This is a genomic window from Lentzea sp. NPDC003310 (assembly GCF_040610935.1).
GTDB lineage: Bacteria > Actinomycetota > Actinomycetes > Mycobacteriales > Pseudonocardiaceae > Lentzea.
The window spans coordinates 1-55,297 of record NZ_JBEXNC010000033.1 but is presented as its reverse complement, the minus strand read 5'-3'; the positions used below and the strand labels follow the sequence as shown (position 1 = coordinate 55,297).

Annotated in this window: 60 protein-coding genes (1 of these 60 cut by a window edge); 32 read left to right on the top strand and 28 right to left on the bottom strand. The window is 69.5% G+C overall.

Translation table 11 applies throughout. The annotated features are described in order from the left end of the window. The 4 genes in view from ABZX02_RS42340 to ABZX02_RS42325 are tightly spaced (at most 15 nt apart) and all read right to left on the bottom strand, a layout consistent with a single transcriptional unit that may run on beyond the window. A protein-coding gene (locus tag ABZX02_RS42340) for a DUF1003 domain-containing protein (RefSeq protein WP_355307498.1) crosses the window boundary here: on the bottom strand, positions 1–330 show its 5' portion. It extends 156 nt beyond the left edge of the window; the window shows 330 of its 486 coding nt (coding positions 1–330); it begins with the start codon at positions 328–330; its stop codon lies off the left edge, out of view. Beyond that, positions 323–1,576: a CBS domain-containing protein gene (locus ABZX02_RS42335; protein ID WP_355307496.1), complete on the bottom strand. Its 1,254-nt coding sequence runs from the start codon at positions 1,574–1,576 to the stop codon at positions 323–325. Before ABZX02_RS42335 ends, ABZX02_RS42340 begins: the two co-directional genes overlap by 8 nt. A 15-nt stretch (positions 1,577–1,591) precedes the next feature. After that, entirely contained in the window at positions 1,592–2,428 is an 837-nt protein-coding gene (locus tag ABZX02_RS42330; protein ID WP_355307494.1) for an aminoglycoside phosphotransferase family protein, read from the bottom strand. Further along, positions 2,425–2,760 (bottom strand): hypothetical protein, encoded by a 336-nt coding sequence (locus ABZX02_RS42325; RefSeq protein ID WP_355307493.1) that lies wholly within the window; start codon positions 2,758–2,760, stop codon positions 2,425–2,427. The genes ABZX02_RS42330 and ABZX02_RS42325 overlap by 4 nt, the downstream gene beginning before the upstream one ends. Before the next feature lie 110 nt (positions 2,761–2,870). Here ABZX02_RS42325 and ABZX02_RS42320 point away from each other — a divergent pair, with 110 nt between their 5' ends. Further along, entirely contained in the window at positions 2,871–3,830 is a 960-nt protein-coding gene (locus tag ABZX02_RS42320) for a CoA ester lyase (RefSeq protein ID WP_355307491.1), read from the top strand. A gap of 147 nt (positions 3,831–3,977) precedes the next feature. Then, complete coding sequence (locus ABZX02_RS42315) at positions 3,978–4,154, top strand: hypothetical protein (protein ID WP_355307489.1); 177 nt, start codon at positions 3,978–3,980, stop codon at positions 4,152–4,154. A 13-nt stretch (positions 4,155–4,167) separates the two neighbouring features. Here ABZX02_RS42315 and ABZX02_RS42310 read toward each other — a convergent pair whose 3' ends face one another. Beyond that, entirely contained in the window at positions 4,168–4,530 is a 363-nt protein-coding gene (locus ABZX02_RS42310; protein ID WP_355307487.1) for a DUF4190 domain-containing protein, read from the bottom strand. Between the two features lie 202 nt (positions 4,531–4,732). Between ABZX02_RS42310 and ABZX02_RS42305 the strand changes: the two genes are divergently transcribed. The 11 genes from ABZX02_RS42305 to ABZX02_RS42255 all read left to right on the top strand — a co-directional run bounded on the left by ABZX02_RS42305 (position 4,733) and on the right by ABZX02_RS42255 (position 15,396). Then, on the top strand, positions 4,733–5,929 hold the full coding sequence (locus ABZX02_RS42305; RefSeq protein WP_355307486.1) for an acyl-CoA dehydrogenase family protein: 1,197 nt from the start codon (positions 4,733–4,735) through the stop codon (positions 5,927–5,929). A gap of 90 nt (positions 5,930–6,019) precedes the next feature. Then, positions 6,020–6,841, top strand: coding sequence for a hypothetical protein (locus tag ABZX02_RS42300; RefSeq protein WP_355307484.1), 822 nt, complete (start codon positions 6,020–6,022; stop codon positions 6,839–6,841). A 9-nt stretch (positions 6,842–6,850) separates the two neighbouring features. Beyond that, on the top strand, positions 6,851–7,489 hold the full coding sequence (locus ABZX02_RS42295; RefSeq protein ID WP_355307482.1) for a hypothetical protein: 639 nt from the start codon (positions 6,851–6,853) through the stop codon (positions 7,487–7,489). A gap of 37 nt (positions 7,490–7,526) precedes the next feature. Then, positions 7,527–8,126, top strand: coding sequence for a hypothetical protein (locus ABZX02_RS42290; protein WP_355307480.1), 600 nt, complete (start codon positions 7,527–7,529; stop codon positions 8,124–8,126). Between the two features lie 80 nt (positions 8,127–8,206). Then, positions 8,207–8,767 (top strand): general stress protein, encoded by a 561-nt coding sequence (locus ABZX02_RS42285; protein WP_355307478.1) that lies wholly within the window; start codon positions 8,207–8,209, stop codon positions 8,765–8,767. 166 nt (positions 8,768–8,933) lie between these two features. After that, on the top strand, positions 8,934–10,187 hold the full coding sequence (locus ABZX02_RS42280; RefSeq protein ID WP_355307476.1) for an ABC transporter substrate-binding protein: 1,254 nt from the start codon (positions 8,934–8,936) through the stop codon (positions 10,185–10,187). Positions 10,188–10,237: 50 nt separating this feature from the next. After that, positions 10,238–11,143: a sugar ABC transporter permease gene (locus ABZX02_RS42275; RefSeq protein ID WP_355307516.1), complete on the top strand. Its 906-nt coding sequence runs from the start codon at positions 10,238–10,240 to the stop codon at positions 11,141–11,143. Continuing rightward, positions 11,143–11,988, top strand: a complete 846-nt coding sequence (locus ABZX02_RS42270) for a carbohydrate ABC transporter permease (protein ID WP_355307474.1) — start codon at positions 11,143–11,145, stop codon at positions 11,986–11,988. Before ABZX02_RS42275 ends, ABZX02_RS42270 begins: the two co-directional genes overlap by 1 nt. An 8-nt stretch (positions 11,989–11,996) precedes the next feature. Then, positions 11,997–13,181 (top strand): sn-glycerol-3-phosphate ABC transporter ATP-binding protein UgpC, encoded by a 1,185-nt coding sequence (ugpC, locus tag ABZX02_RS42265; protein WP_355307472.1) that lies wholly within the window; start codon positions 11,997–11,999, stop codon positions 13,179–13,181. Positions 13,182–13,454: 273 nt separating this feature from the next. After that, complete coding sequence (locus tag ABZX02_RS42260; RefSeq protein WP_355307470.1) at positions 13,455–14,342, top strand: SDR family oxidoreductase; 888 nt, start codon at positions 13,455–13,457, stop codon at positions 14,340–14,342. Between the two features lie 511 nt (positions 14,343–14,853). Next, positions 14,854–15,396, top strand: a complete 543-nt coding sequence (locus ABZX02_RS42255; RefSeq protein WP_355307468.1) for a hypothetical protein — start codon at positions 14,854–14,856, stop codon at positions 15,394–15,396. Here the strand turns inward: ABZX02_RS42255 and ABZX02_RS42250 are convergent. Continuing rightward, a complete protein-coding gene (locus ABZX02_RS42250; protein WP_355307466.1) occupies positions 15,393–15,899 on the bottom strand; it encodes an SRPBCC family protein in 507 nt (168 codons plus the stop codon). The genes ABZX02_RS42255 and ABZX02_RS42250 overlap by 4 nt on opposite strands. Further along, complete coding sequence (locus ABZX02_RS42245) at positions 15,896–16,198, bottom strand: metalloregulator ArsR/SmtB family transcription factor (RefSeq protein ID WP_355307464.1); 303 nt, start codon at positions 16,196–16,198, stop codon at positions 15,896–15,898. Before ABZX02_RS42245 ends, ABZX02_RS42250 begins: the two co-directional genes overlap by 4 nt. A gap of 52 nt (positions 16,199–16,250) precedes the next feature. On the opposite strand from ABZX02_RS42245, the gene ABZX02_RS42240 reads away from it, so the two are divergent. Beyond that, a complete protein-coding gene (locus ABZX02_RS42240) occupies positions 16,251–16,733 on the top strand; it encodes an SMI1/KNR4 family protein (protein WP_355307462.1) in 483 nt (160 codons plus the stop codon). 150 nt (positions 16,734–16,883) lie between these two features. Then, positions 16,884–17,876, top strand: a complete 993-nt coding sequence (locus tag ABZX02_RS42235) for a hypothetical protein (RefSeq protein WP_355307460.1) — start codon at positions 16,884–16,886, stop codon at positions 17,874–17,876. Positions 17,877–17,945: 69 nt separating this feature from the next. Here the strand turns inward: ABZX02_RS42235 and ABZX02_RS42230 are convergent, their stop codons facing one another. Both ABZX02_RS42230 and ABZX02_RS42225 read right to left on the bottom strand, forming a co-directional pair. Next, positions 17,946–18,800: a chromosome partitioning protein ParB gene (locus tag ABZX02_RS42230; protein WP_355307458.1), complete on the bottom strand. Its 855-nt coding sequence runs from the start codon at positions 18,798–18,800 to the stop codon at positions 17,946–17,948. Further along, positions 18,797–19,453, bottom strand: a complete 657-nt coding sequence (locus ABZX02_RS42225) for a metallophosphoesterase (RefSeq protein ID WP_355307456.1) — start codon at positions 19,451–19,453, stop codon at positions 18,797–18,799. The genes ABZX02_RS42230 and ABZX02_RS42225 overlap by 4 nt, the downstream gene beginning before the upstream one ends. A 65-nt stretch (positions 19,454–19,518) precedes the next feature. Here ABZX02_RS42225 and ABZX02_RS42220 point away from each other — a divergent pair, with 65 nt between their 5' ends. Further along, positions 19,519–20,598, top strand: coding sequence for a DUF2332 domain-containing protein (locus ABZX02_RS42220; RefSeq protein WP_355307454.1), 1,080 nt, complete (start codon positions 19,519–19,521; stop codon positions 20,596–20,598). Here ABZX02_RS42220 and ABZX02_RS42215 read toward each other — a convergent pair. Together ABZX02_RS42215 and corA are read right to left on the bottom strand one after the other, a co-directional pair. Continuing rightward, positions 20,582–20,959 (bottom strand): hypothetical protein, encoded by a 378-nt coding sequence (locus ABZX02_RS42215; protein ID WP_355307452.1) that lies wholly within the window; start codon positions 20,957–20,959, stop codon positions 20,582–20,584. The genes ABZX02_RS42220 and ABZX02_RS42215 overlap by 17 nt on opposite strands. A 139-nt stretch (positions 20,960–21,098) precedes the next feature. Further along, a complete protein-coding gene (gene corA / locus ABZX02_RS42210) occupies positions 21,099–22,178 on the bottom strand; it encodes a magnesium/cobalt transporter CorA (protein ID WP_355307450.1) in 1,080 nt (359 codons plus the stop codon). Between the two features lie 288 nt (positions 22,179–22,466). Between corA and ABZX02_RS42205 the strand changes: the two genes are divergently transcribed. Both ABZX02_RS42205 and ABZX02_RS42200 read left to right on the top strand, forming a co-directional pair. Then, positions 22,467–22,970 carry a MaoC family dehydratase gene (locus ABZX02_RS42205; RefSeq protein WP_090099673.1) on the top strand — a complete coding sequence of 168 codons (504 nt, stop codon included), beginning with the start codon at positions 22,467–22,469 and terminating at the stop codon, positions 22,968–22,970. A 1-nt stretch (position 22,971) separates the two neighbouring features. Next, positions 22,972–23,967, top strand: a complete 996-nt coding sequence (locus ABZX02_RS42200; protein WP_355307448.1) for a DUF2332 domain-containing protein — start codon at positions 22,972–22,974, stop codon at positions 23,965–23,967. A gap of 29 nt (positions 23,968–23,996) precedes the next feature. Here ABZX02_RS42200 and ABZX02_RS42195 read toward each other — a convergent pair whose 3' ends face one another. Continuing rightward, the gene (locus ABZX02_RS42195) at positions 23,997–24,410 is read right to left on the bottom strand and encodes an NUDIX hydrolase (protein WP_355307446.1); all 414 of its coding nucleotides are present in this window, start codon (positions 24,408–24,410) and stop codon (positions 23,997–23,999) included. Positions 24,411–24,550: 140 nt separating this feature from the next. On the opposite strand from ABZX02_RS42195, the gene ABZX02_RS42190 reads away from it, so the two are divergent. From ABZX02_RS42190 to ABZX02_RS42175, 4 genes are all read left to right on the top strand, one after another. Continuing rightward, positions 24,551–24,709, top strand: coding sequence for a hypothetical protein (locus tag ABZX02_RS42190; protein ID WP_170067890.1), 159 nt, complete (start codon positions 24,551–24,553; stop codon positions 24,707–24,709). Positions 24,710–24,774: 65 nt separating this feature from the next. Next, entirely contained in the window at positions 24,775–25,335 is a 561-nt protein-coding gene (locus ABZX02_RS42185) for a PH domain-containing protein (RefSeq protein WP_355307445.1), read from the top strand. A 27-nt stretch (positions 25,336–25,362) separates the two neighbouring features. Continuing rightward, positions 25,363–26,229, top strand: a complete 867-nt coding sequence (locus tag ABZX02_RS42180; RefSeq protein WP_355307515.1) for a PHP domain-containing protein — start codon at positions 25,363–25,365, stop codon at positions 26,227–26,229. A 12-nt stretch (positions 26,230–26,241) separates the two neighbouring features. Further along, positions 26,242–26,853 (top strand): MarC family protein, encoded by a 612-nt coding sequence (locus ABZX02_RS42175; RefSeq protein WP_355307443.1) that lies wholly within the window; start codon positions 26,242–26,244, stop codon positions 26,851–26,853. Here ABZX02_RS42175 and ABZX02_RS42170 read toward each other — a convergent pair. Beyond that, complete coding sequence (locus ABZX02_RS42170; protein WP_355307441.1) at positions 26,850–27,161, bottom strand: ArsC/Spx/MgsR family protein; 312 nt, start codon at positions 27,159–27,161, stop codon at positions 26,850–26,852. The two genes, ABZX02_RS42175 and ABZX02_RS42170, sit on opposite strands and share 4 nt — an antisense overlap. 33 nt (positions 27,162–27,194) lie before the next feature. Between ABZX02_RS42170 and ABZX02_RS42165 the strand changes: the two genes are divergently transcribed. Both ABZX02_RS42165 and ABZX02_RS42160 read left to right on the top strand, forming a co-directional pair. Further along, complete coding sequence (locus tag ABZX02_RS42165) at positions 27,195–28,034, top strand: PD-(D/E)XK nuclease family protein (protein WP_355307440.1); 840 nt, start codon at positions 27,195–27,197, stop codon at positions 28,032–28,034. Positions 28,035–28,235: 201 nt separating this feature from the next. After that, positions 28,236–28,538, top strand: a complete 303-nt coding sequence (locus ABZX02_RS42160) for a hypothetical protein (protein WP_355307438.1) — start codon at positions 28,236–28,238, stop codon at positions 28,536–28,538. Positions 28,539–28,718: 180 nt separating this feature from the next. Here the strand turns inward: ABZX02_RS42160 and ABZX02_RS42155 are convergent, their stop codons facing one another. The 10 genes from ABZX02_RS42155 to ABZX02_RS42110 form a co-directional block, all read right to left on the bottom strand. After that, complete coding sequence (locus tag ABZX02_RS42155) at positions 28,719–29,357, bottom strand: response regulator transcription factor (RefSeq protein WP_355307436.1); 639 nt, start codon at positions 29,355–29,357, stop codon at positions 28,719–28,721. Between the two features lie 118 nt (positions 29,358–29,475). Next, positions 29,476–30,360: a type II secretion system F family protein gene (locus tag ABZX02_RS42150; RefSeq protein ID WP_355307434.1), complete on the bottom strand. Its 885-nt coding sequence runs from the start codon at positions 30,358–30,360 to the stop codon at positions 29,476–29,478. 1 nt (position 30,361) lies between these two features. Next, positions 30,362–31,966 (bottom strand): VWA domain-containing protein, encoded by a 1,605-nt coding sequence (locus ABZX02_RS42145; protein ID WP_355307433.1) that lies wholly within the window; start codon positions 31,964–31,966, stop codon positions 30,362–30,364. Continuing rightward, complete coding sequence (locus ABZX02_RS42140; protein WP_355307431.1) at positions 31,963–33,315, bottom strand: CpaF family protein; 1,353 nt, start codon at positions 33,313–33,315, stop codon at positions 31,963–31,965. The genes ABZX02_RS42145 and ABZX02_RS42140 overlap by 4 nt, the downstream gene beginning before the upstream one ends. After that, positions 33,312–34,466: an AAA family ATPase gene (locus ABZX02_RS42135; RefSeq protein WP_355307429.1), complete on the bottom strand. Its 1,155-nt coding sequence runs from the start codon at positions 34,464–34,466 to the stop codon at positions 33,312–33,314. Before ABZX02_RS42135 ends, ABZX02_RS42140 begins: the two co-directional genes overlap by 4 nt. A gap of 8 nt (positions 34,467–34,474) precedes the next feature. Further along, positions 34,475–35,224 (bottom strand): Flp pilus assembly protein CpaB, encoded by a 750-nt coding sequence (cpaB, locus tag ABZX02_RS42130; protein ID WP_355307427.1) that lies wholly within the window; start codon positions 35,222–35,224, stop codon positions 34,475–34,477. 15 nt (positions 35,225–35,239) lie between these two features. Further along, positions 35,240–36,319 (bottom strand): Tad domain-containing protein, encoded by a 1,080-nt coding sequence (locus tag ABZX02_RS42125; protein ID WP_355307425.1) that lies wholly within the window; start codon positions 36,317–36,319, stop codon positions 35,240–35,242. Then, complete coding sequence (locus tag ABZX02_RS42120) at positions 36,310–36,711, bottom strand: TadE family protein (protein ID WP_355307423.1); 402 nt, start codon at positions 36,709–36,711, stop codon at positions 36,310–36,312. Before ABZX02_RS42120 ends, ABZX02_RS42125 begins: the two co-directional genes overlap by 10 nt. A gap of 65 nt (positions 36,712–36,776) precedes the next feature. After that, positions 36,777–36,932, bottom strand: coding sequence for a Flp family type IVb pilin (locus ABZX02_RS42115; protein ID WP_355307421.1), 156 nt, complete (start codon positions 36,930–36,932; stop codon positions 36,777–36,779). A 2-nt stretch (positions 36,933–36,934) separates the two neighbouring features. Beyond that, positions 36,935–37,126: a Flp family type IVb pilin gene (locus ABZX02_RS42110; protein WP_355307419.1), complete on the bottom strand. Its 192-nt coding sequence runs from the start codon at positions 37,124–37,126 to the stop codon at positions 36,935–36,937. A 206-nt stretch (positions 37,127–37,332) separates the two neighbouring features. Here ABZX02_RS42110 and ABZX02_RS42105 point away from each other — a divergent pair, with 206 nt between their 5' ends. The 3 genes from ABZX02_RS42105 (at position 37,333) to ABZX02_RS42095 (ending at position 39,764) form a co-directional block, all read left to right on the top strand. Continuing rightward, positions 37,333–37,941, top strand: coding sequence for an A24 family peptidase (locus ABZX02_RS42105; RefSeq protein ID WP_355307418.1), 609 nt, complete (start codon positions 37,333–37,335; stop codon positions 37,939–37,941). Between the two features lie 93 nt (positions 37,942–38,034). Continuing rightward, the gene (locus ABZX02_RS42100) at positions 38,035–39,345 is read left to right on the top strand and encodes an O-antigen ligase family protein (RefSeq protein WP_355307416.1); all 1,311 of its coding nucleotides are present in this window, start codon (positions 38,035–38,037) and stop codon (positions 39,343–39,345) included. Next, the gene (locus tag ABZX02_RS42095) at positions 39,342–39,764 is read left to right on the top strand and encodes a hypothetical protein (RefSeq protein ID WP_355307414.1); all 423 of its coding nucleotides are present in this window, start codon (positions 39,342–39,344) and stop codon (positions 39,762–39,764) included. The genes ABZX02_RS42100 and ABZX02_RS42095 overlap by 4 nt, the downstream gene beginning before the upstream one ends. A gap of 81 nt (positions 39,765–39,845) precedes the next feature. Here ABZX02_RS42095 and ABZX02_RS42090 read toward each other — a convergent pair whose 3' ends face one another. The 3 genes from ABZX02_RS42090 to ABZX02_RS42080 are packed head-to-tail and all read right to left on the bottom strand — an operon-like array spanning position 39,846 to position 43,692. After that, positions 39,846–40,724 carry an alpha/beta hydrolase gene (locus ABZX02_RS42090; RefSeq protein ID WP_355307412.1) on the bottom strand — a complete coding sequence of 293 codons (879 nt, stop codon included), beginning with the start codon at positions 40,722–40,724 and terminating at the stop codon, positions 39,846–39,848. Positions 40,725–40,732: 8 nt separating this feature from the next. After that, entirely contained in the window at positions 40,733–42,064 is a 1,332-nt protein-coding gene (locus tag ABZX02_RS42085; protein WP_355307410.1) for a hypothetical protein, read from the bottom strand. Positions 42,065–42,069: 5 nt separating this feature from the next. Then, on the bottom strand, positions 42,070–43,692 hold the full coding sequence (locus ABZX02_RS42080; protein WP_355307408.1) for a DEAD/DEAH box helicase: 1,623 nt from the start codon (positions 43,690–43,692) through the stop codon (positions 42,070–42,072). Positions 43,693–43,861: 169 nt separating this feature from the next. On the opposite strand from ABZX02_RS42080, the gene ABZX02_RS42075 reads away from it, so the two are divergent. The 3 genes from ABZX02_RS42075 (at position 43,862) to ABZX02_RS42065 (ending at position 52,456) form a co-directional block, all read left to right on the top strand. After that, positions 43,862–44,503 (top strand): ferritin-like fold-containing protein, encoded by a 642-nt coding sequence (locus ABZX02_RS42075; RefSeq protein WP_355307406.1) that lies wholly within the window; start codon positions 43,862–43,864, stop codon positions 44,501–44,503. Between the two features lie 43 nt (positions 44,504–44,546). Further along, positions 44,547–44,771 carry a DUF3107 domain-containing protein gene (locus ABZX02_RS42070; RefSeq protein ID WP_355307513.1) on the top strand — a complete coding sequence of 75 codons (225 nt, stop codon included), beginning with the start codon at positions 44,547–44,549 and terminating at the stop codon, positions 44,769–44,771. Between the two features lie 194 nt (positions 44,772–44,965). Next, entirely contained in the window at positions 44,966–52,456 is a 7,491-nt protein-coding gene (locus ABZX02_RS42065; protein ID WP_355307405.1) for a GEVED domain-containing protein, read from the top strand. Here the strand turns inward: ABZX02_RS42065 and ABZX02_RS42060 are convergent. Beyond that, on the bottom strand, positions 52,453–52,770 hold the full coding sequence (locus ABZX02_RS42060) for a DUF4873 domain-containing protein (RefSeq protein ID WP_355307403.1): 318 nt from the start codon (positions 52,768–52,770) through the stop codon (positions 52,453–52,455). The two genes, ABZX02_RS42065 and ABZX02_RS42060, sit on opposite strands and share 4 nt — an antisense overlap. Next, positions 52,770–53,453 carry a TetR/AcrR family transcriptional regulator gene (locus ABZX02_RS42055; RefSeq protein ID WP_355307401.1) on the bottom strand — a complete coding sequence of 228 codons (684 nt, stop codon included), beginning with the start codon at positions 53,451–53,453 and terminating at the stop codon, positions 52,770–52,772. Before ABZX02_RS42055 ends, ABZX02_RS42060 begins: the two co-directional genes overlap by 1 nt. 61 nt (positions 53,454–53,514) lie before the next feature. Between ABZX02_RS42055 and ABZX02_RS42050 the strand changes: the two genes are divergently transcribed. Further along, complete coding sequence (locus ABZX02_RS42050) at positions 53,515–54,402, top strand: diiron oxygenase (RefSeq protein WP_355307399.1); 888 nt, start codon at positions 53,515–53,517, stop codon at positions 54,400–54,402. After that, positions 54,375–55,154, top strand: coding sequence for an alpha/beta hydrolase (locus ABZX02_RS42045; RefSeq protein ID WP_355307398.1), 780 nt, complete (start codon positions 54,375–54,377; stop codon positions 55,152–55,154). Before ABZX02_RS42050 ends, ABZX02_RS42045 begins: the two co-directional genes overlap by 28 nt. The last annotated feature ends 143 nt before the right edge of the window (positions 55,155–55,297 follow it).

The window sequence follows — 55,297 nt, the reverse complement described above, 5'->3', positions numbered from 1 at the left end:
CGACCGGTCCTCCTCGAGCGACACGCGGTCCCGGTCGTCCTGCCGGTTCTGCGCGAGCAGGATCAACGGCGCGGCGTACGCGGCCTGCGTCGAGAAGGCCAGGTTGAGCAGGATGAACGGGTACGGGTCCCAGCGCAGCGACACGGCCGCGAGGTTCACCGCGATCCACGCGACGACGATCAGCGTCTGCCAGAACAGGAACTTGCCGGTGCCGAGGAAACGCGCGAGCCGTTCCGAGAACTGGCCGAACGTGTCCGGGTCGATCGAGAACCGGAAGCCGCGGGGGCCGCGCGGCTGGTCGAGTCTGCGCCGGGGCAGCAGTTCAGGCATGGCTCAGTCCCGTCTCGCGCCAGTTGTCCGGCAGCAGGTGGTCCAGCACGTCGTCCACGGTGACGGCGCCGAGCAGGTGCTCGGCCTCGTCGAGCACCGGGGCGCACACCAGGTTGTAGGTGGCGAAGTAGCGCGTGACATCGCTCAGCGAGGCGTTCGGTGACAGGAACGCCATGCTCGTGTCGAGCACGCCGGCGACGAGGTCGAACGGCGGTTCGCGCAGCAGCCGCTGGATGTGCACGCAGCCGAGGTAGCGGCCGGTCGGGGTCGCGGAGGGCGAGCGGCACACGAAGACCATCGACGCCAGCGCTGGCGTGAGGTCGGGATTTCGCACCCGTGCCAACGCTTCCGCGATCGTCGCGTCCGGGGTGAGGATGATCGGCTCCGGGGTCATCAGACCGCCGGCCGTGTCGAACGAGTACTCGAGCAGGCGCCGGACCGGTTCGGACTCCTCGGGTTCCATCAGTTCGAGCAGGCGGTCCTTGGTGCCCTCGGCGAGCTCGCCGAGCAGGTCGGCCGCGTCGTCCGGGTTCATCGCCTCCAGGATGTCCGCGGCGCGTTCCTCGTCCAGGTGCGACAGGACGTCCTTCTGGTCCTCTTCGGACAGTTCCTCGATCACGTCCGCGAGCCGTTCGTCGTCCAGCGCGTCGGCGACCTCGTGGCGGCGCTTGGGCGGCAGCTCGTGCAGGGCGTTCGCGACGTCGGCCGCGCGCATGCCCTCGAAGACCGCGACGAGCTGCTGCGCGCCCTGCGGCTGGCCCGCGATCTCGTTGACGCTCAGCCCGCTGACGTCCTCCCAGCGCCACACCTGCACGGGGCCCTTGAGGCTGAACCGGCCGGTGCGCTCGCGCCCGGCGACGCGGACCATCCGCCAGTCGCGGGTGCGGGTCAGCTCCATCGCGGCGTCCACGACCACGGCCGTGCCGCCGTCCTCCAGCTGGATCTTGGCGTCGAGCAGTTCGCCGATCACCAGGACCTCGTTGACGCGCTGGTGGAACGGCCGCAGGTTCACCGACCCGGTCGCGAGCGTCACGGCGTTCGGCTCGATCGAGGTGAGCCGCAGCATCGGCACGAAGATCCGCCGGCGCGTCACCAGCTCGACGACCATGCCGAGCACGCGCGGCGGCTGCCGGTCGATGCGGAGGCTGATCACGACGTCGCGGGCCTTGCCGACGGGTTCGCCGTCGGGGCCGAAGACGGGAAGTCCGGCCAGCTGGGCGATGTAGATCCGGTTCACAGCCACCACGAAGTCCAGGCTAGATCACGTTCTGGCCGCCCACCCGGCGATCTCGGCGCAGATCGCCGCATCGTCCTCCATGTCTTCTTCCAGGCACCAGGTCCAGTTGGCGACGGCCCGGTACAGCGTCCAGTCCCGTGCCTTCGCCACGTCCAGCTCGCCCGCGTCGCACAACGCGAGAAACCGGTCGGTCAGGCCCTTGCGGCCGTCCATCTCGTCGAACCTGTTCCACAGCAACGGCAGCACGCACCGCTCCGGGTCGCCCGACAGCGGTTTCGGATCGATCATCAACCACGGTTCGCGGTCGCCGCGCAGCACGTTCTCGTAGTGCAGGTCGGCGTTGACCAGGGCGGTGCCCATCGGCCGGGTGGCCACCTCGCGCGCGGCGTCCAGCAACCGGCGCGGCACAGCGGGGTGGTCCACGACGTGGCTCGCGAACCGGTGGATCCCGGCGGGCGCTTCGAGGTGCCGGTGGCGGCGCAGCAGCGAGCCGATCACGCCGACGGCCTCCTCGATCGGCTCGTCGAGCAACGAGTGCGTGTGGTCCAGGCGTTCCAGCAGGAGCGCGCCGAGTTCCTCGTCGTGGTCGAGCAGCAGGACGGCGCCGTCACCGTCGTAGGTCCGCAGGGCGAGCGGTTCCTGCTCGGTCTCCCGGTCGACCCAGGTCAGCTTCAGCACCGCCGGGTGCCCGTCGGCCTGCCGCACCGGCAGCACGACCGCGCAGAACCCGTTCATCAGCGGGCCGTCCGGCGTCAACCGCCAGCGCGCGCACGCCTTGGTGGCGAGCTTCGGCAGCTTCGCGACCCACTCGTCGGCCCCGTCGCCGAGGCCTTCGCCGAAACCTTCCGGGACGGTGATCACGAGCTGAACTCCAGGCGGTACACGGCATCCCACTCCGGTTTGGTGTTGAGCCGGGCGGTCTTCAGCGCCTGCGCCGTCTCGTCGTCGGGCTCGGTCAGGTGCGCGACGGCGGGCGCGTCGACGAGGTGCGAGTGCGTGCTGGGGGAGCGGACGGTGACGGTGACCTGTGCGCCGTCGCTCAGGGGCGCGACCGGTTCGGTGCCGCCGGAGATGACCCACAACGCGTCGGCGCGCCAGTGCGCGTGCACGAGACGGGGTTCGTGACCGGGTGAGGTGATCCACACGGCGGCCGCTTTCCGCAGCGCCGCGTCAAGGATTCGCGTGATCTCCACCGGTCAAGAGTGCCAGGGTCTGTGAAACGGGACTCAGCGAATATGCGCCCGGAGATGATGCGTGCCACTGTGGCGCTCATAGTTACCGGCCGGTACGAGGAGGTACTCCAGTGGTCGACCAGCAGCGCCCCCGACGCTCGTGTCTGGCGGTTCCCGGCTCGAGCCAGAAGATGATCGACAAGGCGCGCACGCTGCCGGCGGACCAGGTGTTCCTGGACCTGGAGGACGCCTGCGCCCCGCTGGCGAAGCCCGATGCCCGCAAGACCATCGTCGCCTCGCTCAACGAGGGCGGCTGGGGCGACAAGGCCCGCGTGGTGCGCGTCAACGACTGGACGACGGAGTGGACCTACCGCGACGTCACCGAGGTCGTCGAGGGCGCCGGCGCGAACCTCGACTGCATCATGCTGCCGAAGGTGCAGACGCCGGAGCAGGTCGTCGCGCTCGACTTCCTGCTCACCCAGATCGAGAAGACCATGGGCTACGAGGTCGGCAAGATCGGCATCGAGGCGCAGATCGAGAACGCCCTGGGCCTGAACAACGTCAACGCGATCGCCACCGCGTCCTCGCGCGTCGAGACGATCATCTTCGGCCCGGCCGACTTCATGGCGTCGATCAACATGAAGTCGCTCGTGGTCGGTGAGCAGCCGCCGGGCTACGACGTCGGCGACGCCTACCACTACATCCTGATGCGGATCCTGATGGCCGCGCGCGCCCACGACAAGCAGGCCATCGACGGCCCCTACCTGCAGATCCGCGACGTGGACGGCTACAAGCGCGTCGCCGGCCGGTCCGCGGCGCTCGGCTTCGACGGCAAGTGGGTGCTGCACCCCGGCCAGATCGAGGCGGCCAACGAGGTCTTCAGCCCGAAGCAGGACGACTACGACCACGCCGAGAACATCCTCGACGCGTACGAGTTCTACACGTCCGAGGCGGGCGGCAAGCGCGGCGCGGTGATGCTCGGCGACGAGATGATCGACGAGGCGTCGCGCAAGATGGCGTTGGTGATCTCCGGCAAGGGGCGTGCCGCGGGCATGTCGCGCGCGAACGTGTGGACGCCGCCGGAGGACTGATCTCCGTTACGGATTGTGCGCCATTTCACGCCGAATGTCACTGGACGTGTTCGACCGTCACAGGTTGCGTTCGAAACTGGTGAACTGGCGCACAATCCGTCACCGAAGTTTGCGATCAAGCCCCGGTGTGGGGGCATGCTCTTCGGCATGTCACGTTCGAGTAACGGCAAGGCGAGCAGACGGTTGCGGCTCTTCAAACGCCGCGAGGACGACCTGCTCGAGCGCAGCTTCCGCAGCTGCCCCGGATGCGCCGCCGACGTCCACGTGTTCGCCGACGTCTGCCGCCACTGCGGTGGCGAACTGGAGATCGCCCTCGCGGGCTGAGTTCGGCCCCGGATCAGTAACCGCTGTTGACCGCCGCCACGATCGCGAAGATGTACAGGGCCGCCAGCAGCAGGTATCCGACGATCACGACGTAGCCGATGATGATGCCGGCGAGCGCCATCCCGTGACCGTCCTCCTCCCCGCGCTTGATCTTCCCCATCGCGATGTGCCCGAAGATGACGCCGACGATCGCGGTCGCGCCGCAGGTGGCGAGCCCGACGAGCGACAGCACCAGCGCCAGGATCGCGTTGGTCTGCTGCTTCGGGGGCGGCGGCGGGTAGCCGTAGCCGTACATCGGCTGCTGAGCGCCGTAGGGCGGCGGCTGCTGGCCGTACGGATCACCTGATTGCTTCGGGTTGTACGGGTCGTACGTCATCGCGAGTCCCCCTAGGAGTTTGAGCGCGGATCTTAAGGTCCCGCTCTTGAGTTCGTCGCGTGTGGGTGTGCGATTACACCTGTCAGGGGTGCTGTTTCGGTACAGCGGGCGCGCGCGTTGTTGCGGAGAGCACACCACGGTCGCGAACGAGCGTTAACCGGTCCATACTCGCCGGTAACCAAAGCCTTGGAAGGGAAGTGCGATGGCGCGCCTCGCCCAGACCGCGGGTCTCACGGACGTCCAGGAAGAAATCCTCGCGACCGTACGCACGTTCGTGGACAAGGAGATCATCCCGCACGCCCAGACGCTGGAACACGGCGACACCTACCCCGCCGACATCGTCGACGGCATGAAGGAGATGGGACTCTTCGGGCTGACGATCCCGGAGGAGTTCGGCGGCCTCGGCGAATCCCTGCTGACCTACGCGCTCGTCGTCGAGCAGATCGCGCGCGGCTGGATGAGCGTCTCCGGCGTCATCAACACGCACTTCATCGTGGCGCACATGCTCAAGCAGCACGGCACGCCCGAGCAGAAGGAGAAGTACCTGCCGCGGATGGCCGCGGGCGAGGTGCGCGGCTCGTTCTCCATGTCCGAGCCCGAGCTCGGCTCCGACGTCGCCGCGATCCGCACGCGGGCCGTGAAGTCCGGAGACGGCTACACGATCAACGGCCAGAAGATGTGGCTGACCAACGGTGGCACCTCGAACCTCACCGCCGTGCTGGTGAAGACGGACGAGGGCGCGGACAAGCCGCACCAGAACCTCACGACGTTCCTGGTGGAGAAGCCCGAGGGCTACGGCGAGGTCGTGCCCGGCCTCACCATTCCCGGCAAGATCGACAAGATGGGCTACAAGGGCGTCGACACCACCGAGATGGTGTTCGACGGCTTCGAGATCGCGGCCGACCAGATCCTCGGCGGGCAGTCCGGCCAGGGCTTCCGCCACATGATGGACGGCGTCGAGGTGGGCCGCGTGAACGTGGCCGCCCGCGCGTGCGGCATCGCGATCCGCGCCTTCGAGCTCGCGATCGAGTACTCCCAGCAGCGCAGGACGTTCGGCAAGGCCATCGCCGAGCACCAGGCCATCGCGTTCAAGCTCGCCGAGATGGCGACCAAGGTCGAGGCCGCGCACCTGATGATGGTGAACGCGGCGCGGCTGAAGGACTCGGGCCAGCGCAACGACGTCGAGGCCGGCATGGCGAAGCTCATCGCCTCCGAGTACTGCGCCGAGGTGACGCAGGAGTCGTTCCGCATCCACGGCGGCTACGGCTACTCCAAGGAGTACGAGATCGAGCGCCTGATGCGCGAGGCCCCGTTCCTGCTGATCGGCGAGGGCACCTCGGAGATCCAGAAGACGATCATCAGCCGGGGCCTGCTCCGCGACTACCAGTCTCGCGGGTAGACGAACTACGGCATTAACCCGTTAGGGGCCAATCTTTCACGGGACTGGCCCCTAACGGTTTCTGCGCGCAAGTCATAAGGTTCGCTCACTTTGAGCACAGATCTGACGCTTCCGAGACCTGTGTCGCCGCCGCACGTGGTCCGCCTGGAGCTGGACTCGTTCTCCGGTGTCGACCGACCCGCGCTGGCCACCTGGTTCGGCGCCCTGTTCACGGACCTGCTCGCACCGCTCTGCCCGGCCTCGGTCGAGGAGTTGGTGTCGGTGGCGCGCGACTACCACCCCTCCGACACCACGCCCTGGGGCCCGCCGGGCTACGCCCGCCTGCTGCTCTCCTCGGGTGAGTTCACCCTGGAGTCGTGGCACGCCGCCCTGGCGGACCTCCCGTCGTTCCTGCGCGTGCAGCTCGTCCAGCTCGACTCGCAGGGCCTCCCGCTCGTCGAGGACGGCTGGTGCGCGGAGATCCTGCTGAAGGACGACCCGGCGTTCCCGCACCAGATCGTCGTCACCGCCTCCCGCTCCCTGTTCGCCGGCTGGATCTCCCATGCCGTGCAACAGGAGTGGCTGTCCGCCCTGAGGTCGGGCGCCGGCCTGGTGCGCGCGAGCGGCGGCTGGATCACGCTGGACCGCGTCGGCGTCCGGACCGCGCACGAGGTCGCCGTCGGCGTCGGCCTGGACGAATCCCTGTTCATGGCGGCGGAACTGGCGCGCGGGCCGCACTGGGCGACGTTGCTCGGCCCTCGCCAGGTCGCGACTCTGGGTGGCGTGCAGGAGGTGTGCGCGACGGCGCCGTGTTTCTCGGTTGAGCACCTGGGCGGCGGACGCATACTTTTGCAGCTCACGGAGCACCTGGACGAGGTGCCGCCGGACGTGGTGGCGAAGCTGGCCGAGTTCCTCTCGCCCGTCCTGCACTGAGGGGGCGTCATGGGTTTCTCCGACCCGGTGCGCAGACTCGCCCTGCCGGCCGCGGCGCAGCGGAGCTACCTGGAGTCCATCGGCACGGCACCGTCGGCGGACGAGCTCGCGCTGGAGTTCGACGACGTGCGCCCGCACCTGGTGAAGCTCGACGCCGAGGCCGTGGCGCTGGTCGACCGCATCGACGCCTTGCTCGACGCGATGAGCGGCCCGAGTCCCGTCTGGCACGTCGACGCGTTGGAGTGCTCACCGCAGTGGGCCGCCCTCCGCGTGCTCGCCGCGGAACTGCTCCGCCTCCTGCCATTCGACGGCCGCCCGCGCCCGCTGGCCGGTTCGGAGCGGGCGGTCCTGGAACGGATCCTCGCCACCGACATCACGGGAGCCGCCGCCCTGCGGGCGCAGCTGGACCACGTGACCGTGCTGAAGCCCTGGCACGAAGGCGCACCCAGCCTCGACCTCGACACCGGCGGAGAGCCCGCGGACGTCCCCGACGGCGTCCTGCCGGTCGCCGCGGAGGTGTCCGGGGTGGGCGAGATCCTGCTCTGGGTCACGGGCGGACGGCTGTCGGCCGTCGAACTCGCCTGGACCACCGACGAACCACCGACCCGGCTCCCGCCGGCGGACCAGGTGGTCGCACGGCCGCGTTGAACAGCGGGATCGCGGTTCGTTTGGGACCCTGTGGTTCGTGAGGCCTTCACCGAAAACCGATGTGCTCATGGCCGTGGACACCGCCCTGCGCCCCACGGGCTTCCTCCGCCGTGGCCACGTCTGGCTCCAGGAACGCGGTGGCGGCGTCTCCGGCTGGCTCGGCTTCCGCATCGCCGGCGCGCTGGACCTGACCCCGCTCGTCGGCGTCTGCTTCCGCCACTACGAGGAGGTCTGCCGGACGCTGGGCATCGGCATCCCGACCACGCCGGTGATCTCGACCCCGCTCGGTGCCCTGATGCCCGAGAAGCCGGTCTGGACGTGGACCTTCACGCCCGGCGGCGACCACGCGCCCGTCGCCGCGTCGCTCGTGGACGCGGTCCTCAAGCACGGCAAGCCGTACATCGACAAGTACGCGAAGTGGGACGCGTTGGCGCGTGAGCTCGTGGCGAAGCCGGAGTCGTTGCTCGATTTCGAACGGGCGCGCAAGCTCGCGGTGGTCCACGTGCTGGGCGGGAACACCGGGGCGGCGCGGGAGGCGTTGCAGAAGGAGACCGAACGGATCGTGGACGTGCGGGACGGGTACGCGCGTTCGCACCGCGCGTTGGTGCACCGGTTCGACATCGCGTTCCCCGGCTGACGGTCGTTCCGCCGGGCGCGGGTGGCATTCCGGCAAAACACCCGTGGGCATGAAGGCACGCCGTAGCGGGCACTGGCAGGATGGAACGATCAGCGCGTCCGACAGAGGTGGTCCCCGTGACGAGTCCGTTCGCCAACCCGAACCGGCCCGGCGTCCCTCCCCGCCTGCCCACCCCGCCCACGGGCTGGCCGATCGGCTCCTACGCCACGTACGAGGAAGCCCAGCGCGCGGTCGACCACCTGGCCGTCGAGGACTTCACCGTCCAGGACGTGATGATCGTCGGGGTGGACCTGATGCTCGTCGAGCGCATCACCGGCAAGCTCACCTGGAGCCGGGTGCTGATGACCGGCGCGGCGAGCGGTGCGTGGTTCGGTCTGTTCGTCGGGCTGCTGCTCACGCTCTTCAGCCCCGAGCCCGGGGTGACGGTCGGGCCGGTGCTCACGGGTCTGATCACCGGTGTGTTCTTCGGGCTGGTGTTCGCGGCGGTCGGGTACGGGTCGGCCAAGGGCAAGCGGGACTTCCAGTCCGCGTCCCAGTTGGTTGCCAACAGGTATGACGTGCTCTGCCACCCCAAGTCGGCCGAGAAGGGCCGTGACCTGCTCGCGAGGCTCGCGATGCGGCCCGCGAACCCGAGCTCTTAAAGGTTTCATAAGGTCATTGGTTCTGAATCGTTGCTTCCTTTGGTTGCGGCTCCTGATCACCGGGCCTAGGTTCGGTTGACCGCCCGCCCGGTGCGGACGGTGGCACGACGAGGTGCCGGGCGCTGCGGTCTGGCTCCTCCGTGCAGTCGGGAAGGAGGCAGGGCCGATGGGTGCGACAAGGCGCTATCGACTCGCCGCCGGAGTGGGAGCCGCGGTACTCGCGGCGGGAACGCTTTCGGCGTGCGGGTCTGGCGACCAGGGCATCACCGTGAACGTCTACAAGTACCCCCAGGAGAACTTCCAGGCCATCGTCGACAGCTGCAACGCGAAGGCCGGCGGGCGGTACAACATCGTCTACAACAAGCTGCCGCGTGAGGCGGACGGTCAGCGCGAGCAGATGGTGCGCAGACTCGCCGCGGAGGACGACAGCATGGACGTCCTCGGGCTGGACGTCACGTGGACCGCGGAACTCGCGAAGGCGGGCTGGATCAAGGAGTTCACCGGCTCGGTGAAGTCGCAGGTGGAGAACGGCACGCTGAAGACGCCGCTCGACACCGCGACGTACGAGGGCAAGTTGTACGGGGCTCCGGACAACACCAACGTCCAGCTCCTGTGGTACCGCTCGGACCTCGTTCCCACGCCCCCGAAGACGTGGGACGAGATGATCTCGATGGCCGAGGCGCTGGTGGCGGAAGGGAAGCCCGGTCAGATCGTGGGTCAGGGGAAGCAGTACGAGGGGCTCGTCGTGCTGTACAACACCCTGGTCAACTCCAACGGCGGCACCATCCTCGACGAGAACGGCACCAAGGCCATCGTCGACGACAAGGCCGTGGAAGCGTTGGCGGCGTTGAAGAAGCTCGCCACGTCGAAGGCGATCGACCCGTCGTTCTCCAACGCGGCCGAGGACAACGCGCGCCTCGCCATGGAGGGCGGCAACGCGGCGTTCCAGCTCAACTGGCCGTACGTCTACGCGGCGGCGCAGAAGAAGCCGGACTTCGCGAAGAACTTCAAGTGGGCGCCGTACCCCACGGTCGGCGGTGAGCAGTCCAAGGTCACCGTCGGCGGGATCAACTACGCCGTCAGCAACTACACCACGAAGCCGAACGAGTCGTTCGACGCCGTGCTGTGCCTGCGCAGCGCGGAGAGCCAGAAGCTCGCCGCGCTTAAGGACGGTGTGCCGCCGACCATCGAGGCCGTCTACGACGAGCCTGAGATGGCCGAGGCGTACCCGATGCGCGACGACATCAAGGAGACGCTGAAGAACGCGAGCGTGCGGCCGCGCACGCCCGCCTACCAGAACGTCTCGACGGTGATCTCCACGATCCTGTCGCCGCCCGCGAGCATCGACCCGCAGGCGACGGCGGACAGGCTGCGCAAGGAACTGCAGGACGCTCTCGACTCGAAGGGGGTGCTGCCGTGAGTCACGCGACCACAGAGGACACGGCACCGGCCGCGGCGGCGCCGGAACCCGTGTCCCCCAAGAAGAAGGCCGCGCTGAGCGAGGGCAAGAAGGCCGAGCGCAGGCTCGGCTGGCTGCTCTGCGCGCCGGCCGCGATCACCATGGTCGCGGTCACGGGCTGGCCGATCCTCTACTCGCTGCTGCTGTCGATGCAGAGGTTCGACCTCAAGTTCCCGGACCGCACCGAGTGGATCTGGTTCGACAACTACGTCACCGTGCTGTCGAGCCCGTACTGGTGGGACGCGGTGTGGGTGACGGTCGTGCTGACGGTCGTGACCGTCGCGATCGAACTGGTGCTGGGCATGTCGCTCGCGCTGATCATGCACCGGGCGCTGGTCGGCCGGGGCATCGTCCGCACGACGACGCTGATCCCGTACGGCATCGTGACGGTCGTGGCCGCGTTCTCCTGGCGCTTCGCCTGGACGCCCGGCACCGGCTACCTCGCCGAGGCCCTCGGCGGCGACCCCGTGCTGACGGAGAAGGTCCCCGCGCTGATCGTCGTGAGCATCGCGGAGATCTGGAAGACCACGCCGTTCATGGCCCTGCTGCTGATGGCGGGCCTGGCGCTGGTGCCGGACGACCTGCTCAAGGCCGCCGCGATGGACGGCGCGAGCGGGTGGCAGCGGTTCATCAAGATCACCGTGCCGATCATGAAGCCGGCGATCCTGGTGGCGCTGCTGTTCCGCACGCTCGACGCGTTCCGCATCTTCGACAACCTCTTCGTGCTCACCGCGGGCTCGCAGGGCACGTCGTCGGTGTCCATGTTGACCTACAACAACCTCATCAAGGGCTTGAACCTCGGTATCGGGTCGACCATGTCCGTCCTGATATTCATCATGGTCGCGATCATCGCGTTCGTGTTCATCAAGCTCTTCGGCACCGCTGCCCCCGGCAGTGACGACGGGGGGAAGCGCTGATGGCTGGCATCGGAGGAGCGGAGACCACCGGCAAGAAGGTCGGCTGGGGTGTCCTCAACGCGGTCGTCGTGATCTACGCGCTGTTCCCGGTGCTGTGGATCGTGTCGCTGTCGTTCAAGTCGTCCGCGACGCTCGCGGACGGCAACTTCATCCCGCGCGAGTGGAGTCTGGAGAACTACCAGAACATCTTCTCGACGTCGGAGTTCACGCGGGCGCTGATCAACTCCATCGGCATCGCGCTCATCGCGACCGCGATCGCCGTGGTGTTCGGCACGATGGCCGCTTACGCCATCGCGCGGCTCGACTTCCCCGGCAAGAACCTGCTGGTGGGCGTCTCGCTGCTGATCGCGATGTTCCCGCAGGTCTCACTGGTGTCGCCGTTGTTCGAGATCGAGCGCTCGCTCGGCCTCTTCGACACGTGGCCCGGCCTGATCCTGCCGTACATCACGTTCGCGCTGCCGCTCGCGATCTACACCCTGTCGGCGTTCTTCCGCGAGATCCCCTGGGAGCTCGAGAAGGCGGCCAAGATGGACGGAGCGACGCCGGGGCAGGCGTTCCGCCGCGTCATCGCGCCGCTCGCCGCGCCGGGCGTGTTCACGACGGCGATCCTCGTGTTCATCTTCTGCTGGAACGACTTCCTGTTCGCGATCTCGCTCACCTCGACCGAGCAGTCGCGGACCGTGCCGGTGGCGCTGTCGTTCTTCACCGGCAGCTCGCAGTTCGAGGACCCGGCCGGGTCGATCGCGGCGGCCGCCGTGGTCATCACGATCCCGATCATCCTCTTCGTGTTGTTCTTCCAGCGCCGGATCGTCGCCGGCCTGACCTCCGGCGCCGTCAAGGGGTGAGTTGACCAATGGCAGAGATCGTTCTGGACAAGGTGACCAAGAGGTATCCCGACGGCGCCCTGGCCGTGCAGGAGGTCAACCTGGAGATCGCCGACGGCGAGTTCATCATCCTGGTCGGACCGTCCGGCTGCGGGAAGTCCACCACGCTCAACATGATCGCGGGCCTGGAGGACATCACCGACGGCGAGCTGCGCATCGGCGGGCAGCGCGTCAACGAGAAGGCGCCCAAGGACCGCGACATCGCGATGGTGTTCCAGTCCTACGCGCTGTACCCGCACATGACGGTGAAGGAGAACATGGCCTTCCCGTTGCGGCTGGCCAAGGTCGACAACGCGACGGTCGAGAAGAAGGTCAAGGAGGCCGCGGAGATCCTCGACCTCTCGCAGCACCTCGACCGCAAGCCGTCCAACCTGTCCGGTGGCCAGCGGCAGCGCGTGGCGATGGGCCGCGCGATCGTGCGCAGCCCCAAGGCGTTCCTCATGGACGAACCGCTGTCCAACCTGGACGCCAAGCTCCGCGTGCAGATGCGCACCTCGGTGTCGCGCCTGCAGAAGCAGCTCGGCACGACCACGGTGTACGTGACGCACGACCAGACCGAGGCGATGACCCTCGGCGACCGGGTCGTCGTCATGCGCGGCGGTGTCGTGCAGCAGATCGGCGCGCCGCAGTTCCTCTACGACCAGCCGGCGAACCTGTTCGTCGCGGGCTTCATCGGCTCCCCGTCGATGAACTTCGTGCCGGCCACGCTGGAGAACGGCGCGCTGCGGTCGGTCATCGGCGACGTGACGCTGACGGACCGGGTCCGCCAGCTCGTCGAGGCCGCCGACGCGCCCCGCGAGGTGATCCTGGGCATCCGCCCCGAGCACTTCGAGGACGCGGCGCTGGTCGAGCCCGCGAAGCTGTCGGCGGGCGGCAAGTTCACGTCCCAGGTGGACGTGCTGGAGTCGATGGGCTCGGACAAGTACGCCTACTTCAACCTCACCGGTGAGCAGGCGGCCTCGGCGGAGCTCCAGGAGCTCGCGGCGGACGCGGGATCGGACGACGTGCCGGGTGACGGCATCTCGCTCGTGACGCGGCTGTCCTCGGCGTCCGGCGCGGTGGAAGGCGCCTCGGCGGACATCTGGTTCGACGCGGACAAGGTGCAGCTCTTCGACCCGTCCAGCGGCAAGAACCTGACCTACACGGAACGGTGAATTCTCGTTTCTGAAGGCCGCCTTCCCGCGAGGGGAGGCGGCCTTTGCCGTGTCACTCGATCGGGTTAGGACAAAAGACTCCGGCCCCGACGGGCCGATCAGTCGCGGTCATCTGCTCTGCCGAACTCCCTTCACCACTGGGCGCTCGGCAGCGACATCTCATCGAAACGTGTACTTCACACCTTCGGATCGTCCGCACGCTTGTCGAAGGCGGGTACTAGGAACCACAGGGGGCTTCAGGGGAACCGCCGCCCGAGTGAAAGAGAGCGTGCAATGGGGATCCTGGACGGAAAAGCGGTCGTCATCACGGGAGCCGGCCGAGGACTGGGTGAGGCCTACGCCATGCACGCGGCCCTCGCGGGCGCGTCCGTGGTGGTCAACGACAACGACGGTGACCTGGCGGAACGGGTCGCCGAGCACATCCGCGAGTTCGGCGGGCGGGCGGTGGCCTCGAACCACACGGTCGCGGACCCGAGCGAGGCGGCCAAGATCGTCGACCTGTGCGTGGACGAGTTCGGCCGCGTCGACGGCCTCGTGAACAACGCGGGCCTGAACTACGAGACCGCGCCGTGGGAAGACGATCCCGAGACGATCAGGCACGTGGTCGAGGTGAACGTCCTCGGCGTCATCTACGTCGGAATCGCGGCGATGCGGGCGATGCGCGCCACCGGTGGCGGTTCCATCATCAACATTTCCTCCGGCGCGTCATTCGGCCAGCGCAAACTCGCCACCTATTCCGCGACCAAGGGCGCGGTGGCGTCGCTGAGCTACTCGTGGGCGCTCGACCTGGAAGCCGAAGGCATCCGCGTGAACGCCGTGTGCCCCGTCGCGCACACGCGAATGGTGTGGAAGTCGGAACGTTCCCTGCGCGCCATTCCGGCCGACCGGACGCCGGGCAAGGTGGCGCCGCTCGTGCTGTTCCTGCTCTCCGACCGCGCGGAGGGCATCACCGGCCAGGTCATCCGCTGCAACGGGCGGCAGCTGCACATCGTGGGGCAGCCGTACTTCAAGCAGCCGATCCTGGAGAGCGACAACTGGGACACCGCTTCGGTCGAGCGGGCGTTCACGGGCGTGCTGCAGGCGCACCTCGAACCGTACGGGTTGGAGAAGAGGATGCCTCCCCGGCTCCGTGCGCTGGTGGAGCCTTCGCAGACCGCCTGAGCAGGTGGGGGAGGCACCGCTCGGTGCCCTGGGTGGCGCCTTCCCCACCTGGTCAACTGCGGATCCGGTCGCCGGGTCCGGTGTTAGCTTGCGCGCGTGGTTTCGCTGCTCCCTTCCTACGTCGACACGGCGTTCGACGACCCCGAACTCCTGCAGGCCGCGCTCCGGCTGGTCTCCGGCGACCTCGGCCCCGCGCTCGACCTGATCGCCGCCACCCGCGACCAGCCGCACCGCCGCGAGCTCGCAGTGGACGTCCTCGGCGCCGCCGGCAACGTGGTGCTGCCCGCGCTGCTCGCCGCCGAGGAGGAGCGGCCCGACGACGTGAACCTGTTGCTGCTGCTCGGAAGCGCGCAGACGACCGCGGGCTGGGAGGGAGCGCGGCGGCAAGCGCGCCGCGCAGACGACCGACGCCCAGTTCGCCGGGCTGCGCAACTTCACGCAGCGCGCCCGCCAGACCCTGCACCGCGCCGCGGAACTGGCGCCGGACGACGTGGCACCGTGGGCGGCGTTGATGCCCGTGGCACTGGGCGCGCCCACGCACCGCGACGAGGCCGCCGAGGTCTACGAAGAGGTCGTGAAGCGCGTGCCGGACCTGGTCAACGCGACCTGGCGGCGACTGCAGACCAAGACCGCCAAGTGGCACGGCAGCCACGAGGAGATGTTCGCCTTCGCGCGCGCCGGCGTCCAGGGGCTGCCGGACGGCCACCCGTTGCTCGCGCTGGTGCCGATCGCGCACCTCGAGATGCACCTCGACAAGATGGCGAAGAGCGGCAAGTGGGCGCGCAAGTGGGAGATCGCCACGCTGTCGTACTGGAAGAAGCAGCGCGCCGAGGTCGACGCGGTGTCCGACCGCCTGCTCGCCGGTGCCGCCGACCAGCCGTACTCGCTGTGGGCGCACCAGATCTTCGCGATGTTCTACTTCCAGGCCGAGGCGAAGGACCGGCTGGCCCTGCACCTCGCCCAGAGCGGGCAGCGTGCCGCGCGGTGGCCGTGGGCGTACCTCGGTGATCCGAACAAGCGGTTCGCCGCCGCGCAGCAGATGGCGCGGTCCTAACGCCACGACGGGTAGGCGGGCGCGACCTCGGCGTAGCGCTCGCTCCACCCCGGCGGCGTCTCGCCGCGCAGGAAGGCGTCCACCCGGTCGAAGAACGCATGCGTGCCGGGCGCGAAGCCCTTCGCGTTGCGTTCGGACAGTCCGGTGTGGGTGAACCTGAGCAGCGTCTCGTCGCCGTCCGCGGTGAGCTCGTAGCGCACGACGCCGTCCTCGACGATCCGCTGGTGCCACTCGTGCTCGAAGACCGCGCGGCCGTTCTCCGGCGGCTGCCACGTCAGGATGCGCCCGGTCACACGCTTGGCCTCCATCGGCGCGGGCGGGTCCTCGGGCTCGATGACGACCTCTCCGCCCTGCGGGTCGACGGTTCCCTCGCCGAACCACGCCTTGCGCTCGACGTCGTCGGTGAGGGCGGCCCAGACGCGGTCGATCGGGAAACCCAGCCTGCGGTGGAACGTGAGGGTGGCGTGCGCGCCTTCGACGGTGACGGTGCCGAGGTCGTTCATTCGCTCTCCAGGTGCTTTTCGAGTGCGGCCAGGTGGTCGCGCCAGAAGCGGCGGTAGGGGGTGATCCAGTCGTCGATGCGTTGCAGGCCATCGGGTTTGAGCGCGTAGATGCGGCGCTGGCCGTCCGGCCGGACCTCGACGAGGCCGGTCTCGCGGAGGATGCGGAGGTGGCGGGAGACGGCCGGTTGGGTGAGGGTCGGCAGGCTGTCGACGAGCTCGCCCGCGGTGCGTTCGCGTTCGGCCAGCAGGCTGATCAGGTGCCGGCGGTTCGGTTCGGCCACGGCCTCGAAGACATCCACGGGTTCTTTATAACTTCTTACGTATATAAGCGCAATGTTATGTGAGGTGTCGATGCGGAACGACCTGAAGGCGTTGTGCACGCTCGTCGCGCCGCCTGCCCGGCCCGTGCTGGGGGAGCGTTCGTGGGAGTGGGTGCAGGCCGAGCTGGGCACGCGACTGCCCGCCGACTACGTGGAGTTCATGGAGACCTACGGCGGCGGGACGTTCGCGCGGTGCCTGAACCTGTGGACCCCGTTGGACCCGCAGGGACTCACGCACCTCGCCCGCGAGGCGACAGCGGACGCGCTCGACATGGCCGCGTTCCTGGACGAAGGTCCGTCGTTGCCGATGTGGCCTGAGCCCGGCGGGTTCCTGCCGTTCGGCGAGAACGTGGAGGGGGACAAGCTTGGCTGGCTCACGACTGGTGACCCGGACCGGTGGCCGCTGGTCTTCCTGGCGCGCTACCTCGAAGACGACGAGCAGGAGCCGCCACTGCCGTCGCGCTCGCCGGCACGGTCCTCGACTGGCTGGGCGGGCGGCCGGTGCCGACGGTGAACCTGTGCAAGTTCGGGCCGGAGGACGGTGAACGCACCGTGTTCGAGCCGCTCGGCTGACCTGATCACGCGTTGGGGCGTTCTGGTGACGTTTTCGCACGTCACACGGATGGTGGCCGAAATTGTCGGGGGTGCCTGTCACCATCGGGACATGGCCGAACGCAAACCCAGAGTCACCGACTGGCGACTCGTCGTGCAGTCCCGGTTGGACCGGGTCCGCGCGGATCTGGCTGCGCTCGGCCCGTCCGACCCGGTCGATCCCGAGGGCGACGTGTGGCGCCGCACGGCCGAGGAGCAGGCCGCCGTGGTCGAGGCGATGCTCAACTCCCGCGAGCCGTGGTGGCGCATGCTGCCGTCGTGGTGGTCGGGCTGGCACATCGAACGGGCCTGGCGCGCCCTGCACGAGGCCGAGGTGGCCACGATCTCGGCGGAGCGCGGTTTCCTCGGGCGGCTGCCAGGCCTGCAGGCGCGCGTGGCGCAGTACCTGGACGACGACGATCCGCGCCGCCGCGCGCTGGAGGCGTTGCGGCCGGGGGAGTTCACGCCTGCTGTGGAGCGCGCGATCGTGGTGGACGCCCTCCGTGCCGCCTACGACAACTCGGACTTCGCGCACGCCGGTTCCCGCGCGCTGCGCAACAAGCTGATCGCCGCGTCGCTGGTGCTGTTCGTGATCAACACGGTGCTCGGCGTCGTCGGCATCGTGAAGCCCGGCATCATCCCGCTGTGCGTCGACCCCAAGGAGAACGCGCTGCCGACGGTCTGTCCCGGCGGCACGGCGAAGGCGTCCGGTGTGGACGTGTGGCTGGTGCAGGTGCTCGGCTCGTTCGGCGCGGTGCTGGCCGCGGTGGTGCTGCTCTTACGCCGCCGGCCATCGCTCTCGCCGTACGTCATGATCGGCTACCAGGCTCTGATCAAGATCATGCTCGGCGCGGCACTGGCGGTGGTCGGCATCCTGGCGCTGGGAGCGGGCGTGACCAGCGGACTGATCGGCATCCCGTCGGCGGCGGCCCTGCTGCTGTGGGCGGTCATCTTCGGCTACGCGCAGCAGATCGGCACGCGCCTGCTCGACAAGTACACCGACGAGGTGCTGGACCAGGCGCGTCCCCTGCCGGACGCGGACAGTCCACGCGTGGCGCCGCGCTGACGGCGTGCGGGTGCGACGCCGGACGGCATGTCCGTGCTCGCGTGCCTGACCAGCTGGCCGCGCCACGTCTCAGGCCTTGCCGCCCTTCCCGTGCTCCCGCACAGCGTTGATGACCTCGGCGTCCCACCGGTGCGTCCGGATCAGCCGGTACCGCTCCGCCGCCACCCACATGTACGCCTCGGTCTCCGTCCGGTCCCCGATCATGTCCGCCTGCCGCAGCATCGCCACCACGGGCCGGTACTCCTCGGCGTACCAGCGGCGCGCCACCTCCGCCCGGTCCAGGAACTGGCCGCTGTCCTGCATCAGCCGGAACCCCCACGCCTCGACGTGCTCGCCCAGCCGCGCGTAGTCCCACGGGTCGGACAGCACGACGGCCGCGCGGGACTCGCCCGCCAGCGGCACGCGGTCGAGGAACAGGCGGCGGTAGTCCTTCACGATCAGGTCGCCGCGGTAGCGGATGCCCGACGAGTTGAGGCGGGTGATCACCTGCGTCACGTACGCGTCGATCACCTCCAGGCCCAGGGCGTGCGCCACGGAGACGCGGTGGTGGCCGTCGATGATGAAGTGCAGCTCGCCGACGCGGTACACCTCGATCGGCGGCACGCTCTCGCCGCGGCGGGCGGCCAGGGCGAGGCGTTGCCAGCGTTCGCGGACGCGGCCCGAGGTCGGGCGGAAGCGGCGGTCGAAGTCACGGGTGCGGTCGACGCTGCCGACGATCGAGTCCAGGCGGATCGACTGCAGGCCCAGGCGTTTCTCCGACGCCATGCCGAGGGCCTCCACGACCTCGTGGAACGGCAGCATGATGTTCACGTCGTCGGGTTCGCGGCGCAGCCAGGTCGCGAGGCGCGACATCACCTGGCGGCGGCGGGCCCGCAGGAAGTCGCTCTCGGCGTCCGCCACGGGGAAGCCCGTGTCCCGTCTCATCGCGTCACCTCCAGCACCTTCGAGGGAATCACGTTCACCACGCGGGTCGAGCCCAGGACGCGGTCCGGGCGTGCGTGGCCGTGGGGATGAATGTGGCCGTGCAGCATGAACGTCGGCTGCAGGCGCGAGACAAGTCCGCGTAAACAGTCGAAGCCGCGGTGCGGCCCGTCGGGTTCGTCGCCGCAGTCCACCGGCGGCGAGTGGGTCAGCAGGATGTCCACGCCACGTCCGTCCCGCAGCCTGCGCCACCCGGCCAGCCGGGACACCCGGCGGGCGCGGCGGGCCTGCTGCCGTTCCGTCCACTGGTTCGGGCCCTTGTTGTAGCGGATCGAACCACCGAGACCGGCGATCCGCAGGCCGGCGACGTCGACCACGCGTTCGTCCGCGTTCACCGCACCGGCTGGTCCTGGCCAGCGCACCGGCACGCCCGCCTTCGTCCACAGGCCGCGCACGTTCAAGTAGCCGGACAGGTCCACGTCGTGGTTGCCCGGGACGAACACCAGCGGCTTGTCCAGGGCGTTGGCCAGGTGTTCCAGGTAGTCGAACGGCAGGTCGCCCGCCGCGATGATCAGGTCCACGTCGCCGTGCTGGTGCACCTGATCGGTCCACAGCTGTTCGACGACCTCGTCCGCGACAGCCAGAATCCGAGCCATTCCAGCACTGTAATGAGGTCTTTCACCACATGACGGGTGGCGGCGCTGCCGTTAGCGTTAGCTCCGTGCTTGCCGAGCTGTTCGCCGCGGCCGCCCACGGGTGCCGTGACCGCAGTCCGCTGACCCAGCGACTCCTCACCGACGCCGCCGCCGACCTCGCGAGGGGCGGCGTCACGACCACGATCATGGTGGGCTCCGAACGCGACCGGGAGGGCTCCGTGCCCGGGCTGCGGTTCGCGGGCGCCGTCCACCGGCTCGTGCTTGAAGGCCGGGCGCCCGGCCTCGCGAAGCACTACCCGTCCGTCGGCGGCCAGCCGAACCTGGCGACGTTGTGGGAGGACGCGCTGCCGGCCCTCACCGAGCACGCCGACCTGCTCCGGCAGCGCGTCCAGGGCACGGTCGTGCAGACCAACGAACCCGGCCGCAGCGCGCCTCTCTACGGCGGCCTGCTGGTCGCCGCGCAGGAGGCCGCAAAGGCGGCGGGCCGGCACGTGCCGTTCTGCGTGCGGCTGCTGGAGGTCGGCGCGAGCGGCGGCCTCAACCTGCGGCCCCACCACGTCGGCTACCGGCTGCCGGACCGGGTGCTCGGCGACCCGGACAGCCTCCTGGTCCTCGACCCGGAGTGGACCGGCAGGCCGCCCGCGGACCTGGACCACCGGCTGCGCGTCGTCGGCAGGGCGGGCTGCGACCTCAGTCCGGTCGACGTGTCCACAGAGGACGGACGGCTGCACCTGAGCTCGTTCGTCTGGGCGGACCAGGTCGACCGGTGGAACCGGCTGAACGAGGCCCTCGACCTCGCCGCCACCGACCCCGTCAGGGTGGAGCGGTCGGCCGGACCGGAATGGCTCGCGAAACACCTCGCCCGCGCCGAACGCGACGTGCTCACCGTCGTCTGGCACTCCGTGGTGTGGCAGTACGTCTCGCCCGCGGACCGCGCGATGGGCCGGGCCGTGCTGGCCGACGCCGCGGCGAAGGCGACGCCCACGTCACCGTTGGCGCTGCTGGTGTTCGAGCCGCGCCGGGCGGACGACGACTACCGGTTCGAACTGCTGCTCAAGCTCTGGCCCGCCGGCGTCTCGCTCAACCTCGGCCACGGCGCGGGCCACGGCACGCCGTTCACCTGGGACGTCACCCCCTGGGAGTGACCACCGGGTTGATCACGTACCGGCCGTCGGAGAACTCCACGGGCAGCCGGAACTCCGCACGCGTGCCGCCGTGCGTGTACGCGATGACGACCGCGCCGTCGCGGTAGACGCCGCTCTCCACCCGCGCGGTCCGGAACTGGTCCGCGGTCGACTTCGCGACGTCCTCGCCGCCCACCGCGAGCAACGGCTCCAGCTTGTGGAAGTCGTGCGCCCGCAACGCGTTCGTCACCTCGGCGGCGAGCTCGTCCGGTGACTCGGCGCCGGGGTCGGGCCAGAACGCGATCGACACGAACACCATCGCGAGCCAGCCCACGGCGAAGACCAGGATCCAGAACCGCAGGTTGGTCAGGCGGCGGTGCACGTCAGGGCGTCCCGCTGATCAGCACGAACACGGTGGTGATCCAGCAGAGCAGGAACGCGAGGATCCAAAAGCGGATGTTGGTGAGGATTCTGGTCATGACACACCTCTTCTACTGCGAGCAAAGCGGGCGAAACCGGGACTAGAGCCAGCGATTTCGGCGCAATATTCGGTAGAGCGTGAGGCAGGCGATGAGGACCAGCGTCATCACCAGGGGGTAGCCGAACTTCCACTTCAGCTCGGGCATGTAGTCGAAGTTCATGCCGTACACGCCGACGACCATGGTGGGCACGGAGATGATCGCGACCCACGAGGTGATCTTGCGCATGTCGGTGTTCTGCTGCAGCGTGATCTTCGCGAGCGTCGCGTCGACCAGCGTCGTCAGCAGTTCGTCGAACGCGGTGACGCGCTCGGAGACCTCGGTGAGGTGGTCGTCGACGTCGCGGAAGAACGCGCGCACCTGCTCGGGGATGAGCGGCGTGTAGCCCTCCGCCAAGCGGCGCAACGGGTTCGCTAGCGGCATGACCGCGCGGCGCAGCTCGACGACCTCGCGCTTGAACATGTAGATCTGCTCCGCGCTCACCTCGGTGCGCGGCGCGAAGACCCGTTCCTCCATGCGGTCGATGTCGTCCTCGATGTGGTCGGTCACCTCGAGGTAGTTGTCGACGACCTGGTCGGCGATCGCGTGCATCACCGCCGACGGGCCGATCTCCAGCCGCTCCGGGTCCTCCTCCAGCACGTGCCGGAGCTTGGACAGGCCGGAGTGGTTGCCGTGCCGCACGGTGATCACGAAGTCCTTGCCCAGGAACACCATGATCTCGCCGGACTCGACGATCTCGTTGGCGGTGTCGGGGGACTCGTTCGTCACGTAGCGGACGGTCTTGAAGACCATGAAGAGCGTGTTGTCGTACCGCTCGAGCTTCGGGCGCTGGTGCGCGTGCACCGCGTCCTCGACCGCGAGCTCGTGCAGCCCGAACGTCTCGGCGATGCCCTCGATCTGCTCCGCGTCCGGCTCGTGCAGGCCGATCCACACGAAGCCGTCCTTGCGCTTGCGCACCTCTTTGACGGCATCGGTGTGCGTCCAGCGGCCGGGCAAGCGCTTGCCGTCCACGTACACCGCGCAGTCAACGACGTAGTGCGACAGCGGGACGGGGACGTGCGGGACTTGCCCGACGGGGCCGCGCTGGGAGCCTCGTCCGCGGATCGAGGGCAGGCTGGGCATGGTGAGTTCCTCCAGGTACACACGCCGACGTGTTGTGCGAAAGCACGACGGGCGCCCTGACCTGGTGGAACTGGAACGTTCTAGACGGAGCTAGAAGGCCACCTCGGTGAGGACGCGCTTGGTACTGGCAGGGTGGGGGTCCTTGCTCATTTAGGGGTCCTCACCTCCTCGGGGCGAAGGTCACTGGTGGTGGAAATCCTCACACACCGGTTGCCGAGGGTACTCCCTCCGCGTAAAGACTGTCTCCCCACCCGGGACAGATCTCGATCACACGTAGTTGGAGGCGCGGTGCAGTTCGGTCGGTACTACGAGGAGTTCGAGGTCGGAGCGGTCTACAAGCACTGGCCTGGCAAGACGGTGACGGAGTACGACGACCACCTGTTCTGCCTGCTCACGATGAATCACCACCCGCTCCACATGGACGTGAACTACGCGGAGAACACGACGGACTTCGGCAAGAACGTCGTCGTCGGCAACTACATCTACTCGTTGCTGCTGGGCATGTCCGTGCCCGACGTCTCCGGCAAGGCGATCGCCAACCTGGAGATCGAGTCGCTGCGGCACGTGAAGCCCACGTTCCACGGCGACACGATCTACGGTGAGACGGAGGTGCTCGACAAGACGCCGTCCAAGTCCAAGGACGACAGGGGCGTGGTCTACGTGGAGACTCGCGGTTACAAGCAGGACGGCACGGTCGTGTGCATCTTCAGGCGCAAGGTCATGGTGCCGAAGCAGTCCTACGGCGAGGCCCGCGGTGGCGAGCAGCCGGGGCGCCCTGAACCCAAGGAGTGAAGTGACTTCTCTGGACCTGGCACAGCGTCGTCTGCGTGAGTTCGCGGAGGAGGCCGCGGCGATCTCGCCGCTCTACGAGCACCTCGCGTCGCGCGCTGCCGAGGATCCGGAGGTCGCGGACCTGCTGACCGCCGCCGAGCAGGAGAACGCCACGGGCGAGCTCCTGCTGGCGGCGGCCCACCGGCTCGTGCAGGCCGAGCCGTTCCACCAGCTCTCGAACTACTACCCGTCGCTCGGCGGGACCTACGGCGCGGACGAGAGCACCTGGCCGTTGTTCCGGGACTTCCTGCTGGAGCGCGGCGACCGCGTCCGGGCCCTGGTGGCCTCGCAGGTCGTCCAGACGAACGAGGTGCGGCGCGCGGCACTGCTCTACCCGGCCGTCGCGGCCGCGGCGAAGCAGGCGGGCGGGCCGATCGGGCTCGTCGAGGTCGCGACGACCGCGGGCCTGCTGCTCGGGCTCGACCAGTACTCGTACCGCTACCAGACCGCGGAGGCCGGCCAGGTCGTCGCCGGACCGGCCAAGGCGGCGCTCGGGCTGCACTGCGCGCTGGAGCTCGCGCCCGGTGCCGCGCTGCCGAAGCTGCCCAAGACGGTGAAGGTGGCCGCGAAGGCGGGCATCGGCGTCGCGCCTGCGGACCTGGCCGACGAGGACGCCTACGCGTGGCTGGAGGCCTGCGTCTGGGCCGACCAGCCGGAGAAGCTGCGCCTGTTCGGGGTGGCGTGCGGGGTGCTGCGCAAGAGCCCGCCGCGCCTGGTGGCCGGCGACCCGGTCGCGGACCTCGCCAAGGCCGTCGAACCGGTCGACGCGCCGCTCGTCGTCATCACGAGCGGGTCCGGCCTCGACCTCGTGCCCGCCTTGTCCGCTTTGGGCAGACCTGTCTGGTGGGCCGCGCACGAGGCCGGTGAGCTGCGGCTCGTCCGCATCGGTGAATCCGGCGCGGAGACGACTGTTCTCGCCACGACCGAGGCCCACGGGCAACGTCTCGTTTGGCGCTGAACGTCCGTCCCCGATCGCGTGAACCCTGATCAGGCCCTGGGCAGGCAGTTCCACTCGGAGAGCGCTTCCACGAGCCCGTCCGTCGTGGGGAGTGTGTCCAAGGTCGCACTGTCCACCCAAGCGACATCCGATGCGTCGTCGCCCGCTCGGAGCACACCCGACGTGACCTGGCATTCGTAGTCGAAGATCGCGAAAACCCCGTTCGGGGCCGGTCGCTCCACGTGGCCGACGAGGCGGCCGACGGTCACGGAGAGTCCCGTCTCCTCGACTAGTTCCCTAGTCACGGCCGCCTCATCCGTCTCACCAGGCTCCACGCGTCCACCTGGTACCGACCACAGGCCCTCACCAGGCGGATTGGCGCGTCGCACGAGCAGTAGTCGCCCGAACGAGTCATGCACGACGGCTCCGACGCAACGGACGGTGCGCTTGCTGCTGGGCGTCACGATCACGAAGCGTAGTCACACCGGATCGGCGGTGCTGTCCACTACCCCGGCTGCGGTACAAATCTCCCAAGGTGCCGAATGGTGCTGTACAACGGTCACGAACGGCGCCAAACGGGTGCGACGCGGACGGGGTGGACACCGTGAACTTGAAGAAGATTCTCACTTTCGCTGGAATCGCCTTGCTGCTCTTCTTCCTCATCGCGGAGCCCCAGCAGGCGGCCCAACTCGTGCAGAACATCCTCAACTCGCTGCGAACTGCGGCTGAGGCCCTGATCACCTTCGTGCGACAATTGTTCTAGTTCCCGCGGGTTCGCCCGAGGAGCAGGGACAGGCACTGGCTGGCACCAGGAAAGGCTGGTAGCGCATGTTCGCACCACGTGATCCGGACGACTACCTGCTCTCGAGCGAGCGTCGGGTCATCCGTGTGCGCAGGCACTGGTCCTACCTGATCTGGGACGTCCTGGAGGCGGCGGCGCTGCTCGCCGGCTTCATGATGATCTCCTACCTGCTCCCGGCGGACGCCGCCGTGCTCCAGAACGTGCTCTGGTACGGAGCGCTGCTGGTCCTCCTGCGGCTCTCCTACTTCATCATCGAGTGGTGGGTCGAGCGCATCGTCGTCACCGACAAGCGCTTCATGCTGACGTCGGGCGTCTTCGAGACCAAGGTCGCGATGATGCCCATCAGCAAGGTCACCGACCTCACCTACGAGCGCACCGTCGGCGGACGCATGTTCGGCTACGGCACGCTCATCGTGGAGTCGGCAGGTCAGATCCAGGCGTTGAACCGCCTGGAGTTCCTGCCCGACCCCGAAGAGGTCTACGACGCCATCTCGGAGCTGACCTTCGGCGACAAGAAGGCCCAGGCCGAGCGGTTCTCGATGATCAAGGCCCAGCGCGCCGCGCGCGGCAAGAAGATGGTCCCGTAACACGGGTCGTGCACCACGTCGTCCACACTGGACGACGTGGCCATCGATCTGCACACCCATTCGTCCGAGTCCGACGGCACCGACAGCCCTGCCGAACTGGTGAGGGCGGCGGCCCAAGCCGGGCTCGACGCGGTGGCCATCACCGACCACGACACGGCGGCCGGCTGGGCCGAGGCCGAGGCGGCGCTGCCGTCCGGACTGCGCCTCGTGCGCGGCGCCGAGCTGTCGTGCTCCTCGCCCGACGGCTACGGCCACACCATCACCGTTCATCTGCTGGCGTACCTCTACGACCCGACGCACGCCATGTTGATGAAGGAGCAGTCACGCCTGCGTGAAGAGCGGCGGGCCCGGCTGCAGAAGATGGCCGAGATGATGCAGGCCGACGGCTTCCCGATCGACCCCGTCGACCTGATGTCCCGCCTGCCGTTCGACGCGCCGGCCGGACGCCCGCACCTCGCCCAGGCGCTGATCCGCGCGGGCGTGGTCTCGTCGGTCGACCAGGCGTTCGCGACGTTCCTGACCGGCGGCCAGTACTACGTGGGCCGCACCGACACCCCGGTCGAGCGCGCGATCGAGATGATCACCGAGGCGGGCGGCGTCACCGTCCTCGCCCACCCCTTCGCCCGTTCCCGCGGCCCGGTCGTCGCGCCGTCCGTCGTGCGCTCGCTGGCCGAGGTGGGCTTGGCCGGCGTGGAGGTCGACCACCCGGACCACGACGCCGAGACCAGGCGTTCGCTGCGGTTGCTGGCCGACTCGCTGGGCCTGATCGTCACCGGGTCGAGTGACTACCACGGCACGAACAAGACGGTTCGGCTCGGCGCGGAGACGACTGCCCCGGAGATGCTGGATGCTCTGGCCGAGAGGGCGACAGGCTGCAAGATCCTCGTCGGATAGGGCGGTGCTCGCGTGTTCAACCTGCGGCTCTTCATCGAGGCCTCGATCACGCTCCTGGTGATCATGGACCCACCCGGCACCGTGCCGGTCTTCCTGGGACTGGTGGGCCGCAAGTCGCGCGAGGCGCGCAAACGGGCGGCGCGGCAGGGCGTGCTGGTGTCGTTCCTGGTGATCACGCTCTTCGCCGTCGCCGGCAACTCGATCCTCGCGTACATGCACATCGGCATCCCCGCGCTGCAGGGCGCGGGCGGGCTGCTGCTGTTGCTGATCGCCCTGGACCTGCTCACCGGCAAGGGCGCGACGAACCACCCCGAGGTGGAGGACGTCAACATCGCCCTCGTGCCGCTGGGCACGCCGCTGCTGGCCGGCCCCGGCGCGATCGCGGCGACGATCGTGTTCGTGCGCCAGGCCGACGGCTGGGGCTCCTACTTCGCGTTGGCCGCGGCGATCGTGGCCGTGCACCTCGTGCTGCTGGGGACACTGCGGTCCGCCGGGTTGCTGATCAAGGTGTTCAAGGAGAGCGGCATCCTGCTGATGGCCAAGATCGCCGGTCTGCTGCTGGCCGCGATCGCCGTGCAACTGGTGGCGTCGTCCGTGCAGGGGTTCATCACGGCGGGTGTCTAGCGCTCGATGCGGGCTTCGTCCCCGTCGATGACGATCGGGCGCTCGATGAGGCTCGGGTTGGCGACCATGTGCGCGATCCACTTCGCGCGGTCGTGCTCGAGGTCCTTCGGGTAAGCGGCTTCCTTGGTGCGCGCGATCTCCCAGGGCTGCTTCTTGAGCAGCGTGAGGACGTGGTCGAGCTCTTCCGCCGTCGGGACGTCATCGAGGTAGCGCCGTTCGGTGTAGTCGACGCCTGCGTCTTCGAGGCGTTGCTTGGCGGCGCGGCTCTTGGAACAGCGCGGGTTGTGCCAGATCTCCATGCGGTTCATTTTCTGTCAGGGTGCCTGAGTAACTTGGTTGGGGTGGAACAACTCGGCTTCGACTTCGGCACCGCCGCACCCCGCCGGCTCGTGCGCGTCACGCCCGCGAAGCTGTCGACGTGGACGGACTGCCCCCGCCGCTTCCGCATGACGTACCTGGACCGCCCGTCCCCACCACGCGGCGGAGCCTGGGCGCACAACACGCTGGGCGCCGTGGTCCACAACGCCCTCAAGGCCCTCTTCGACCTGCCCGCCGACCGCCGCACCCCGGACCAGGCCGTCGCACTGGTGACCAGGCAGTGGAAGTCCGAGGGCTTCCGCGACGTGGACCAGGCCGCCGAATACCGCGCGCGAGCCCAGACCTGGGTGCACGACTACGTGACGTCGCTGGACGTCGACTTCGAACCGCTCGGCGTGGAGCGCTGGGTCTCCTCCCCGACCGACCGCATCGTGGCCGAGGGCCGGGTCGACCGCATCGACTACCGCGACGGCGAACTGGTGATCGTCGACTACAAGACCGGCCGCCACGTCCTCACCTCGGACGACGCCCGAGGCTCGCAAGCGCTGGCCCTCTACGCCCTGGCAGCCCGCCGAACCCTGCGCAAGCCGTGCCGCCGCGTGGAGCTGCACCACCTGCCGTCGGGCTCGATCGCGACCTGGGAACACACCGAGGAGTCGCTCGCGCGGCACGTCCGGCGGGCGGAGGAGGCGGCGGACGAGATCGACCTCGCCACGGAGACGCTGAAGGCGGGCGGGGATCGGGAGATCCTGTTCCCGCCGGTGACGGGGCGGCAGTGCCAGTGGTGCGACTTCCGGCGGAGTTGTGAGGAGGGGCAGGCGGCGGTGCCTCCGTTGGAGCCTTGGGACCTGCTGGCTCCTTAGGGCTTGCTGGCGCCTGGGCTGTGGATAACTTGCGGCTTGGGTGGCGGGCCTGTGGACAACCGGGAACTGAAGTCGGCTTTGGCGCGTTGCGTGATGTGGAAGGCGCGCGGGGGAGCGGCGGGTGCGGCTTTTGCGTAAGGGCTCGCTGGTGCGGCCGGGCCACGACTGCCTGCACACCCTTGGCCCCGTAGGGTGGCGGGAGTGGACGTGGAAGCAGCGAAGAGGCCGTCGCGGACCTACGGATTCCTGCGCGCCGTGAGCGGTGTGCTCGCGGTGGGCTTGGTGCTGCTCGCGCTGGGGAACATCGGCGTCCAGTTCTACGCGAACTCCCGGGATCTGCCCGGACCTGGGACGTTGTCGGTCGTCGCGCACGTGGTGGCGGCGTTGCTCGTGGTCGGGGCGCAGATCGTGGCTGATCGATACGCGGACTGGAAGGCGCCGGTCGCTTCGCTCGCCGTGTTCGTGGTGAGTGGGGCGACGCTGTGGACGTTCTGGTGGGCCTGAGCCGGTGAGTCGGGCCGGTGGGCTGAGAGCCGCCGAGCCAAGGGCTGACGAGTTGGCGGGCGAACTGCCCAGGGCTGGCGAGCTCAGGAACGGTGCGCTCGACGCTGGTCGTGCCGAAGCCGCTGGTCGTGCCGAAAGCCGGGGGCGTGGCCGGTGGGCCGCGGTGGGGACCGGGCGGCTTCAGGCGGTCGCCGCGTCGCTGTGGATCAGGCCCGCCCGCAGGGCGGCCATGATGGCCTGCGTCCGGTTGGAGACGCCGAGCTTCTCGTAGAGGCGGGCCACGTAGGTCTTGGCCGTGGACGGGGAGACGAACAGGATTCGGGCGATCTTCGGGATCGACTCGCCCGCGCCCAGGAGGTTGAGCACCTCTCGTTCGCGTGGGCTCAGGATCAGCTGTGCCGACTGGCGGCGGGCCATGGCGTTGGCCAGGCCCGTGGCGGTGAACGACGAGGCGGCCACCGAGGCGTGGCGGATGGCGCAGAGGATCTCGTCGACCGGGGCTGTCTTGCCCACGAACGCCGAGGCGCCGGTTTCCAGTGCCCGGAAGAGCACGTCGTCCTCGCCGTGGGAGGTGAGGACGACTATGCCCAGGGCCGGGTAGCGGTCTCGGAGGTCTCGGGCCAGGCGCAGGCCGTTGCCGTCGGGCAGGCCCACGGCGGTGGTGACCACGTCCGGGGCGGCCGCCGCGATGATGGCTGGAGCTGCGGCTGCGGTGGGCGCCTCGTCCACGACCTTCAGGCCGGAGTCTGGTGAAGCGAGTGCCTTCAGGCCGAAGCGGGTCAGTGCATGTCCGTCGACGACGACAACTCTGATGGTCATGAGCTGCCCCTCCCGGGTGGAATGTTCTTCCCGCTTGTCGGACGGACGCCGCAGTTGGTTACACCGAAGGGACTAAAAGGGACGATTAGAGTCGTAGGTCCTCAACACGCAGGGAATTTCAGAGGTTCATCAGCACGCGGGCGATGCTGATGGCGCCGGGGCCGATGATGACCACGAACATCGCCGGGAAAAGGCACGTGATCAGCGGGAACAGGATCTTCACCGGGACCTTCTGAGCCTGTTCCTCGGCTCGCTGGCGGCGGCGGACGCGCATCTCGCGGGCCTGTTCGCGCAGGACCGAGGCGATCGGGACGCCCAGCTCGCCCGCCTGGGCCAGGGCCGAGACGAACGCGCGGAGCTCGGCCACGGTGGTGCGCAGGGTCAGGGCGCGCAGGGACTCGTTGCGGGACTTGCCGATCTGCATCTCCTGCAGGACGCGCGCGCACTCCTGGGCCAGCGGACCCGAGGTGTTGCGGGCCACCTGGGCCATCGCGGCGTCGAAGCCGAGGCCCGCCTCCACGCACACGGTGAGCATGTCCAGCGCGTCCGGCAGCGCCCGGCGGATCTTCTCCTGGCGCTTCTGGCCCGCGTTGAGCAGCAGCAGGTCGGGCAGGAAGAAGCCGAACACCGCGCCCAGCACCAGGCCCGCGACCAGCCAGCCCGGCGACCGCACGCCCAGCAGCGCGCCCAGTGCGCCGCCGAGCAGCAGGCCCAGGCCCTTCGCGGCCAGGACGCGGTCCGGCGTCCACGTCACGGGGTTGCCCGCCAGGTCGAGACGGCGTTGCAGGCCCGCCGCCACGCCCGCGGGAGAGAGTCGCAACGCGATCGAGCGCAGCCACGAAGGGGACACGACTGCTTCCGACTGGGAGACCACTGCGGCCGAGTAGCTCGTCTCGATCAACGAGAGAGAGGCAGCCGCGGTGGCACGTGGTTTCGCGATGACCGCGAACGCGCCGAGGAACACCGCGAGCAGCAGGCAGCCGAGACCTAGGTACAGCGCCATGTCACACCTCCACGCGCACGAGCTTGCGCATCCACAACGAGCCGAGCACGACCAGCACGCCGGCGAACGAGAGCATCACGACGCCGATCAACGTCGTGTAGAGCGGCCGCATGTACTCCGCGCGGAACCAGAACAGGAACGCCGCGAGGAAGATCGGCAGCCCCACCAGGACGTACGCGGACAACCGGCCTTCCGCGGACAGCGCGCGCACGTGCCGCCGTGTCTGCGAACGGTCGCGCATCGTCGCGACGGTGTTCATCAGCACCTCGGCGAGGTTGCCGCCCACCTGCCGCTGGATGCGGATCGCCATCACCACCCACGCGAGGTCGGCGCTGTGCATCCGCGCGGCCACGCGGTCGAGCGCGTCCTCCAGCTCGGCGCCGATCCTGGTCGCCGCCAGCGCTCGGGAGAACTCGCCCGCCGTCGGCTGCGTGTCGTCGCGGACGACGGCGTCGATCGACTGCGCCAGCGAGAAGCCCGACCGCAGTGAGCTCGCCACGAGCTGCAGCACGTCCGGCAGCTGGTCGGCGAACGCGGCCCGGCGCTTCGCCGTGCGCACCCGCACCACCAGCGCCGCCAGCAGCCAGCCGAGCAGCGCGCCCGCCGGCACGCCGATCCACCACGTCGTCAGCAACGTCAGCACCGCGGCGAGGCCGGCGCCCGCGCAGATCCGCAGCAGCGCCCACTCGGCCGGGCTCGCCTTCATCCCGGCGAGGTCGAGCCGGTCCGCGAGACGGGCCGCGGCGGCGTCGCTCAGCAACCGGCCCGCCCAGCCCACCGCGGTCTGCGCGGCCTGGCTTTCTTCCTGCACCACGGGTTCCTGCGCGCCGTAGTGCTCCAGGTGCCGTTCCAGCCGGCGGCCCGCGGTGCTGCGGCGTGGGGTCAGCAGCAGGAGCGCGACGAAGAACACCACGAGGAACGTGCCCGCGATCAACACCCCGGCCAGCCAGTTCTGCCCCGGCGTCGGAGCCGGGACGACCGCGGGCAGCGGCGCGGGCGCGACGGTCGTGGGCGTGACGGCGGCGGCCGTGGTCGACGGCACGGCCAGCGCGGCGAACGCGGCGGCCAGCGCGGCGGCGTCGGACGCCGTCAGCAACCGTCCGCCGGCCGCGGAGGCGATGCGCCGCAACGACTCGTCGCTGTACTGGAAGCCGATCACGTCCGTCGGCACGCCGGCGGACGCGACCGCGCCGACCGCGCCGTCCACAGTGGAGCGCGACACCGTGTCCTCGCCGTCGGACACGATCACCATCCGACGCTCGGAGATGCCCTGCAACGCCGCCAGACCGACCGGGACCGCGTCGAACAACGACGTGTCGCCCTTGGCCTGCACCGAGTTCAGCGCACCGGCGAACGCGGCGCGGTCCGCCGTGGGCGCGAGCACCAGCGAGGGCTGCGACGAGAACGCCACCAGTCCGACCTGGACGTCCGCGGGCAGCGACGACACGTACGTCGAGATCGCCTGCCGTGCCACGACGATCCGGTCCGGCGCCATCGACCCGCTGGTGTCGAGCAGCACCACCACACCACGACTCGGTGCGGCGGAGGCGAAGGAGCCGAACAGGAACGTCAGCAGCAGGCCGACGAGAACACCGGCGCGGATCATCGCGGACCACCTCCGAACAGGTGCGGCGGAACGTCGATGCCCCGGTCCCGCAGCCGTTCCACGAAGTGCGGCCGCAGCCCGGTCGACTGCAACGTGCCCCGGTAGAAGCCGCGCTCGTCGACGCCCGCGTGGAAGTCGAACGAGAAGATGTCCTGCAGCGTCACGACTTCGCCCTCCATCCCGATGACCTCGGTGATGTGGGTGATCCGCCGCGTGCCGTCCTTGAGCCGCGACTGGTGCACGATCAGGTCGATCGCGGACGCCATCTGCTCCCGGATCGCCCGCGCCGGCAGGTCCACGCCCGCCATCAGCACCATCGTCTCCAGCCGCGACAACGAGTCGCGCGGCGAGTTGGAGTGCACGGTGGTGATCGAGCCGTCGTGGCCGGTGTTCATGGCCTGCAACATGTCCAAGGCCGCGCCGTCGCGGACCTCGCCGACGATGATCCGGTCGGGCCGCATGCGCAGCGCGTTGCGCACCAGGTCCCGCACGGCCACCTCGCCGCGCGACTCCACGTTCGGCGGCCTGGCCTCCAGGCGCAGCACGTGGTCCTGGCGCAGCTGCAGCTCGGCGGCGTCCTCGATGGTGACGATGCGCTCGTCCGCGGGCACGAACGACGACAGCACGTTCAGCGACGTCGTCTTGCCCGAGCCGGTACCGCCGCCGATCAGGATGTTCATCCGCCCGTGCACGCAGCACTGCAGCAGGTACGCGGTGGCGGGCGTGAGCGTGCCGAACCCGACCAGGTCGTCCACGGTGAACGGGTCCGCGGCGAACTTGCGGATCGTCAGCACCGAGCCGTCCAGCGCGATCGGCGGCACGACGGCGTTCACGCGGCTGCCGTCGGGCAGGCGGGCGTCGACCATCGGGGACGCCTCGTCGACCCGTCGCCCAACCTTCGCGACGATCTTGTCGATGGTGCGGCGCAGGTGCGACTCGTCCGCGAACGCCACGGGCACCGGCTCCAGCCGCCCCGCGCGTTCCACATAGATCTGGTCGAAGCCGTTGACCATGATCTCGGAGATGCCGGGGTCGCGGAGGTAGGGCTCCAGCGGCCCGTGCCCGAGGATCTCGTCCAGCACCTCCAGCGCGATGCGGGCGCGGTCGGCGCCGGTCAACGGCGTCTCGTCGCGTTCGAGCACCGCCTGCAACGTCTGGCGCACACGGGTTTCCAGCTCGCGCTGGTCGAGGTGCGCGTCGTAGAGCTTGGGGCCTAGCACCTCCAGCAGCCCGGCGTGCACGCTGCGCTTGACCTCGGCGAACGGGTCGGCGGTGCGGGACTGGCGGCGCAGCTGCGGTGCCGGCGACCCCGACTCCCGTTGCGCGGCGATGCGGTTGGCGAGGCTCATCGGAACCACCTCTTCGAGGACCGGGAGGCGGCGACGGGCTCGGCGAGCACGTGCTCGCGGCCGAACCGCGTGATGGCCTCGCTGACCGGGTGCCGGGGCTGGTCGAGGACGATCGGGTTGCCCTTGTTGACCGAGATCGGGACGTCGCGGCTCGACGGCACGTGCGCGCGGATGTCGCTGCGCACCACGCGTTCCACGTCGTCCATCGTCAGCCCTACCTTCGAGTCGGACCGGTTGAGCACGACCGACCGGATGTCGTGCGAGTACGACAGCAGGTCGAGCATGTCGAGCGTCACCCGCAGGTTCTTCAGCGACGGCACGTCCGGCGTCGTCAGCAGCACGTGGTGGTGCGAGGCGTCCATCGCGGCCAGCACGTGCTCGCTGAACGCCGACGGCGTGTCCACCACGACGAAGTCGAACATCGTCGGCAGCACCTCCAGCAGCTCGCCGACCAGCGCCGCCGGGATCCGTTCCGCGTCACCGGGCTCGACCGGCGCGAGCAGGGCGCTCAGCCCCGGCCGGCATGCGGTGAGCAGCGACGACGCGCCCGCGGCGTCGACGTGGCCGACCATCCCGAGCCCGTGCACGATCGTGCGGACCGGTTCGGCCCGCAGGCAGATGCCGACGTCGCCGAACGCGAGGTCGAGGTCCACCAGGCACACCGCGCGCTCGCCGCCCGCCGCGAGCGACGCGGCCAGGTTCACCGCGAGCGTCGTCTTGCCGCAGCCGCCCTTCGCGGCGAACACCGTGACCACCTGGCCGTGCCTGCGCTCGTCGACGCGGGGCAACGGGATGCCGGTGACCTGCGCGGACAGGGCACGGGACCGCGTGCAGGCGTCCACCAGCGCCGCGAGGTCGTCCTGCGCGACGACCTCGCGGACACCGGCCCGCAGCGCGCGGGTGAGCACGCCGACGTCGAGGACGTCGCGCAGCAGCACCACTCCGGCTGACGGGCGCTCGACCCGGAGGCCCGCGGTGAACGCGAGGGCCTCGTCCAGGTCGATGGCCGATCCGATGACGACGAGCGTCTCCGCGGGGTCGGCGGCGAGCAGGCGGGTGGCCTCGTCGAGAGTCTCCGCCGGACGGACGTCACCGCCGAGGGCGGGGGAGAGCTGTCCGGCGAGAGCGGCCGGTTCGCACAGGATCGTCATGGCACGCCTCAGTTTCCGAACAGGGAGCGGTTGTCGACGCCGTTGCCCGGCGCGATCTCGGACTTGCCGCCGAGCAGCGCGAAGTAGAGCGTTCCCGTCTGCTGGCCGTGGATGAGCTTCTCCGCGTCCGCCTGCTTCACCGCGACCGTGACGATCGCCTTGCCGACGTCGCCGTCCTCCGCGGCCTTCTTCTCGTCGACGACGGAGAGGACCTCGAGGCCGGTCAGCAGCAGCCGGGTGGACTGGTTGCGCTCGTACTGCTTGGAGAGCCCGTCGCCGGACGGGGTGTTGCCCTTGCCGTCCATCACCGTGAAGGTGTCGAAGACCGCGACCTTCGAGCCCTTCTGGATCAGCCCGCCCGCGCGCTGCCAGGCCTCGGTCGGCACGGTCACGGCGATCATGCCGTCCGGGATCGAGATGCCCTTGGCCAGCGACGCCTCCTCGGTGAACAACGCCTTGGTGAGCAACTGGCCCTCGGCGATCTCCGACGACGTCACGAGCTTGCCGAGCGAGGAGTCCACTTCGGACATCGCGTTCTCCGGAACGCTGCTCTTCGGCATCTGCTGGGTCTCGACGAGCTCCTTCAGGCCCTCCGCCGTCGTGCCGGCCGGGATGCGGTCCTTCGCGACGAGCACGGTGACGGCCTGCTGGCCCGCGATCGCCCGGCTGTCCGCGCTGCGGACGTAGAAGAACACCCCGGTGCTGCCGCAGACGGCCAGCAGCACCGCCAGGATGATGATGAGTGCGCGGTTCTTCATGACGACTCCTGGGAATCAGCCGGTGAGCTGGACGATGCGGACGCCGAGGTCGGGACCGCCGATGGTGCCCTCGTTGGGCATGAGGGCCTGGACGAAGTAGCCCGCGACGCACTTGTCCGAGCCCTTGCACTCGTTCTTGCCGGTCAGCCAGTCCTTCTGGTTCGCACCGGGCAACCAGTAACCGGTGACGACGAAGGCCGCGAAGCCCGCCAGCGTGTACGTGCCGCCCGTGCCGGTACCGGTGACCTTGGTGTAGATGGGGAAGAAGACCGGCTCGCGCGAGGCGAAGGCGTCCTGCAACGCCGACTTGCAGTCCTTGTCCGCCGAGGCGCCGGTGTTCGCGCTGTAAGTGTTGTTGCTGATGAACACCGAGCAGTCGGAGTTCGTGTCGTCGACCCAGCCGAACATGCCGGGACCGTCGGACCCAGCCGGGCCGCTCGGGCACGTCGTGGTGCTGCTCGTCGTGTGCAGCTTGAGCACGCGGTGCACGGACAACGGCGGAGTGGTGGGCGGTTGCGGGCCGTAGCTCGTGCCGCCGGACGTCGCCTGGCTCCACTCGCACCACGAGATCGTCATGGCCATCGTCTTCGCGGTCTTGGGCGGACCCCACTGGGCACGGGCGCAGGCGATGACCCGTGAACCCTCGTAGGACTCGTTGCCCAGCAACGCCCGCGCGAACACCGGGGGCAGCAGCGTGCCGCCACCGGACGTCTGCGTCGAGGTGTGCACGTCCACGTACGTCGTGCCGGCGGCCGGTTTCGCCGGGCAGTCCGTCATCCGGCCGGTCGAGGCCGGGCACGACGGCAGCGTGCCGCCCTTGTCGAAGCCGCACACCGCGTCCACTGTGGACACCGTGTCCCTCGCGTTCTGGTTGGCGAAGTAGTTGGACTTGTTGACCAGGCAGGGGGCCTTTGCGCAGGTCTGGGCGACGGCCAGCGCGCCGGCGTCGGCACCGTTCTGCAACTCGGCCCGCTCCTGGTAGAGGAAGCCGACGTCGATCACGATCGCGCCCATGCCGAGCAGGACGCCGAACCCGAGCAGGATGCTGATCAGCACGCCGAGCGCGCCGCGGTCGTCCTCTCGCCTCACTCGCATGGCATGACCCCCTCGGCGGTCAGCGTGATGGGAGCTCCGAAGCCACCGCCGCCGAACAGCCCCGCGATGGCACCGATCGGCGTGATGAAGTCGTAGGTGTGGGTGACCGTGACCTCGGCGCTGTTCGCGCCGGGGGGCTGGCCCGCCGGGCAACCGGTGACGGCGACCCCGACCGTGCCGAGGCTGTCCGCGGCGGTCTGCGCGCGGCCGGCGGCGCCGGTCTGCTTCAACGCGGCGACGCGCACGCCTTCACGTGCCGCCTGGGTGATGGTGATCTGGGCGCGCACCGCCCAGCCGAAGTCGACGATGCCCATCACGAGGACGAGCACGATCGGCATCAGCAGGGCGACTTCGACAGCGGTCGCGCCGCGATCGCGAGCAAGGTTCGTCATGACCGCTCCGGAGAAAGGCGTGCGGCCGGCGGAGGGGAATCGCCGGCCGCACGGGACAGGAGACTTCAGCCATCGATGACGTCGGCGACGAACTCGAACATGGCGGCCATGTTCTCGCCGACAGCGGTGATGGCCACCATCGCGGCGACCGCGATCAACGCCAGCATCAGGCCGTACTCGACGGCGGTGGCGCCGCGGTCCGATTCGCGCGGACGCCTCACGGTCAGAGCAGTTCGGCCGCGATGTCGTTGAACAGCGCCAGGAGGTTGACGCCGACCGCGGTGACGCCCGCGATGATGATGATCGCGATGAGAGCGACCATCAGGCCGTACTCGACGGCGGTCGCGCCTCGGTCGTCGTCTTCGCGCTTGGTGCGGGTGAGGAACGTCTGCACGTAGCTGAGGAACGTGAGCATGGCGGTCTCCTGGGGATGTGAGATCCGAATCGGGACGCCGCAACTCTGCGTGACGTGGAACACCCGCCGGTATCGGGCGATGAGGTGTAACGAAAGCGCAGATCGGAGGACATTGTCGGCCGATCGGTGGACACGCCGTAGGCCCCTCGGACAGACCTGCCGCTGTCACGTTCCGTTGCAATCGTACGCGCCTTACCGTCGGCCGCATGCTTGTTCTCTGGACGGTGGGCGGGGCGCTCGGCGGGCTCGCCTCGGGTGTCGCGCTGCGCGGCCTGGTCGGCCGCTTCACGTCCACCGGTGTCGCGCTGCCGCTGGTGTCGGCGGCCGTCCTCGCCGTGCTGGCGCTCAAGTTCGCCGGCTCGGTCGAGGTGCTCGCGTTCGCGTGCCTGGGCGCCGTCGGGGTCGCGCTGTCGTTCATCGACACGGCCGTGCACCGGCTGCCGGACGTCCTGACGCTGCCCGCGTACCCGTTGGTGCTCGTCCTGCTCACCGTCGCGGCGCTGACCGGCGGCACGTTCGGCGCGCTCGGTCGCGCGGTGCTCGGCGGGCTCGTGCTCGCGTTCGTCTACCGCGTGCTGGAGTTCCTGAACCCGGCCGGGATGGGCTACGGCGACGTGAAGCTGTCCGGTGTCATCGGCATGGCGCTCGCCTGGCTCGGCTGGCCCGTCCTGCTGTTCGGCGCCGCCCTCTCGTTCGTCCTGTCGGCCGTCGTGTCGCTGGTCCTGTTGCTCCTGCGGAAGGTCACCCTCAAGAGCGCGCTGCCCTTCGGGCCGTTCATGTTGCTCGGTGCGTTCCTCGCCGTTCTGGCCCACTGAACGGAAATTCGCCCTTCCGCCGGGGCCGCTCCGCCGCCTAAGGTGCAGTCGAACCGTCTGGGGAGGCGGTTCCGCACTTCTGGGGGGAAGTCGATGAACGCGGGGGATGTCGTCGTCGCGCGCCGGGAATCCGTCGCGCTGCCGGTTCCGGTGCTGGTGCTCGTCGCGGGGTTCGCCGCGGCCGTCGTCGCGCAGGGCGGCTACCACCTGCCCGGACGCGTCCTGTCGGGGCTCCTCGTCGGAGTGGCGCTGGTGCTGGCCCGTCCGAGGCCGACCTTCCTGGCCGCACTGGCCGGTGCGTTCGCCGCGTGGGCGTTGCTGCGCGGACTGCTCGCCGGCGACGTGCTGTCGGGCCTGCCGTCCGCGGTCGCCGCCGGGGTGTTCGCCGGCGCCGTTCTCGTTGCGGCACAGGCTGATCGCGCGCAACGGGAGCTGCTTGCCACCGTGCTCGTCGGCGTCGGCGCGCTGGTCGGGTTCTCCGGGTGGGTGGCCGTGGTGTTCCGGGTGCCGTCCTGGACGACCGTCGCGGAGGGCTTGCTGCGCGCGGCGTCGACCCTGACCTACCCGAACGCGGCCGCGGCGGTGATGGCGGCGTGCGCGCTGCTGTCGCTGGTGCTGCGGCCCAGCCTGCTCATGACGGTGCTGAGTTTCCTGCTGTGCGCGGGAATCGGCGCGACGATGAGCCGCGCCGGGGTGATCGCGTTCGTCGCCGGCCTGCTCGTGCTGTGCGCCTGCTGGGGGATCCGCAAGACCCTGACGGCCGCGCTGCCGCCGCTGCTCGGGGCGATGGTGGCCGTGGGCGCCCTGCTGCCGTCGATGAGGCTGGCGGACGAGCCCCGGCCGTTGCTCGCGGTCCTGGGCCTGATCGGCGGAGCGCTGCTGGCGGTGGGCCTGCCGAGGCTCGGCCGCGCGCTGCTCCCCGTCGCGCTGGTGGCGGTGGCCGGTGGGGCGGTCGCGGCCGGGTTCACCAGCGGACTGGCCACGCGGCTCTCGTTCAGCTCACCCGACCGCAGCGGTGCGACGGGCGCCGCGCTGGACCTCGCCGCGCGGGCGCCGTTGTTCGGTGCCGGGCCGGGCAACGGATCTTTTTTCTTCGACCAGGGCAACGCGGGACCGCGGTTCATGCGTTACGTGCACAACGAGTACCTGCAGGTGCTCGTCGAACTGGGTGCCGTCGGGCTGGTGCTGGCACTGGGGGTCGTGGCCGTCGTGCTGCGCGCGTTGTGGCGCGGGCGCGGCACGTCGTTGTGGGCGGGCGCGGTGGCGGGGTTCGTCGCTGTGCTGGTGCACAGCGGGTTCGACTTCCTGTGGCACCTGCCCGCGGTGCTGATCGTCGCCGGCCTCTGCGCCGGTCTGGGGTTTCCGTCCACAAAGGACGGAATGGATGAGGGGGAAGCAGCATGAAGAAGTTCTCCGCGGGGAAGACGGCCGCGGTCGTGGCGGTCGCGGGCGGTGCCGTCCTCGCGTCGGTCGCGCCGGTCATGGCCGACGTGAGCGCGCAGTCGCCCTCGCAGTCGGTCGTGCGGATCGAGTCGCCCGCGAAGGTGATCTCGGTGGGGGCCGCGGTGGAGGTCGACGTGACCTACGTCTGTGCGGCGGGGACGCGGGGGAACCTCTCCCTGAGCCTCACGCAGCGGCGGCTCCTGGGCGTGGCGACCGGCAGCGGTTACAAGGCGGTCGACTGCACCGGCGGGTTCGCGACCACCAAGATCACGGTGACGGCCACGAACCGGGCGTTCGGCTGGGGACCGGCGTACGCGAAGGCCGAGCTGTACTCGCAGCTCGCGAACGCGGCCGACGAGCGGGAGATCCACGTCGGCTAGTGACGTGAACAGGGGCTTGGCTGTGACACCTCTGGAAGCTTGAGGTCCTGGTGACCACGCGAGAAAGCGCTCGCGTGGTCACTAGGAACTGAGCCAGGCCCTCCACGTCGGCAGCAGCGTGGCGATCAGGTCCAGCGGCGCCTCGGTGTTCGGCGAGTGCATCACGCCGGGCAGCACCGCGAAGTCCGCGTCGAGCCGCTCCGCCATGTCGCGCTGGGCGGCGGGCGTCCACGCGTCGTCCGCGTCACCGCACACCACCAGGCACGGCGTGCCGGACGACCGCAGCGTGCGCGCCAGCTTCGCCACCTGGTCCGGTTCGTAGCGCAGCCCGTTGCCCATGCCGAGCAACGCCGCCGCCTTCGACTTGAGGAACCGGTCGCGGTAGAAGTCCCTCAGCTCCTGCGGGAGCGCCGTGTACGCCGGGTTCTGCTGCGAACGCAGCTCGTTCAGCCGATGGGTGCCCTCGACGCCCTGCTCGGCCAGCACGTGCTCGCCGACCTCCAGCACCGTGCGGCGTTCGCCCGCGGGCAGTTCGGACGGGCCCGACGACATCAGCGTGAGCCCCGCGATCGGAGCACCCGCGAACACCGCGGCCCGCACCACCAGGCCGCCGTAGGAGTGGCCGAGCAGCAGCACCTTCCGGCCGTCCGCCGCGATCTTGCCGATCAGCTCGGCGAGCACCGACCCGAGCGGGCCGGGCTGGTAGAGCGCCTCGTCGTCCGGGCCGGCGGAGTCCTGCTGGCCCGGCAGGTCGATCGCGACGACCTCGAAGCCCGCGTCCGCGATCGGGTCGATCATCGGCGCGAAGTCCTCTTTGGAGCCCGTGTAGCCGGGGACGAGCAGCACGGTCGTGCGCATCGCGTCGTCGCCCATCGCGGGCGCGCGCAGGGCCGCGATCGTGCCGTAGCGGCCCGGGAAGTCGACGCGTTGCGCCCGGTTCGGGCTGATCTGCGAGTACACGAGCTGAACTATCGCAGCGCGACCAGGGTTTCGCCACGCTGCTCGAGGACGACGGGACCGGCTGTGGCGAGTTGCACAGGGCCCGTGTAGCCCTCGCGGTTCAGCCGGATCGTGCCCACGACGGCACCGGTGGCCTGCTCGTACACCCGCAGGCCCTCCTTCACCGGGATGAGCGCGCGGCCCGCGAGCGTCGTGCCCGCGCCCAGCGAGCCCTCGGCGGTCCACAGTGGAGTGAGCGTGTCGAGCGACAGCGCGATCGTGCGGGAGCCGGTGAACCAGAAGGCGTTCGTCTTCGTCGTGAACACGCGCGCCACGTGGTTCGGCGGGTCGGTGAGGTCGGCCTCGGGGACGTCGAGCGGCACGTCGCCGATCTGGTTGCCGGTCTCCGCGTCGAACGTCAGCAGCCTGCTCGGCCCGGAGACCGCCACCGCGACGAGCTTGTCGGTGATGGCCACGACCTGCGCGTTCTTGCCGCCGGTCAGCGGGCTGCCGAACACCTTCGGCTCGTCGGACTTGTCGGGGTTCGGCTTGAGGATCGTCACCCGGTCCGACGCGTCGTCCGGGCAGCGCTCGACCATCGCGAACCTGCCCGTCGTGACCGCCACCGAGCCGTACGTGCAGCCGACCCGCGGCTGCTTGCCCGGGTTCACGATGGCGCGCAGGGCGCCGTACTCGAGCGAGCGCACCAGGTCGTCGCGCCGGTAGACCTCGACGAACTTCGAGCCGGTGGTGATGAGGTGCGACCCCTCGTTGAGCAGGGCCGTACCCGGTTCCGCGTCGCCGTTGCGCTGAGCCCGCCGCTCGCCGGTGACCCCGTCGAGCGACGTGAGCTCGGAGCAGTTCGTGCCCTTCGAGTACAGGGCCATCGCCCGGCCCCACGCCGTGCTCACCACGCACAGCGGCAGGTCGCGCCGGTAGGACCAGCGCACGTCCCCCGTCAGCGGGTCGCGCCCGTCGACCGTGCCGCCGTCGCCGGTCACGACCGTCGACGGCTTCTCCTCGCCGGTGTCCTTCGACGCGGTCTGCACGACCACGGGGGACAGCGAGGCGCCGCTGCGCGCGCGCCAGATCTCGGCGAGCGCCGGCGGCAGCGCGGCCACCTCGGGCAGCGGCTCCCACGACGACGGCCCGGTGACCGACGTCGTGGCGCGAGCATCGCTGAAAGCCCAGGTCAGGACGGAGGCCGTGACCGACACGACCGCGATCACGGCGACCGCGACGAAGTCGGCACGGGTGCGCCAGGACCGTGCGGGCGGACGTTCTGCGGCGGGCTCGGGCTCGTGCGCGGGCTCGTCGAGGACGTCCTCGACGTCGGTGACGTCGGAACCGGGGGACGACATGGTGATCAGTCTGCCGAAGGAGCGGCCTGTTCGGCAGAGGTTCGGCGACGCCGGCGCCGGCGCGGCTTGTCCGAGGAGGACTCGCCGGCCTCGGCGGCGGGCTGCGCCTGCTCGCCGTCCTGCGTCACGCCGCCGCGGCTGCGCGTGCGGGACCGGGTCCGCTTCGGCCGGGTCTCCTCGCCCGCCTCCGGTGCCGCGCCCTCGCCGGAGCGGGTGGAGCCGGTGCGGCGACGGCGCTTGCGCTTGCCGGTGTCGAGCTGCTCCTCCTCCTCGGCGTCGAGGCCCGCGCGGGTGCGGTGGCTGAGCGGCAGGCGACCGGTCGAGCCGGAGGGGATGCCCAGGTCGTAGAACAGGTGGTCGGACGTGGAGTAGGTCTCCGGAGGCAGCGGCGTGCCGAGGCCGAGCAGTTCGTCGACCGTCTGCCAGCGGTGCGTCTCGTCCCAGTCGACGAACGTGACCGCGATGCCCATGCGGCCCGCGCGACCCGTGCGGCCGATGCGGTGAACGTAGGTCTTCTCGTCCTCGGGGCACTGGTAGTTGATGACGTGCGTCACGTCGTCGATGTCGATGCCGCGCGCGGCGACGTCGGTGGCGACCAGGACGTCGACCTTGCCGTTGCGGAACGCCCGCAGCGCCTTCTCGCGCGCGCCCTGGCCCAGGTCGCCGTGCACGGCGGCCGCGGCGAACCCGCGCTCGGTCAGGTCGTCGGCGACCTTCTGCGCGGTCCGCTTGGTGCGCGTGAAGATCATCGTCAGGCCGCGGTCGCGGGCCTGCAGCACGCGGGCCAGCATCTCCGGCTTGTCCATCGAGTGCGCCCGGTAGACGAACTGCGAGATGTTCTCGTGCGTCTGCGGGGCGTTGTTCTCCTCGGCCCGGATGTGCGTGGGCTGCGTGAGGAACGTGCGGGCCAGCGTGATGATCGGGCCCGGCATGGTCGCGCTGAAGAGCATCGTCTGGCGCTGGTCGGGGACCATGGTCAGGATGCGCTCGATGTCGGGCAGGAAGCCCAGGTCGAGCATCTCGTCGGCCTCGTCGAGCACCAGCATGCGGACCTTGCCGAGCACCAGGTGCTGCTGCTCGGCCAGGTCGAGCAGGCGGCCGGGCGTGCCGATGACGACGTCGACGCCCTTGCGGAGCTGCGCGATCTGCCGCTCGTAGGGGATGCCGCCGTAGATCGCGGCGACCTTCAGGTCCAGGTGCTTCGACGCGTCGGTGAGGTCGTGCGCGACCTGGAGACACAGCTCACGGGTGGGCACGACCACAAGGGCCTGCGGGGTGCCGTCGCCGGGCGTGTCGACCCGGTGCAGCAGCGGCACGCCGAACCCGAGGGTCTTGCCGGTGCCGGTGCGCGCCTGGCCGATGACGTCGTCGCCGGCGAGGGCGATGGGGAGCGTCAGCTCCTGGATGGCGAAGGTGCGCTCGATGCCCGCCTCGCTGAGCGCCTTGACGATCTCGTCCCGGACGCCGAGTTCGGCGAACGTGGGGGACTCGGACTGCACCGGGGCGTCTGCCTGCAACGGGTGCGACGTGTCTTCTTCGGTGGCTCCGGCCTCGCTGTGCTCGAGGACTACCGGGTCCAGATGTGCTTCTACTTCAGCGGTCAGGGTGATCAGCCTCTCTCGTACCAAGCGCGTACGAGCCCTGGCCGGGCCTCTCGACCGCGCTATGCGAGCAGCTGCGGGAAAGGTGTACGCGCACCATTTCGTGCGCCTCGCGGCGGTTCGTCACACTCGTCACGCCGGGCGCTGATGCCCATTCTACCTGCCAAGACGCATTTGACCACTAGGCTTGGTCACCATGGGTGTTGCGGAGGGTGTTGTCGATCTTCTGGGAGCGGTTGCATATGGCGAGCTCTCAGCCTTCGACCGGATGACGGAGGACTCGCGCTCGGCGCCGACGCTGGCGGGCCGTGCCGCGCTCGCGCAGATGGCCGCCGCCGAGATCGGTCACTTCACGCTGTTGCAGAAGCACCTCGCCACCGAGGGCATCGCGATCGAGGACGCGATGGCGCCGTTCGTGAAGGGCTTCGACGCCTTCCACGAGTCGACCAGCCCCAAGTCGTGGCTCGAGTCGCTCGTGAAGGCGTACGTCGGCGACGGGCTGGCGGCCGACTTCTACCGCGAGGTCGCGACGTGGCTGGACGAGCCGACCGGCGAACTGGTGCTGCACGTGCTCGCCGACACGGGTCACTCGGCGTTCGCTGAGCGCGAAGTCCTCGCCGCCGTCGAGTCCGATCCGCGGGTCCGCGACCGGCTCGCGCTGTGGGGCCGCCGGCTGCTCGGAGAGGCGTTGACGCAGGCCCAGTACGTGGTGGCGGAGCGGGACGGGCTCTCGGAGCTGATCATCAAGGGGTCGGGAGACCTCGCCGGGATCGGGCAGCTGTTCCGCCGTCTCCAGCAGTCGCACGCGCGGCGCATGACGCAGCTGGGTCTGGGCTAGGTAGGCTCGCTCCTAGATTTTTCTCTTGAGCACGGAGGTCAGCGTGGAGGTCAGGATCGGCGTCGCCGACAGCGGGCGGGAACTCGTCGTGACCAGTGAGCTCAGCCCGTCCGAGGTCGAGACCCTGGTCGCGGACGCGGTGTCCGGCAAGTCCAGCGTGCTGTCGCTGGTGGACGCCAAGGGTGCGCGGTTCGTCGTGCCCGCTGGCCGCGTCGCGTACGTGGAGATCGGCCCGCAGGACTCGCGCAAGGTCGGGTTCGGCGCCTGAGTCGCACGAGCTGGAAGAGGCCCCGGTCATCGCGACCGGGGCCTCTTCCTTTTGGGGGAACGCGGCAGTATCGGACAACGTCGCCGAACCCGCATTCCGGCCGCGCGTCGAGGTCGCACGAAGCGGTGACTTCGCTGGTAGAGGCATGTGTGCGCACATAGCGTGATCAAGTCGTCACGCTGCTGAGGAGTGCTATGCGCGCCGCCCTGCTGGCCATGTTGCTCGTGGTTTCGGCAACGACCTTCTCGCTACCCGCGCAGGCCTACCAGTCGCACGCGGCGGGATCGTGGTCCACGTCGTCCGGGCTGCCCGCGACCAACGCCTCCGCGCGCTCGACGCTGTCGTCCGGCACGCAGGTCACGGCGTCGGTGTCCGGTGCGAACCTGCGCCTGACCACGCTGAACTCGCCACCCGGCGACCGCGGCGCGGTGCCCGGCAACTTCCGGCCGCAGATCCCGGCCTCCACGGCGCTCATCGGCCTGACGGCGGCGGCCGCCGGGTGCGCCGCGTTCGTCGACTGCTTCAACCGCGGCACGCTGACGTTCTCGTTCAACCGGCCGGTGCGCGATCCCGTGCTGCACATCGCGGGCAGCGGCGCGACCATCGGCAACACCGGCAGCACCCACGTCGCGCACACGCTGACCTCGGGCGGCGTCACGCTCAGCGGGCCGCTCGACGGCGCGGTGAACATGACCATCGGGCAGAACGGCACCCGCATCGAGGCGCCGAACCGCAACCTCAACGTGCTGTGCAACGCCAACGGCGCGAGGCAGGCCTCCGCGTCGTGCGGCAGCGTGAAGCTCAACGGCACGATCAGCTCGGTGAGCTTCCAGGTCGACATGCTCACCAACAGCAGCACGCCGACCGACGACTTCTACGTCGCGGGCGTGTCCGTGGACGAGGACTTCGGCGACGCGCCGGCGAGCTACGACACCGGGTCCGCCGCGAGCCACAGCATCGGTGACCTCGTGCTCGGTTCGGGCGTGTCGGCCGACAACCCCACGACGATCAACACCGGTTCGGTGACCCCGAGCCCCAAGGCCGTGGCGGCCGGCGCGGACAACAACCTGCCCAACGGCGACGACCTCGACGACGGCGTGGCGGCGTTCCCGCGCCTCGCCCGGTCGAACGCGGGCGAGGACTACTCCGTGGCCGTCGCGCTGTCCGGCGCCTCGCAACCGGGCCGGGTGTGCGCGTGGATCGACTTCAACGGCAACGGCACGTTCGACAGCGCCGGCAACGAACGCGCCTGCACGGACTTCGGCGCCGGTGCCACGTCGGTCACGATCACCTGGAAGATCCCGGCAAGCATCAGGTGCGGCAACACCTATGCGCGCTTCCGGGCCAGTTACAACGTCGACCAGGTGCGCAGCGAGAAGGGCCTCGCGGACAGCGGCGAGGTCGAGGACTACCGCCTGCCGGTCGAGTGCCTCGACATCAAGAAGACCACGACCAAGACCACCGCCAACCCCGGTGAGCAGGTGCCGTACACGGTCACCATCACCAACTCCGGCGCCACGGACGTCACCGCGCTGAGCGTGTCCGACGACCTCACGCAGGTGCTCGACGACGCCGACTTCAACGGCGACCAGGCCGCGACGTCGGGCTCGATCTCCTACACCGCGCCGAAGCTGACATGGTCGGGCGACATCGGCAAGGGCCAGACCGTCACGCTGACGTACTCGGTCACCGTCAAGAACCCGATCACCGGTGACCACCAGCTGCGCAACGCCGTGGTCAGCAGCGCGGGCAACTGCCTCGCAGGCTCGACCGACCCCGACTGCTCGACCACCGTGAACACACCGGGCGTGAAGATCGAGAAGTCGGTGGACCGGCAGTCCGCGAACCCCGGCGACACCGTCACCTACACGGTCAAGGTCACCAACACCGGCAAGACGCCCCTGAACGCGTCGTTCGCCGACGACCTGACCGCCGTGCTCGACGACGCGACGTGGGGCAGCGCGACGGCGTCCAGCGGTACCGCGAACTTCGCCTCGCCGAAGCTGACGTGGAACGGCCCCCTGGCCGTCGGCGCGGTCGCGACCGTCACCTACACCGTCGTGGTCACCGGCAACGGCGACAAGCAGCTGACGAACGTCGTCACCTCGGACACCCCGGGCAACAACTGCGTGCCGAACTGCACGACCACGACACCGGTGTCCGGCATCAGCTTCGAGAAGACGTCCGACAAGCAGTCGGTGAACCCCGGCGAGACCGTGACGTACACGGTGAAGGTCACCAACACCGGCAGGACGCCGTGGCAGGGCGCCACCTTCACCGACGACCTGACGAAGGTGCTGGACGACGCCGAGTGGGTGTCGGCGCAGGCCTCCTCGGGCACCGCGGAGTTCACCTCGCCGAAGCTGACCTGGACCGGCAACCTGCCGGTCGGCGGCGTCGCGACCGTCACGTACTCGCTGAAGGTCACCAACCCGGTCAAGGGCGACTTCCAGCTGGACAACGCGATCACGTCCACCACGCCGGGCGGCAACTGCCCGCCGGGGTCGACCGACCCGAAGTGCGGCACCACGACGCCGGTGGCCGGCCTGAAGATCGAGAAGTCGGTGGACCGGCAGTCCGCGAACCCCGGCGACACCGTCACCTACACGGTCAAGGTCACCAACACCGGCAAGACCGCGCTGGACGCCACGTTCTCCGACGACCTCACGAAGGTGCTCGACGACGCCGACTGGATCGGCACCAGCGCGGGCACGTTCACCTCGCCGGTGCTGACGTGGACGGGGTCGCTCGCGGTCGGCGGTTCGGCGACCGTCACGTACTCGGTCAGGGTCACCGGCAAGGGCGATCACCTGCTGGACAACGTGATCACGTCGACCACACCCGGCAGCAACTGCCCGGAGGGCTCGGCGGACGCGGACTGCCGCACCTCGACGCCGGTCTCCGGAGTCGAGATCACCAAGGAGGTCGACCGGAAGTCGGCGAACCCCGGCGACACCGTGAAGTACACGGTGACCGTGCGGAACACCGGCAAGACGCCGCTGAACGCCTCGTTCGCCGACGACCTGACGCAGGTGCTCGACGACGCGACCTGGGGCGGTGCAACGGCTTCCGCCGGCACCGCGGACTTCGTCCCGCCGACGCTGACCTGGAACGGCGCGCTGGCCGTGGGCGAGTCGGCGACCGTCACCTACACGGTGGTGGTCACCGGCAAGGGCGACAAGCAGCTGACGAACGTCGTGACGTCCGGGACGCCCGGCAACAACTGCGTGCCGAACTGCACGACGACCACCCCGGTGTCCGGCGTCGAGTTCGAGAAGGCGGTGGACCGGACGTCGGCCCAGCCCGGTGACGTCGTGAAGTACACGGTGACCGTGCGGAACACCGGCAAGACCCCGGTGCCCGGCGCGACCTTCACCGACGACCTGACGAAGGTGCTGGACGACGCCGAGTGGGTGTCCGCCGACGCCTCGACGGGTTCGGCGTCGTTCACGGCCCCGAGGCTGACCTGGACCGGCGACCTGGCGGTCGGCGGCACGGCCACCGTCACGTACACGGTGAAGGTCGGCGACCCGGCGGACTTCAGGCTGGACAACGTGATCACGTCGACCACGCCCGGTGCGAACTGCCCCGGCGGCGACAAGTGCTCGACCAGCACTCCGGTCGCGGGTCTGCGGATCGAGAAGTCCGACGACCGCGACCAGGTCGTGCCCGGCGACACCGTGACGTACACGATCAAGGTCACCAACACCGGTCAGACCGTCCACACAGGAGCGTCGTTCACCGACGACCTCACGCAGGTGCTGGACGACGCGCGGTACAACGACGACGCGCAGGCCTCGATCGGCGCGGTGACGCTGGTGTGGCCGCGCCTCGAGTGGACGGGCGACCTGCCGATCGGGGCCGTCGCGACGATCACCTACACGGTGACGGTGAAGGACCCGAACCCCGGTGACAAGAGGCTGAACAACAGGATCACCTCGGACACGCCGGGCAACAACTGCCCGCCGGGCTCGAAGGACCCGTCGTGCAGCACCGAGACGCCCGGTCGTGAGCTGACGATCTCGAAGACGTCCGAGCCGAAGACCGCGAAGCCCGGCGACCCGGTCACCTACACGCTGACGATCACCAACACCGGCCAGGTGCCGCTGACGGGCGAGAAGGTCACCGACGACCTGTCCGGTGTGCTCGACGACGCGGCGTGGGTGTCCGGGCAGGCCTCTCCCGGTCAGGTCGCGTTCGCCGCGCCGACGCTGACGTGGACCGGCGACCTCGCGATCGGCGCCGTCGCCACCGTGACGTACGTGGTGCGCGTCAACGACCCGATCAAGGGCGACCACAAGCTCGTCAACGTGGTCAGCTCCGAGGTTCCGGGCAACTGCCCGCCGGGCTCCACCGACCCGGCCTGCTCGACCACGACCCCGTTGCCGGGCATGGAGATCGTGAAGTCGGTCGACCGGAAGACCGCGAACCCCGGCGACACCGTCACCTACACCGTGACCGTGCGGAACACGGGCCAGACCGTGCTCGACGCGTCGTTCCGGGACGACCTCACGAAGGTCCTCGACGACGCGACCTGGGGCGGCACGAGCGCGGGCACGTTCACCTCGCCCGTGCTGACCTGGAACGGGGTGCTGCCGGTCGGCGACTCCGCCACCGTCACGTACACGGTGGTCGTGACCGGCAAGGGCGATCACGAGCTGACGAACGTCGTCACCTCCGACACCCCCGGCACCAACTGCGTGCCGAACTGCACGACGACGACACCCGTGTCGGGCGTGGAGATCACGAAGACCGCCGAGCCCGCGTCGACCAAGCCGGGCGACACCGTGAAGTACACGGTGACCATGCGGAACACCGGCAAGACGGTGCTCGACGCGTCGTTCCGCGACGACCTGACCGGGGTGCTGGACGACGCCACGTGGGTCGGCGCGAGCGAGGGCGTGTTCGTCGCGCCGGTGCTGACCTGGTCCGGGCAGGTGGCCGTGGGCGGGACGGCGACCGTCACGTACACGGTGAAGGTGACCGGGGCGGGCGACAAGAGGCTCAAGAACGTCGTCACGTCCGACACGCCGGGCAACAACTGCGTGGACGGCTGCACGACGGACACGCCGGTCGCGTCGCTGAAGCTGGTGAAGAAGGCGGAGCCCGCCACGACGAAGCCCGGTGACACCGTCACGTACACGGTGACGATCAGCAACACCGGCCAGACGGTCCACAGTGGAATCTCGGTGGCCGACGACCTGACCGGGGTGCTGGACGACGCCACCTGGAACGGCGACCAGGTCGCGTCCGCGGGCTCGGTGTCGTTCGTGGCACCGAAGTTGACGTGGACCGGCGATCTGGCGGTGGGCGCGTCCGTGACGGTCACGTACTCGGTGAAGGTGACGGGTGCGGGGGACAAGCGGCTCAAGAACGTCGTGTCGTCGGAGACCCCCGGCACCGACTGCTCGGACGGCTGCACCACCGACACCCCGGTCGCGGGCCTGGAGATCGTGAAGAAGGCCTCGCCGGAGCGGCCGGTGCCGGGTGACACCGTCACGTACACCGTGACCGTGAAGAACACCGGCCAGACCGCGCAGGACGCGTCGTTCCGCGACGACCTGACCGGCGTGCTGGACGACGCCACGTGGACCGGCGACCAGGCCGCGACCGTCGGCGAGGTGTCGTTCGCGGCACCGGCGCTGACGTGGACCGGCGCGCTGCCGGTCGGGTCGGAGGCCGTGGTCACGTACTCGGTGAAGGTGACCGCGGCGGGTGACCACCGGCTGAACAACGTGGTCACCTCCGACGACCCCGGCGGCAACTGCCCGCCGGGCTCCACGGACCCGAAGTGCTCGACCTCGACCCCGTTGCCGGGCATGGAGATCAGCAAGTCGGTCGACGTGGAGTCCGCCAAGCCGGGCGACACCGTCACGTACACGGTCCGCGTGCGCAACACCGGCCAGACCGAGCTGAAGGGCGCGTCGTTCCGCGACGACCTCACGAAGGTGCTGGACGACGCGACGTGGGGCGGCACGAGCGCGGGCACGTTCACGTCGCCGGTGCTGACGTGGACGGGTGATCTCGCCATCGGCGCGGCGGTGGACGTCAAGTACACGGTCGTCGTGAAGAACCCGGTGACCGGGGACTTCAGCCTGGACAACGTCGTGCGGACCGACACGCCGGGTGGGAAGTGCGTCGAGTGCTCGACCTCGACGCCGATCGCCGGGCTGAAGCTGGTGAAGACGTCCGAGCCGGAGTCGGCCAAGCCGGGTGACGAGGTGAAGTACACCGTCACGATCACCAACACCGGCCAGACGGTCCACAGTGGAATCACGGTCACCGACGACCTGAGCGGCGTGCTGGACGACGCGACCTGGGTCGGCACGAGCGCGGGCACGTTCACGTCACCGAAGCTGACGTGGACCGGCGACCTGGCCGTGGGCGAGTCGGTGACGATCACGTACTCGGTGAAGGTCACCGGCGACGGCGACAAGCGGCTCAAGAACGTCGTGACGTCGGACGTCCCCGACACCGACTGCTCGGACGGCTGCACCACGGACACGCCGATCGCCGGCTTCCAGATCGTGAAGAAGGCCGACCGGACCGAGGCGAAGCCGGGCGAGAAGGTGACGTACACGGTCGTCGTCACCAACACCGGCGCCACGATGCTGCGCGACGCCGCGTTCGTCGACGACATGACCGAGGTCCTCGACGACGCGACGTACAACGGTGACGTGGCCTCGACTTCAGGCCTGGCCACCTACGCGGCGCCGAAGCTGACCTGGAAGGGCGATCTGGCGCAGGGCACGTCGGCGACGGTCCGGTACTCCGTGACCGTCACGAGCAAGGGCGACCTGCGGCTGAAGAACGTCGTCACGTCCGACACCCCCGGCTCGACCTGTCGCGAGGGCTGTTCGGTCGAGGTTCTGGTGCCCCGCCTGGAGATCGTGAAGGAGGTCGACACGACCTCGGCGAAGCCCGGTGACCTCGTCGGCTACACCGTGACGGTCACGAACACCGGGCAGACCACGCTCGCGCCGGCCACGTTCGTCGACGACCTGAGCGGCGTGCTGGACGACGCGTCCTTCGTGGACACGAGCGCCGGCGCGGTCTCCGGGTCGAAGCTGACGTGGAGCGGCGAGCTCGCGATCGGCGCCACGAAGACGGTGACGTACCGGGTGCGGGTGAACGACCCGCCGACCGGTGACTTCACGCTGCGCAACGTGGTCACGTCGGACACGCCGTCGAACTGCCCCGAGCGGTGCGGCACCGAGACCCCGGTGTCAGGGCTGGAGATCGTGAAGAAGGCGGACCGCACGGAGGCGAAGCCGGGTGACCGGATCACCTACACCGTGACCGTCCGGAACACGGGTCAGACGCCGGTCACCGGGTCGTTCACCGACTCGCTGGCGGACGTGCTCAAGGCCGCGAAGTGGGGCGGCACGGACGCGGGCACGTTCACGTCGCCGGTGCTGACCTGGTCCGGTGAGCTGGCGGTCGGTGCCTCGGCCACGGTCACGTACTGGGTGACCGCGACCGGGTCCGGCGAGCTGCGCAACGTCGTGACCTCGGACGTGCCGGGCTCGAACTGCAAGCCCGGCGGCTCCGATCCTCGTTGCTCGGCCACCTTGAAGGTGCGGCAGGACGAGCCGATCGCGTGGACCGGTTTCCCGGCCCTGCCGCTGGCGGCGTTCGGATTGATCCTGCTGGTGGGCGGTGTGCTGCTGAGGCGCCGGGCCTAGTGCTCGGCCGGCTCCTCGATCTTGTACGGCGGAGTGGAGGTGCCACCGACCCGGTACCGGCCCCACGGGTCCTGGTCGGTGAGCGTCCCCTCCGCCTGGCCGGTGGGGGTGCGCAGCAGCGCGGTCCGCGCACCCCCTTCGACCCGGCTCGTGACGTCGTCGTTGGCCTTCACGCGGCCGTACCAGTGGTAGCGGCCGTCGATCGGCTGGAAGTACCCGCGCAGGTCGACCTCGACCGCGACCTCGTCCTCGCCGAAGACCAGGGTGGCGGCGCCGCGGTAGCCCTCTTCGTCGTGCTCGTGCTCGTCGCTCATCAGTCCACCAATCGGAGAGGGGTCAGGGGCGTCGCGGGATCGATCTCGACCCCTGCCGATCGCAGCAGTCCGTCGAGGGCGTGCCAGATGATCGTGGCGAGGTAGTCGCTCAGGTTTGCGCGGGACATCGTCTGGCGGTCGAGCCACCAGTCGCCGGCGTTCTGCACCATGCCGACGAGCGCGTGCGCCCACGGCTCGGCGCCGCCGGAGTCCATGTCGAACGCGCGCAGGTAGTCGCCGAGGATGCGGGCCAGGGTCGCCGCGATGAGGTTCTTGTCCTCCGCCACGACGTCCTTCTCGACCGGGCGGTCCGCGAAGGAGCCCTTCACGACGAACCGGTAGAGGTTCGGGTTCTCCTCGATCACCGACAGGTACGCGTCGACGATGTTCGTGATGCGGTCGCGGATCGAGCCCTCCGCGGCGAGCGCGGGCCCCATCCGGTCCATCAGCACCTCGGTGGCCTTCTGGCCGACTGCCAGGTACAGGTCGGACTTGTCGGTGAAGTGCCGGTACAGCACGGGTTTGCTGACGCCGGCCTCCGCGGCCACGTCGTCCATGCCGACGTCCGGGCCCTTATTGGCCACGACGGCGATCGTGGCCTCCACGAACTCCGCCCTGCGCTGCTCGCGATGACCCTTCCACCGCTCACGTCGCGCGTCCGGCCCCTTGACAGTGCGTGCCATGTGACGCACGCTACCAGAAGTAACCGTTACCTCAAGTAACACTTACCGGGGAGGGCAATCGATGAGGGTCGCCGATCGGGAGAAGACCGCGGAACGGCTGCTCAAGTCGTCCGCCGAGAAGTTCTACGACCCCGAGGTGGACATCGACTGGTCCGCACCTCTGGTGGACGGCCTCTTCTACATCCCTGAGCAGCGCATCTCGCTCTACGGCACGCCGATGTACGACTCGCTCACGCACGAGCAGCGCATCGAGCTGTCCAAGCACGAGCTCGCGTCGATCGCGTCCGTCGGCCTGTGGTTCGAGCTGCTGCTGATGCAGATGCTGGTCAAGGTCGTCTACAACACCGACCCGACCTCGCGGCACGCCCAGTACGCGCTCACCGAGGTCGCCGACGAGTGCCGGCACTCGACGATGTTCGCGCGCCTGGTCGAACGGATCGGCTGCCCGCCGTACGGGCCGACGTCGCACACGCACAAGCTCGGCAAGCTGCTGCCGACCATCGGCTACGGCCCCGCGATGTACGGCTCGATCCTGGTCGCCGAGGAGATCCTCGACCGCCTGCAGCGCGAGGCCATGAACGACGAGACCGTGCAGCCCATCGTGCGCATGGTCAACCGCATCCACGTGCTCGAGGAGGCCCGCCACGTGCGGTTCGCCCGCGAGGAGCTGGTGCGCGGCATGGCCGAGCTGAAGTCCTACGAGCTGCCGTACCAGAAGTGGCTGATCGGCACGGTCTCGATGATGATCACGCGGACGATCATCAACCCCGAGGTGTACGCGGCCGTCGGCCTGGACGTGCGGGAAGCACGTCGTCAGGCGCTGGGCAACCCGCGGTTCCAGGAGACCATCCGCTGGTCGGGCGAGCGGATCATGTCGTTCCTGCAGGAGGCCGGACTCGTGGGGAAGCCGGGGATGCGCGCATGGCGTCGCTCGTTCTTGATCGGCTGAAGGTCGTCACGTCGGGGCCTTCGTCCTCCGACGTGACCGCGGTGCTGTTGCACGGGTGGACGATGGACCTGACCACCTGGGACCGCGTGGCCGCGCGGCTGCCGGGGCGGGTGGTCCGGTACGACGTGCGTGGGCACGGGGGATCGGCCGGGGTCGGGACGATCTCGGAGTTGGCCGACGATCTGGCCGCGGTGATCGAGGAGTGCGCGCCTTCTGGGCGGGTGGTGCTCGCGGGGCATTCGCTCGGTGGGATGACGATCATGGCGTTGGCCGAGCAGCGGCCCGAGTTGTTCGCTCGGGTGTCCGGGGTGGCGTTGATCGCCACGTCCTGTGGGGATCTGCCTCGTCAGATGGCTGTGGAGCGGGTGGCCGGGCGGTGGATCGGGCGGCGGGCCAAGGTCGGGTTCGGGCGGGTTCTCGCGCCCGGGTTGCGGGTTACCTTTGGGCGGCGGCCGTCCTGGGCTGATGTTCGGGCTGCTGCGGCTATGGCTGGGAACACCTCCGGGGCCGCTTTTGTGGGGATTCGGGAGGAGTTGACGCTGCATCAGCGGCGGGAGGCGTTGGCTGTTCTGGCCGAGATCCCCACTGTTGTCATGGCTGGGTCTTGGGATGTTTTGACGCCTCTGCGGCATTCTCGGGTGTTGGCTGAGGCGTTGCCATCGGCGGAGTTCGTGATCTATCCGAAGACTGGGCACATGTTGCCGTTGGAGCGGTCGGAGGATGTGGCTCGGCGGATTGCTGCGTTGATGTGAGGTTTTGCGGCTTTGCGGGGTGGTCGCCTTGCGGGCGGCCACCTTGCCTTGCGTGCTTCCCCTGGGGCTCTGCCCCAGACCCCGGCAATCTGATCAGGGGGTCCGCGCTGTGGGCGGGTTGATGGCACGCCTGTTGCTCAGAG

Bases quoted from the DNA above. Each gene is read 5' to 3' on its own strand.
- ABZX02_RS42315 (WP_355307489.1), top strand. From the start codon at position 3,978: ATGTCACGTTCGAGTAACGGCAAGGCGAGCAGACGGTTGCGGCTCTTC.
- ABZX02_RS42310 (WP_355307487.1), bottom strand. From the start codon at position 4,530: ATGACGTACGACCCGTACAACCCGAAGCAATCAGGTGATCCGTACGGC.
- ABZX02_RS42305 (WP_355307486.1), top strand. From the start codon at position 4,733: ATGGCGCGCCTCGCCCAGACCGCGGGTCTCACGGACGTCCAGGAAGAA.
- ABZX02_RS42295 (WP_355307482.1), top strand. From the start codon at position 6,851: ATGGGTTTCTCCGACCCGGTGCGCAGACTCGCCCTGCCGGCCGCGGCG.
- ABZX02_RS42285 (WP_355307478.1), top strand. From the start codon at position 8,207: ATGGAACGATCAGCGCGTCCGACAGAGGTGGTCCCCGTGACGAGTCCG.
- ABZX02_RS42280 (WP_355307476.1), top strand. From the start codon at position 8,934: ATGGGTGCGACAAGGCGCTATCGACTCGCCGCCGGAGTGGGAGCCGCG.
- ABZX02_RS42270 (WP_355307474.1), top strand. From the start codon at position 11,143: ATGGCTGGCATCGGAGGAGCGGAGACCACCGGCAAGAAGGTCGGCTGG.
- ugpC (WP_355307472.1), top strand. From the start codon at position 11,997: ATGGCAGAGATCGTTCTGGACAAGGTGACCAAGAGGTATCCCGACGGC.
- ABZX02_RS42260 (WP_355307470.1), top strand. From the start codon at position 13,455: ATGGGGATCCTGGACGGAAAAGCGGTCGTCATCACGGGAGCCGGCCGA.
- ABZX02_RS42255 (WP_355307468.1), top strand. From the start codon at position 14,854: ATGCCCGTGGCACTGGGCGCGCCCACGCACCGCGACGAGGCCGCCGAG.
- ABZX02_RS42250 (WP_355307466.1), bottom strand. From the start codon at position 15,899: ATGAACGACCTCGGCACCGTCACCGTCGAAGGCGCGCACGCCACCCTC.
- ABZX02_RS42240 (WP_355307462.1), top strand. From the start codon at position 16,251: ATGCGGAACGACCTGAAGGCGTTGTGCACGCTCGTCGCGCCGCCTGCC.
- ABZX02_RS42235 (WP_355307460.1), top strand. From the start codon at position 16,884: ATGGCCGAACGCAAACCCAGAGTCACCGACTGGCGACTCGTCGTGCAG.
- ABZX02_RS42230 (WP_355307458.1), bottom strand. From the start codon at position 18,800: ATGAGACGGGACACGGGCTTCCCCGTGGCGGACGCCGAGAGCGACTTC.
- ABZX02_RS42225 (WP_355307456.1), bottom strand. From the start codon at position 19,453: ATGGCTCGGATTCTGGCTGTCGCGGACGAGGTCGTCGAACAGCTGTGG.
- corA (WP_355307450.1), bottom strand. From the start codon at position 22,178: ATGCCCAGCCTGCCCTCGATCCGCGGACGAGGCTCCCAGCGCGGCCCC.
- ABZX02_RS42185 (WP_355307445.1), top strand. From the start codon at position 24,775: ATGTTCGCACCACGTGATCCGGACGACTACCTGCTCTCGAGCGAGCGT.
- ABZX02_RS42170 (WP_355307441.1), bottom strand. From the start codon at position 27,161: ATGAACCGCATGGAGATCTGGCACAACCCGCGCTGTTCCAAGAGCCGC.
- ABZX02_RS42155 (WP_355307436.1), bottom strand. From the start codon at position 29,357: ATGACCATCAGAGTTGTCGTCGTCGACGGACATGCACTGACCCGCTTC.
- ABZX02_RS42150 (WP_355307434.1), bottom strand. From the start codon at position 30,360: ATGGCGCTGTACCTAGGTCTCGGCTGCCTGCTGCTCGCGGTGTTCCTC.
- ABZX02_RS42145 (WP_355307433.1), bottom strand. From the start codon at position 31,966: ATGATCCGCGCCGGTGTTCTCGTCGGCCTGCTGCTGACGTTCCTGTTC.
- ABZX02_RS42140 (WP_355307431.1), bottom strand. From the start codon at position 33,315: ATGAGCCTCGCCAACCGCATCGCCGCGCAACGGGAGTCGGGGTCGCCG.
- ABZX02_RS42135 (WP_355307429.1), bottom strand. From the start codon at position 34,466: ATGACGATCCTGTGCGAACCGGCCGCTCTCGCCGGACAGCTCTCCCCC.
- cpaB (WP_355307427.1), bottom strand. From the start codon at position 35,224: ATGAAGAACCGCGCACTCATCATCATCCTGGCGGTGCTGCTGGCCGTC.
- ABZX02_RS42125 (WP_355307425.1), bottom strand. From the start codon at position 36,319: ATGCGAGTGAGGCGAGAGGACGACCGCGGCGCGCTCGGCGTGCTGATC.
- ABZX02_RS42120 (WP_355307423.1), bottom strand. From the start codon at position 36,711: ATGACGAACCTTGCTCGCGATCGCGGCGCGACCGCTGTCGAAGTCGCC.
- ABZX02_RS42110 (WP_355307419.1), bottom strand. From the start codon at position 37,126: ATGCTCACGTTCCTCAGCTACGTGCAGACGTTCCTCACCCGCACCAAG.
- ABZX02_RS42105 (WP_355307418.1), top strand. From the start codon at position 37,333: ATGCTTGTTCTCTGGACGGTGGGCGGGGCGCTCGGCGGGCTCGCCTCG.
- ABZX02_RS42100 (WP_355307416.1), top strand. From the start codon at position 38,035: ATGAACGCGGGGGATGTCGTCGTCGCGCGCCGGGAATCCGTCGCGCTG.
- ABZX02_RS42095 (WP_355307414.1), top strand. From the start codon at position 39,342: ATGAAGAAGTTCTCCGCGGGGAAGACGGCCGCGGTCGTGGCGGTCGCG.
- ABZX02_RS42085 (WP_355307410.1), bottom strand. From the start codon at position 42,064: ATGTCGTCCCCCGGTTCCGACGTCACCGACGTCGAGGACGTCCTCGAC.
- ABZX02_RS42075 (WP_355307406.1), top strand. From the start codon at position 43,862: ATGGGTGTTGCGGAGGGTGTTGTCGATCTTCTGGGAGCGGTTGCATAT.
- ABZX02_RS42065 (WP_355307405.1), top strand. From the start codon at position 44,966: ATGCGCGCCGCCCTGCTGGCCATGTTGCTCGTGGTTTCGGCAACGACC.
- ABZX02_RS42060 (WP_355307403.1), bottom strand. From the start codon at position 52,770: ATGAGCGACGAGCACGAGCACGACGAAGAGGGCTACCGCGGCGCCGCC.
- ABZX02_RS42055 (WP_355307401.1), bottom strand. From the start codon at position 53,453: ATGGCACGCACTGTCAAGGGGCCGGACGCGCGACGTGAGCGGTGGAAG.
- ABZX02_RS42050 (WP_355307399.1), top strand. From the start codon at position 53,515: ATGAGGGTCGCCGATCGGGAGAAGACCGCGGAACGGCTGCTCAAGTCG.
- ABZX02_RS42045 (WP_355307398.1), top strand. From the start codon at position 54,375: ATGGCGTCGCTCGTTCTTGATCGGCTGAAGGTCGTCACGTCGGGGCCT.